Genomic DNA, 57,671 nt, shown 5'->3' with positions numbered 1-57,671 from the left:
TTGTTTTAAAAATAATAGAAGAATTTCCAGAAGTAAATCTATATTGGCTACTTATAGGAAAAGGAAGTTTTCCAGATGAACATGTTTCAAAATTAGAAAATCAAACTCTCCCTGCTCTCTCTAACACTTCTGGTTTAGACAAAGAAAAATCGCAAATCCAAGGGGAAAATTTCAAAAATGTTGAACCAACAAATTTTTCAATAAGCAATACTTCAAAACAACAAATTGAAAAAATTGTCTTTTTTTACAAGAATGGTTCTTTCAAAGTATACGAACAAGATTAATGTTTTTTAAAAAGAAGAAAAAACTAATTACCAATCATATCCATTTGTTGGAATTTTTCCTTCTACTCCAACAAAATGTTTTTTCAACTCATTCAAGTCAGCTTCATAATTAGAAGTTGGAAAAAAGGGCTTACCTAAATTTACTTCTTTTTTTCCAAAATCAAAAGCTACCGGAATAATAGGTACTTCTGCCTTAAGAGCTATGTAATAAAACCCTGTTTTTAATTGAGATACTTTTTTACGAGTACCTTCTGGAGCAACCGCTAAACGAAATTCGTCTCTCCTTTTAAATATAGAAGCTATAGCATCTACCTTGTTTAGCCCCCCACTTCTATCCAAGGGTTCACCTCCCATATATTTAAAGTAATAATTAAAAGGAAACATAAAAAGCTCTTTTTTACCAATCCAATTCATTTCTAAACCAACGATTCCTCTCGTAAAAACACCTAAATAAAAATCGTGATTACTAGTATGTGGCATTACCATCATAACACACTTTTTAACCTCACTCTCAATACCACCAACAATCTTCCAACCCATTAGGTCAAAAAAGATCCACTTATAGATTTGCTTTTTCATTGTTTTAAAAATATTGAGCAAAATAAATGATTAAAATGGTATTTTTGAATAAATTTAATTTGAAATGCTAAAAAAACTTTTTAGTTACCTTATTCCCATAAATATCTATAAATCGAAATCATCTGTTAGCAAAAGCATTGAAGTCACTTGGACTAATGGTGAGTTACTGATTGATTCCGAAAACACAAACTATTCCTACGGAAGTTTGCAGCGCATCCTTAGAATAGGTTTGCGAAAAATCGGTTTCAATACCATACAATCTATGGAGAACATCTTAGTTCTTGGCGTAGCAGGTGGCAGCGTAATAAAAACATTAGTTAATGAAATCGATTTTAAAGGTCAAATTACTGGTGTTGAAATTGATAATAAAATAATTGAAATTGCCAATTCTTACTTTCAACTGGACCAAATCGCTAATCTTGAAATAAAAATACAAGATGCTCTCGATTTTGTTTTGAGATGCAAAGATCAATACAATTTAATTATCATTGATGTTTTTGAAGATCTTGAAATGCCTAGCTTTTTATTTGAGCCTTATTTTAGAGACAAGACTTTATCGCTTTTAAAAGATAATGGCTACCTACTTTTTAACACAATGACACTCAGTGAAGCTGACAACACTAGAAACAAAAAATTCATTGACGGCTTAAAAAACACTAAATTCAAAATCAACTCAATACCCAGAATCGAAAGACATAATGAGTTAATTTTAGTTCAGCCAATCAACCAAAAACAATCTCAAAAAAACTAACTTTTTTTGCTTCATCCAAAGTAAAAATTAAGCAACTTGAGATTTGTCCAAAAAATAATAAACTCCAAAATCTATTGACTTTGGAGTTTATAAAAATCAGTGGGCGATGAGGGGTTCGAACCCCCGACCACTTCCGATGCCTTCGGAATGCTCTGAATTAGCTGAGCTAGTTTTTATTTAAAATTAATTCTTGAATTTTTATTCTACTCGTCCAAGATTTTATTTGTAATTCTCTTTGATGAGCTAGTTCTTTAGTTTGGTAGTTTTCGGTATAAACAACTTTCCAATCATCTACACTTCCGGTAAAACCTTTGCTTTTTTGATTGTGTCGAATGAGTCTTTCTTCCGAATTAGAAGTGAATCCAATATAAAATCTGTTCTTAGTTTCACTAAACAAAATATAAACGATAAAATCCATAACTATGCAAAAAATAAAAAACTCCAAAATCTATTGACTTTGGAGTTTTTGAAAATTGGTGGGCGATGAGGGGTTCGAACCCCCGACCCCCTCGGTGTAAACGAGGTGCTCTGAACCAGCTGAGCTAATCGCCCGATTGCGTGTGCAAATATACAGCTAGAATTCGTATTTGCAAGACTTTTTTTTGAAAAAAATCAAAAAAATTAATGCTGATTTAATTAAATCCTCACGCACAGCATTTTAGTTTTACATACTAAGTCCATTATTTTTTTGAATTACATTTTCAGAATGGTACATTTGAAGCATAAATAAACACCAATGGGAAGATTTAAAGAAAACGATTTACCGAAAGCCAAAATCACAGCCTCTTCAATAAACAAAGCCAAAATTATTTTCAAATATGCAGGCAAAAATACTTGGAAATTTTACCTAGGATTACTGTTCTTGTTATTAACGAGTGTAACGGCACTTGCTTTTCCTAAATTTATGGGAATGCTGGTAGATTGTGTCAATAAAAAAGATAGTAGCTTGGCCAACCAAATCGCTTTGGGATTAGGATTAGTATTGATCCTACAATCAGTTTTTTCTTTTTTTAGATTGTCACTTTTCGTGAATTTTACCGAAAACACTTTGGCTAATGTAAGATTAGCATTATATACCAATTTGGTCAAACTACCAATGTCTTTTTTCTCTCAGAAACGTGTGGGCGAATTGAATAGCCGAATCAGCAACGATATTAGTCAAATTCAAGATACCCTAACCACGACCATTGCCGAATTTTTACGTCAATTTATTCTGATTATAGGTAGTTTTGTGATGTTAGCCAGCATCAACATTAAACTGACTATAATGATGATTTCAGTTGTTCCGTTAGTTGGTGTTGCAGCAGTATTCTTTGGTAGATTTATTCGTAAGTATTCTAAAAAAGTTCAAGATCAAGTAGCCGAAAGCCAAGTTGTGGTCGAAGAAACAATGCAAGGTATTAGCATAGTAAAAGCCTTTGCCAACGAATGGTATGAAATTGAACGCTACACTACAAAAATTAAAGAAGTCGTAAAAGTGGCTATAAAAGGTGGTCAATTACGTGGTTATTTTGCTTCCTTTATTATTGTTTGTTTGTTCGGAACAATAGTAGCAGTAGTTTGGTATGGTGTACAATTAAGCATTGCTGGCGAAATCACTGTGGGTGAATTATTCACCTTTATTCTTTATTCGAGTTATGTTGGTGCTTCCTCTGGTGGCATAGCCGAATTGTATGCGCAAATGCAAAAAGCCATTGGAGCTACAGAACGTGTCTTTGAATTATTAGAAGAAATTCCCGAAAAAATCAATAGCACAGAAAATCAAAATTTTCCAAAAATAAAAGGAGATGTCTCATTTGAAAATGTTGCCTTCACCTACCCTTCTCGTAAAGAAATTCAAGTTTTAAAAGAAGTAAGTTTTACCGCTTTATCAGGTCAAAAAATTGCTATTGTTGGTCCGAGTGGAGCAGGAAAATCAACTATTGCCTCTTTGTTATTGCGCTTCTATGATACCACAGGCGGTAGCATTACTATAGATGATAAAGATATGTTGGATTATGATTTAGAAGCGTTGCGTGGCAATATGAGTATTGTTCCTCAAGATGTAATTCTGTTTGGAGGAACCATCAAAGAAAATATTGCTTACGGTAAACCCAATGCTACCGACGAAGAAATTATGTTGGCCGCTAAACAAGCCAACGCCTTACAATTCATTCAAGGCTTCCCAGAACAATTTGAAACTGTGGTCGGAGAAAGAGGAATTAAACTTTCCGGAGGTCAAAGACAGCGTATTGCTATTGCAAGAGCCTTACTCAAAAACCCAAGCATTTTGATTTTGGATGAAGCCACTTCCTCTTTAGATAGCGAAAGTGAAAAATTAGTTCAAGAAGCTCTAGAAATTTTAATGGAAGGAAGAACAAGCATCATTATTGCGCACCGTTTATCAACGATTCGTAGTGCTGATCAAATTTTGGTTTTAGACCAAGGACAAATTACCGAAAAAGGAACGCATCAAGAATTGATTGCCATAGAAAATGGTATTTATAAAAATTTAAGCAACCTACAGTTTAGTGATTTCTAAAAAAATTACTTCAAAAAGGCTATATTTCGATTAAAAATTTCACTACAAATTAACAAATGTTATTGTTTGAAATACAGTTAATTATACGAATTTTAATTTGTTATAAATAACTCAATAATAACCTTTTTAATTTGTGACAAAATGAAAAATATAGCCTTTGTAACTGGAGTAATAACTGTTTCTTTTTTGATTTTCACCATTGCCTTTTGTCAATTTGAAACTTCCTTTAAGATTATGAATATCTTATTCATAATTGGCAATTTTTTGATTGTACTAATGGTGTATCGAGTGCTAAAAAGTATGACTAGTACTTCGAAAACCTTTGCTGATTGGTATGAAGATCAACCTAAAATTAGTGAGAAAAACTAAAATATTTCATTATCAAAATCAAAGGAATATTCCAAAGATTTAAGTAGTCCTTTTTATGGAAGCATAACTCAACAACAGGTAAATTTTGCCTTTTTTAACAGCTGTCGCTTTCATCTTTTTACGGTCAATGGAAGAACCTTTTCCAAGGAAATTTACTGGAATTTTTAATTTTTCAATTTCAAAACTCACTTCAACTTTTTGAGGTAAAACGTCTTTTGATTTTTGATATTCCAACGCCATTTGATACGCCCCATCTTTTTTGGTATTGATTTCAGTGGTATGCAAACGTTTCGCTTTTTGGTCCAACCATACAGTAGCTATCGAAAAATCGGCTTTAGGATCTGTGGGAATAATGTTAAGGACTTTACAGAGTCTGCCGTTTTTTACTTCTTTTCCCCTATCAACAGTGATATAAGGATATTCCGTTAAACTGTTAAGTGAAAAATCCAATCCTCTTTTGGGCAAAAGCACAAAATCTTTTGCATCAATTTTCATTCTCTTACCACGATTATAGTTTAATGTGGCTTGCTTTGTTGGCATATTAATAAAAGAAATATCAACGTCCAAAACTAATTTCGCAGTGAAAGAAGATACAGAATCCATTCGTTGCTTTAATAACAAAAAATCTTTGTCGATTTGTTGTGAAAAACAAGTAAAGCTAGTAATGATAAAAAGGGCAATGAAAAAATACTTCTGCATCATTCTAGGTCTTTTTTAATGAATAAATAACTACCAAAAAGTGCTGTTGCTACTGTATAAATGATCAATAAAACAGTATTAAAACTTACTTGCTCCCATTCCACTTCAGGATAAAAAAAGTATTGCCAACTGTCAATTAGTTTTACATAAGCCCACTGGTTTAAGAAAGTAGAATTTAAATCTATTTTTAGCAATAAATTAGTAAAAACCAGAAAAAAAGTAGCCGCAATCCAAGTGGCTGTGGCTTCTTTTATAATGATTGCTAATGTCATACTCACCACTGTATAAAACAACATTGAAAAACCTCCAGAAATAAAGGCAAAAAGAATACGCTCCTTCGCTTCTTCATTAGTGAAAAAATTAAGTGATTCTAAATACACAATCAAATCACCTTGTCCAAAAAGCATATTAGACAGCAAAACAGAAGTTAAAGCAAGAAAAGCCAAAACAAGAATCGTTAGTTGCAATGCAACCAAATATTTAGACAGGATAAAACTCCCTTTTTTCACAGGTTGCAAAAAGGTTGCTTGAAGCGTTTTGTCTTTGTATTCTGTGGTCATCATTCCTGATACCAAAATCATCAAAATCAAAGGCAAATGAAACCAAAGTGTATTCAATAACAGATAAATCATTAGATTACCATTCAACAGTTTTCCTTTAAAATAAAAGGATTTCCGAAGATTTTCTAGTAACAATTCGATGATTTCTGTTCCTTGAAAATAAGCTCCCACCAAAACCAATCCTTCTATGATTAAAATGGCGGCTAATGCCCAATAGGTTCGTTGCTGTTTGAAAAGTTTAAACCATTCAATTCTCATTAATTGCCACATCATACCTATATTTCAAAAAGTTCTTTCATACTGTAATCAGGAATACAAGATTCTATATCAATACCTTCAAGGAGTAAATCGTGCAGTAGTTTACTTATTTCATTGGAGTTAATAGCTACCCACACCATTTGTCCTCGTATTTTAAATGGATACTTTTTTAGTGCTAGTGCTGTACTTAGTCTTTTGCCATAAAGAGCATATCCAACAGTATGAGTAGACAGAATTTCTTGGGTGGGTCCACTGTGAATCATTTCACCTCCCTTTAGCACATACAAACGGTGACAACATTTAGCCAATTCTTCTGTGATATGAGAGGATAAAATAATGGCTAGTTTTTTTTCTTCACAGAGCTCCAATATCAAATCACGTAAAGCAGCTACACCTACTGGGTCTAATCCATTAAAAGGTTCATCTAAAACCAGAACCGCTGGCTGATTTAACAATGCTATTGCAATGGCTAATCTTTGTTTCATTCCCATTGAAAAACGACTTACCGGATCGTTGCGTTTGAGATCTAAACCAACTTGTGAAAGGCATTCGTTAGTAAAAGCTTTTGTGGGATTTATCCCTTGCAAACCAGCAAACAACTTGATATTTTCTGCCGCTGAAAGATATTCATAAAGACCTGGCTTTTCGATAATTCCACCCAATGGTTTTGCGTGATGTTCAGGCAAGCTAACCGTTCCACTATCCGGTTGAATCAGTCCAAAAATAATTTTGAATAAAGTTGTCTTTCCTGCACCGTTGGCCCCCAACAAACCAACCATTTCTCCTGGTGCACAATGCATAGAAACCCCTCGAAGTACTTCTAAATCACCATACGATTTGTAAATATTTTGTACTTCCATTATTGCGAAATGTTCATTTGGATTGCGTTGAAATTAAACTTAGAGCGATAACTAGGTTCTAAAAAGGTACGATTCCAAAACTTTTTCTTAAATAGAAACAATGGATCATTCACCATAAAATAAGGGATAAAATGATACCATTTTACACCTTTTTGCTTATAATATTCCGTTACTTGTTTTTCCAATCCTAATTCCTCGGCAGCTACAATTGCAGCCATCCGTTGGCATTTTGAAATAATGTAGGTATCACAAATACGTCTGTTAAAACCGTGGATAAAAAACTGATCTTTAGCCCTTTTGTAGTTTTGAAAACGGGACCAACCATCGGCCAAGACCAAAAAAATATGGACGAATGAAAACAAAAAACATCCTATCCATAAAATAATTAAAAGTACGCCTTGATGTAACAACGCATAGCGCAATTGCATACCATAAAACCAAGCTTCAAGTACAAAAAGAATCAAAGAATAATACAACAATTTACCCACCTTCAAATAGGAAATAAATAGTGGCGGTTGTTTGGGTAAATTTGTTACAATCATAAATTAAATAAGGTTTCATTTCCATTCAAGACTTTGGTATCAATCACCAAAAAAAGCAGTTATCGAACTCAAAATAAATACTTTACCAAAATAAGAAAAAACTATTAATTAGAAACAAAATATTTTTTACAATAGAAAATAAAATAATAGCATAAAAAAATCCACTACCTACTTTAAAAGTAAATAGTGGATTGAAAAAATTGTTGATTAGTTTTATCCTCTAATCAATTTTCTGTATTTCAAACGTTTTGGAGTCAAATCGCCACCTAAACGTTTCTTTTTGTTTTCTTCATAATCAGAGAAACTACCTTCGAAGAAATACACTTCTGAATCGCCTTCGAAAGCTAAAATGTGTGTACAAATTCTATCCAAAAACCATCTATCGTGTGAGATAACTACGGCGCAACCTGCAAAATTCTCTAAACCTTCTTCGAGTGCACGTAATGTATTTACATCCAAATCATTTGTAGGCTCATCTAAAAGCAATACGTTACCTTCTTCTTTCAAAGTCATCGCTAAGTGTAAGCGGTTGCGTTCTCCACCAGAAAGCATTGATACTTTCTTGTTTTGCTCACCTCCTCCAAAGTTGAAACGTGACAAATAAGCTCTAGAATTCACTTGCTTACCTCCCATCATAATCAATTCTTGCCCATCGGCAAAGTTTTCCCAAATCGATTTATTTGGATCTATATTTGAGTGTGATTGATCAACGTAAGCGATTTTTACAGTTTCTCCTACTGTAAACTCACCACTATCGGTTTGTTGTTCGCCCATAATCATTTTGAAAATAGTCGATTTACCAGCTCCATTCGGACCGATAATTCCAACAATTCCTGCTTGGGGCAAAGTAAAGTTCAAGTTATCATATAAAAGCTTTTCTCCAAAGGCTTTGGCAACATTTTTAGCTTCGATTACATTGGTTCCCAAACGCGGACCATTAGGAATATAGATTTCTAATTTTTCGTCTAATTGCTTTTGGTCTTCATTCAAAAGTTTGTCGTAGTTCTGTAAACGGGCTTTTTGCTTGGTTTGACGACCTTTGGCACCTTGACGTACCCAGTCCAACTCACGCTCTAAAGTTTTTCTACGTTTAGAAGCCACTTTTTCTTCTTGAGCCATACGATTCGATTTTTGATCCAACCAAGAAGAATAGTTACCTTTCCAAGGAATACCTTCTCCTCTATCTAATTCCAAAATCCAACCTGCAACATTATCCAAGAAATAGCGGTCGTGCGTTACGGCAATTACAGTTCCAGAATACTGTGCTAAATGTTGCTCTAACCACAATACAGATTCAGCGTCTAAGTGGTTGGTAGGCTCATCTAAAAGCAATACATCTGGTTGCTGCAATAACAAACGACATAAAGCTACACGACGACGCTCTCCACCTGAAAGATTTTTGATTGGTGTATCACCTTCAGGAGTACGTAAAGCATCCATTGCAATCTCAAGTTTGGTGTCGATTTCCCAAGCTCCAAGTGCATCAATTTTGTCTTGTAAAGCAGCTTGACGATCCATCAATTTATCCATTTTGTCTGGATCAGAATAGTTTTCTTCAAGACCAAACAAGTCATTGATTTGATTGTATTCTTCAAGAACTGCCATAGTTTCGGCAACTCCTTCACGAACAATTTCGATTACTGTTTTAGAATCATCTAAAATTGGTTCTTGTTCTAAATAACCAACCGTATATCCGGGTTGAAAAACGACATCACCTTGATAATTTTTATCAACTCCAGCAATAATTTTTAAAAGAGAAGATTTACCAGAGCCATTAAGACCCAAAATACCAATTTTGGCTCCATAAAAGAAACTCAAATAGATGTTTTTTAATACCGGTTTATCTGCACCTTGATAGGTTTTGCTCAATTTCTGCATCGAGAAAATGACCTTCTTATCGTCTGACATATTTTTAGTTTATTTATTTACTGTTTTATACACGTCCTTTCAAAGAGCTAAAAACCCAAGCATTGGCTAAAAATCCAATTCCAACCGCTGCAAATCCCCATCCAGATACGTCTCTGTAGCGAAAAGCTCCCAATGCTATAAGTAATAATCCCATTAAAATCATTATAAATGTAGCCCATCCTAGGATGGTATTTTTATTCATTCCCATAATCGTGGTATTTATTTTTTTCGGAACTGCAAATATCGTTATTTTTTATAGATTTTGGAACAAAATTCTTATTCTTGATATAAAATCATTGCGCTATGAGCAGGTATGGTGACGGTTTGATTTTGAGTCTTCTCACCTGAATTGAGAGAAATCACTTCACCATTAGAAGCAATGGTCCAAGTTCCATCTAATGCAATTGTTTTTGCAACAGTATCGCCATTATAGTATACTCTTATATTTTTCCAAGTATCACCATTGGCATAATTTTTTAAAGTATAGCCCACTAAAAGCGGATCATTTGTACTTAAAAAATCCAAATGCTGTTGTATCATTTTTTCAGTTGTCATTTTAAAAGCAGGATGTGCTTTTCGCAGAGCAATTAAGCTTTTGTAATACTGATACAATGCTTTGTTTTCATTTTTCCAATTCCAATCAATTTTATTGATACTATCTGGGGCGTTAAAGGAATTCTCAACTCCTTTTTTAGTACGTTTCATTTCACCCCCCATATGCAAAAAAGGAATACTTTGAGAAGTCAAAACAATGGTATTCGCCAATTTATCCATTGCAACCAATTCCTTTTCCGAAGCAGTAGGATTGGCAATTTTTAGCTTATCATACAAAGTATTATTATCGTGACAAGAAACATAACCAATAACTTTAGTTGGACTGTCAGCATAAGGAAACTGTGCATAACTTCTGTTCTTATCGTATTTTATCTGTGGATGATTGGTGGAAGCTACCACACCAAACGCCACTATTTCTTTGAGGTTTTTATTACCACTTACAAATCCTTTATCTTCAACATTAGACCAATGCCCTTTTACTCCATCACGGATATCATCAGAAAAAACGGCAATATCATTCAACTGCTTCACATGGTTTTTCAAAGCTCTTTTTTCCAAAGGAAGTGGAGAGTCCCCAGCCGTCCAACCTTCACCATATAAGAAAATGGTGGGGTCAATTTTTTTGAGTTCTTTTGAAATCAGATTCATAGTTTCGATGTCATGAATAGCCATCAAATCAAAGCGAAAACCATCAACGTGATATTCCTTAACCCAATATTTGAGCGATGAAAGCATGAATTGACGCGCCATAATTCTATCAGAAGCAAATTCATTACCACAAGCTGAAGCATCGGAACGTCTACCATCAGTCCAATTTCTGTAATAATAACCTGGAACCAATTGGTCAAAAATATCTGTGGAGCTAGTGTGATTATATACTACATCCATCACCAATCGAATATTGGCTTGATGTAAGGCAAGCACCATTTCTTTATATTCTTTCATCCTCACCAACCCATCAAAAGGATCGGTTGCATAAGAACCTTCTAAAGCATTATAATTTTGTGGATCATAGCCCCAATTGTATTGTGGTTTATCTAAATTAGCTTCATCAATAGATTTATAATCAAAAACTGGAAGCAAATGAAGATGGGTAATTCCCAATTCTTTCAGATGATCTAATCCAGTACTTTCGCCATAACTATTTTTAGTGTTGGTTTCTGTTAAACCAAGAAATTTACCTTTGTTTTTAATACCTGATGAAGCATCTATAGAAAAATCACGAACATGCGTTTCATATAAAATAATATCCGCTACAGATTTCAGTTCGGGTTGTTTGTCCTTTTTCCAAGCAGTTGGATTAATACTATTGAGGTTAAAAATTAGCCCACGGTTACCGTTCACACCAACTCCTTTGGCATAAGGATCGGGCATTTCTTTAGACCATTTACCTTCATTTTTTGCTTGTAAAGTGTAATAGGTATTATGGAAATCTCCTTTTAACTCGATTGCCCAAACACCTGTCTTGGTTTCGTAAGTTAAATTTTTTGTAGCAATAGCATTGCCTCCATTCCCTTTTGCATAAAGATGTAACTGAACTTCTTCAGCATTAGGACTCCAAAGCTTTAAAATCGTCTTTTGAGGAGAATAAGTAACCCCTAAATCCTCTTTTAAATACACTGGATAAGTATCAAATGAGGTGTATTTTATGGTATTCGTTTTTGAATTTTGAGCTTTGGCCCACGGCATCATTAAAAGTAATCCAATACTCAAAATGATATTTTTAAATAAAGTAGTCATATGTACTTAATTGAAAATTTTATACAACATCTCTTTAAGCAGGTCACCATTCGAAAGCGCGTTGGCTCCTACTCCTTTGCTTTTTACATCGATATCTCGTAAAGAGCCAACAATTTGGCTAACTTTTCTCATCGGATAATTTTTAATAGCTACATCATAATCTTTTAAGAAATATGGATTAACACCTAAAACAGCAGCTACATTTTTAGGATTCTTATCTTTCAATCCATGATATTTGAGCAGTTGCACAAAAAAACTAAAAACCAATCCTGTTGTCATTACCAAGGGATTGTCTTTGGGGTTTTGTGCAAAATTCTCGGCAATGGTATACGCTTTTAGTTGATTGCGTTCACCAATCGCTTTTCGCAATTCAAAAACATTAAAATCTTTACTAAAACCGATATTCTCCTCAATATGATGCGCTGTAATGGTACTTCCAGCAGGTAATATGATTTTTAGTTTTTCAAGCTCATTGTTGATTCTGCTCAAATCGGTACCTAAAAATTCGACCAACATCGCTGAAGCTTTGGGTTCAATAGCGTATTTTTTTCCTGCTAATACTCTTTTAATCCAATCTCCAACTTGGTTTTCATACAATTTCTTGCTTTCGTACACCAAACCATTTTTAGCCAAAACTTTGGTGACTTTTTTTCGTTTATCTAGTGTTTTATACTTGTAACAAAACACCAAAACGGTTGTAGGCATTGGATTTTCGGCATAGCTTTCTAACTTATCAATGGTTCTCGAAAGTTCTTGAGCTTCTTTTACAATCACCACTTGACGTTCAGCCATCATTGGATAACGCTTGGCGGTACTTACAATATCTTCTACAGAAACATCACGACCATACAAAACCGTTTGATTAAATCCTTTTTCCTCTTCGGTTAAAACTGTTTCCTCAATATAATCAGATAGTTTATCAATATAATAAGGTTCTTCACCCATTAAAAAATAAATAGGTTTAATATTTCCAGCTTTTATATCGTTAACAATCTTTATTACTTCGTCCATTCTATTTTTATTCGAGTTTCTAATTTCAGGCCTTGTTTCAACAACGTGAAACTTTAAACTCAAAACCTAAAACAATTTTATATTTTTGCAGTATGCAAGAACTTAATTTTCCTTCTTACTCTTTCCGATTCAAAAATAGCGAAAATAAAGTGTCTATTTTTGATGAAATACGTAAAAAGTTTATCATTCTTACTCCTGAAGAATGGGTACGTCAGCATGTAGTTCAATTTTTGATGCAAGAAAAAAAATACCCAAAATCCTTAATAAATGTTGAAAAAGTGTTACACGTTAATGGTTTGCGAAAGCGCTATGATATTGTAATTTTTAATCCTAATGGCGCTATTCACGCATTAATAGAATGTAAAGCTCCACATATCACTATAAGTCAAGCTACTTTTGATCAAATTGCACAATACAACATGACATTACAATCCCAATTTTTGATGGTAACCAATGGTTTGAATCATTATTATTGTACAATGGATTTCGAAAATGAAAAATACGAATTCCTAAGATCAATCCCAGAATATGGTCCTATATCTCAACAAACTTCTTAAATTCACCCATGAAATTAGCCGTAGTTATACTTAATTGGAATGGACAATCTCTTTTAGAACAATTTCTTCCAACGATTATTCAATATTCACCAGAAGCCACCATTTATGTGGCTGATAATGCATCTACAGATAATTCTGTGGCTTACGTGAAAGCTAATTTTCCCTCAGTCAAAATCATTATCAATAAAGCCAATTATGGATTTGCTGGAGGCTACAACAAAGCTTTACAGAATGTAGACGCCGATCTGTATGCTTTGGTAAATTCAGATATTGAAGTTACTGCCAATTGGTTACAACCAATTATCGAAACATTTAAAAACGAGCCCAAAACAGCTATCATCCAACCCAAAATATTAGACTTTAAAAACAAAGAATACTTTGAGTATGCTGGTGCTGCAGGTGGTTTCATTGACAAATATGGTTTTCCGTTTTGCAGAGGACGTATCTTTGATACGCTTGAAAAAGATAACGGACAATACGATAATAGTATCGAAATTTTTTGGGCATCTGGAGCTTGTTTCTTTATTCGCTCAGAGATTTATCACGAATTAAACGGATTTGATTCCGATTTTTTTGCGCATCAAGAAGAAATCGATTTGTGTTGGAGAGCTATAAATTTAGGTCACATTATAAAGTATGTACCAAACTCCGTTGTTTACCATATAGGAGGAGCAACATTACAGCAAGGTAATCCCAAAAAAACAGAATTGAATTTTAGAAATTCATTGTACATGTTGACCAAGAATTTACCAAAAGCTAGTTTATACCCAACCCTTTTTCTTAGAATGGTATTGGATGGTATTGCAGGGCTACAATTTTTAGCAAAAGGTAAGCCTAAACATTTTTTGGCAATTTTGAAAGCACATTTCGCTTTTTATCAGTATTTTAGTAAGCACTTTAAAAAGAGAGGAGCTTATCAAAAGAAGTCATATTACAAGGTAAATAGTATCGTCTATACTTATTTTATTAAGAATGGCACTGTTTTTGAAATGCTAGTTTAACAATATTTTATACCTAGGTATTCATATTAAGATTTAACTTTGTAAAACATCATTAAAATAAAAATTATGAGAAAAATAGTAATTGCTTTGTCGGTTTTAACTTTGTTAACCTCTTGCGTGTCCAAGAAAAAGTACACAGATTTGGAAGCTAAAAACAAAGAAACTCAAGATTTATTAAATACTGCTACAGTTAAATTGAACTCTTGCTTAGAAGAGAAAGCAGGTTTAGCAGCTACTGTTGAAGGATTGAAAGAAAAAAATCAATTATTGATCAATACTTCAAAAGATATGACAGTTCTTACTACAAAAGGAGCTGAAAACATTGAAAAGGCCTTAGAAACAATCAAAGAAAAAGATTTAAAGATTAGCAGAATGCAAGACGCATTAACTAAAAAAGATAGTGTAACACTTGCTTTAGTGACTAGTCTAAAAAGTTCTGTAGGTATTTCTGATCCAGATATTGAAATTAATGTAGAAAAAGGAGTAGTTTTTATTTCTATTGCTGATAAATTATTATTCAAAAGTGGTAGCTATGAAGTAACTGATAAAGCTAAAGCTGTTTTAGCTAAAGTTGCTAAAGTAGTTAATGACAAACCTGATTTTGAATGTATGGTTGAAGGTCACACTGATAATGTTCCTTACAGAAGTAACGGAGTTTTATTAGACAACTGGGATTTAAGTGTAAAACGTTCTACTTCAATTATCCGTGTATTAACAAATGATTTAGGTGTAAAACCTGCTCAATTGATAGCAGCTGGTAGAAGTTCGTATATTCCTTTAGTAGAAAATGATACTCCGGAGAATCGTTCTAAAAATAGAAGAACAAGAATTGTGGTTTTACCAAAAATTGATCAATTCTATGATATGATTGAAAAAGAAATGAAGAAACAACAATAAGTTTCTTAGAATATTCTTTAAGAGCGTCTTCAAAAGACGCTTTTTTTATGCAAAAAAGGCAGGTCTTTCGACCTGCCATCATGTACCCTCAATATTGTTTTAATAACCAATTAAATATATCAAGAATAACATTTTATCGTATATTTTAACTCACTTCAATAGAATTATATTAGTAAATATATGAAATATTACAAAAAAAATAAAGATTTCATATAACTTTTTTAAAAAAAACTCAACAATAAAACCATTTTTTTTATAAAAAATCCAAACTTCCTTTCCCTTCCCTTACAACAACTGGTTCATAATCAGACAAATCAATAATTGTTGAACCTATATTATCTCCATATCCTCCATCAATCACAACATCTACTAAGTTTTGCCACTTTTCAAAAATCAACTCAGGATCTGTTGTGTACTCAATAACATCGTCATCATCACGAATGGAAGTAGAAACAATTGGGTTTCCTAATTGTCTAACCATCTCTAAAATAATATTGTTATCCGGAACCCTTATTCCAACAGTTGTTTTTTTCTTAAATTCTTTAGGCAAATTATTATTTCCTGGTAAGATAAAAGTATAGGGACCTGGCAAAGCTCTTTTTAAAATCTTAAAAGTTGCTGTATCTATTTGACGAACATAATCAGACAAATTACTTAAATCATGACAAATAAAAGACCAATTGGCTTTCTCCAATTTAATTCCCTTAATTTTTGCAATTTTTTCTAATGCCCGAGAATTAGTTATATCGCAACCCAAACCATATACTGTGTCTGTAGGATAAATGACTAATCCACCATCACGAAGTACTTTAACGACTTTCGCAATTTCCTTTTCATTTGGATTCTCAGGATAAATTTTAAGGAATTGTGCCATATATTTTTTGTTTAAAGTGCTATCTAGGTTTTAATTTTGGCTGCCAATGTAAACCAATGATACTAATTGAGTAAAGTTACTTAATTTTCTTCCTCAAAAAAATTTAAATCATTGATAGGCAAAAGCTATTACTATCATCATAACAGCAATGGATAGATTCAATTTTTCTTCTTTATAAAGAACTGTACTGTACTTAACTACTATTTGATAGCCAATCCACCAAAAAGGCAAATTAGTAAAACTTGACCAATGCCATAAATCAGGAACAAAATAATAGAAAAAATACTCTTTAAATAGCCCAAATGCTAAGAAATTAAAAAGCAATTCTAATACTAAAAGAAAAAGAGATTCTTTTACAAAAGAAATAATGAAGTTTGGGTTTTCTTTTTTGTTTAAAGAATAATTTTTGTGAAAACAAATATACACTGCAGCATTTCCCCACATTATCGGCCCATAAGAAGAAGTAATTCCTTGATGAATTGGTAATGTCCTATATTCCCAAATTGGTGAATGAAAAAGCCATTCTATTATTTTAAACAAAAACAATTCTCCAAACATACCAAACCAAGAACCAAAAAGAAAATAACTAGCAATTAATCGCCAATCAACTATAATCTTTTTACGTAAAGCAATCTTATACCAAATATATAATGGAATACATTGTAAAACAGTAAATAAAGTAACTTTAAAAACAAACAAAAAATCCATACCAATCAATAATTGTGATTTATCCAATCACTTCTAATTTTGCGAAACGCAACAATAATTTCTTAATTCCACCAACTTCAAACTTAATTTCAGCTTTTTTATCAGCTCCAGCCCCTTCTAAGTTAAGAATCTGTCCTTTACCAAAGCGTTCATGCATCACAACATTTCCAACCACTAATTGATTGTCAAACAAATTGGTACTGCCTGAGGAACTAGTAGTTCCCATTGGCTTTAATTTACGAATAACAGCTTCTGGTTTGGGTTCATTATTAGTAGTATACTTTGGTGGAGTCCCAGCAACTGGTTTGGCTAATCTTAGTTTTGATTTATCAACATCACCAAAAATATCACTATCGATTTGTGGTTTATAGCGGTAATTACTTTCAGCTGGTGTCAAATATTCTAAATATTGACCATCGATTTCTTCAATAAATCTAGAAGGTTCGCTATCAGTCAGTTTTCCCCAACGATAACGAGATTGCGCGTAAGTCAAATAGGCTTGATGCTCTGCACGTGTTAAAGCTACATAAAACAATCTTCGTTCTTCTTCTAATTCACTTCGAGTACTCATACTCATTGCAGATGGGAATAAATCTTCTTCCATTCCTACTACAAAGACATGAGGAAACTCCAATCCTTTTGCTAAGTGAATCGTCATTAAAGCCACTCGATCTTCATCGCTGGTATCTTTATCTAAATCGGTGGCTAAGGCTACATCTTCCATAAATTCAGACAATGCACCACGAGCTCCATCAATTTCTTTTTGTCCTTCGGTAAAATCTTTAATACCGTTTAAGAGCTCTTCAATATTCTGAATTTTAGCCATTCCTTCTGGAGTAGCATCTTTTTTTAATTCTTGAACCAAGCCTGTTTTTTTAGCGACATGATCGGTAATATAGAAAGCATCTTGATTCTCATTAATGACTTGAAAACTCTGAATCATTGTCACAAAATCGGCTAATTTTTGTTTGGTTCCCGAATTCAATTTCAAATCAATTTTATCTACATTTTGCATTACTTCCCATATCGAGCGCTTGTAATGATTGGCTGCAATAGTCAACTTTTCGATAGTAGTATCCCCTATTCCTCTCGCAGGATAATTAATCACACGAATCAAAGCTTCTTCATCTTTTGGATTAATTACTAAGCGTAAATAACACAAAACATCTTTGATTTCTTTCCTTTGATAAAAAGACAATCCGCCGTAAATACGATACGGAATATCTCTTTTTCTCAAAGCATCTTCCATAGCTCTAGATTGCGCATTTGTTCTATACAAAATGGCAAAAGCACCGTTATGCAACTGATTTTGCATTTTTTGCTCAAAAATAGTACTTGCTACAAAACGGCCTTCTTCTGCGTCGGTTAAACTGCGGTTTACTTTTATTTTGGGGCCAAAGTCATTGGCAGTCCAAACTACTTTATCTAACTTGGTTTTATTTTTATCAATGATGGTGTTGGCAGCCTCCACAATATTTCGGGTAGAACGATAATTTTGCTCTAAACGAAAGGTTTTTACCCCTTCATAATCTTTTTGAAAATTCAAAATATTATTGATATTCGCTCCACGGAAAGCATAAATACTTTGCGCATCATCTCCAACCACACATATATTTTGGAATTTATCCGATAAAGCTCGAACAATTAAATACTGTGAATGATTTGTATCTTGGTACTCATCAACTAAAATATATCGAAATCTGTTTTGGTATTTAGCCAAAACCTCTGGAAATCGAGTTAACAACTCATTGGTTTTCAACAACAAATCATCAAAATCCATTGCGCCAGCTTTAAAACAGCGTTCAACGTATTGTTGATAAATTTCTCCCAAGCGTGGTTTTTTCGACATGGCATCGGCTTCCATCAGCTCAGGATTATTAAAATAGGCTTTAACCGTAACCAAACTATTCTTATAACTAGAAATTCGACCCAACACTTGTTTTGGTTTATAAATATCACGATCTAATTGCATTTCTTTTATAATTGAAGAAATCAATCGAGCAGAATCTTGAGAGTCATAAATCGTGAAATTTGAAGGATAACCCAAATGATCCGATTCTGAACGTAATATTCTTGCGAAAACTGAGTGAAAGGTTCCCATCCACAAATTCTTGGCTTCAGAAGATCCAACAATCTGCGAAATTCTATTTTTCATCTCTCGAGCCGCTTTATTGGTAAACGTCAACGATAGAATATTAAAAGCGTCAATTCCTTGATGCATTAAATAGGCAATACGAATGGTAAGAACCCTTGTTTTTCCAGAGCCAGCACCAGCAATAATAATCATTGGTCCATCTTTTTGAAGTACTGGTTCACGTTGGGCTTCGTTAAGCTGATCGATATATTCGCGCATGAATGATTTTTATTAAAGATAGGCAAAAATAAGGATTTAAGTAGGAATTCCGAATCGCTTCAAACAATTAACTAAATTAAAAAGTAATGGTTTTAATTACAAAAAAAAATGCCGTGAGCAAAATACTGGAAATCCAATACAGTAGATTTGATATCCTGCAGTAGTTGATAAATCGGTTTAGGATTTTCTTTTTAAAATGATAAATAGACTAATGTAGTTTTACATCATAAAAAAAAATGTAAACAAAATAAAAATACTAATGTCCCGTATCTATGACATCAATTTGATATACATACTTAAGATAAAGAAAGAAAAATGCTAGCGAGAGGAATAATATAGCAAGTCCTATGACTCCAGTATTTATTTTGAGGCCCGTTTGTGAAATTTCGATATTGGTGTCTTCAGATGCGACATCAATAGTTTCAGATTTTGGTTTGGAAATATTCGATTTTACTTGTATTTCCATAAGCTTAAATTGTTTATACGACAAGACAAGTCCCATAATTACAATAAAAATTACCATGACAAAAATGAGGATACTACTATAAAACTGCCAGGCAAAGCTTCGCTCTTGGTGCATGGCTGCAAAATCATATTGTTTTAACTGTCTAAAAAATTGTATGGAGTCACGTTCTGAATTTCCAGTTGGGGTTTCCAACGCAAATTCCAGTTTAGGTGGGCTTTGTACAGTTATCTTTTGTTTCTTTATCGAATCATGAGTTGACAAGAATTCAGTCACTATATCATCCTTCGATTCATTTGCTTTTTGTGCTTGCACATTAACAACAGTTGCAAAAAATACTAGTAATACAAAAAATGTGTTTTTAAATTTCATTTCCATGTCATATCATATTTTTTCTTGAGAAATTGGATATATTGAATTCTTAAAGTAATCTTTTCATCAATCGTGGGTTTTGTGTAGGCTTTTTTTTCAATTTTCATATAATCCCCTAGAACGTCTGAAGTATATCCCACAGACTTCATTGCGTCACTTAAAACAAAAGAAATCCAATCAAGTAACTCATCGGCATACTTTTGTTTACTTTCTAAAGACTTTTTCTTAGTGCTGGATAAATCAGAAGGAAATTGAAGCTTTGGAACCCCCATAAACAGTAATCGTAGAGGCGATAACCGTTTGAATTTAAAAACAATTTTCCCCTCTTTTATCTTATTGAATACATTAGGATAAACTTTCTTAAGTATTGCATCACCACTGTAAAGTGCCACTCCAAAATCTTTAATAGGAAAATCAGATGAATTTGGATTAATATCATCATTTGAATCGATAAAAATTACAATTGGCAAAGTGCTCCCTGACGATGGCATCTCAATGAGAGACCAATTATCCACTATCCATTCATCATGATTTTTTTTTGCAATAAAAGGTTCTATTTCGGATGTGTTTGGAGTAATTCCTGATTCTAATGCATCGACTATTATTCTATATACATATTGTCGCACACAAAATTCTTCAAGCATTTTGTACTCTTGAGTTAAACTTCTTAGATTTCCTTGTGTTTTTCTAATTTCGGAAGTAAGTTGATTAACTTGAACATTTAAATCTTCTATTGGATCTATTGCTTTTATGCTATCTAGAAGCTTAAGCACTTCTTTTTCATCAGATTGAGAAAAAGTGACATATGAGGATAAAAGTAATAAAAGGACTAAATATAATTTCATACTACCCTATTTTAGTATTAATTAAAAATGTAGGTTATGAATTATTGTCGGGCAGTGTTACAATAGTAAAAAAAACACAAAATACTGTTAATCAATAAGTTCAAATATACAAATTAATATTAAAATCATTTCATCAATCATAATTATATTCTCAAAGTATGGCTTTGTACCTAGTATCAAAATACCATTTTGCTATTGTTATAAAATTGAAAAAGAAACAAAACCAAATTAGTTAAACAGAATTGTTTAAATTTATCCAAAACAATTATTTTTAACCACTATGACTAAAAAAAGCTTACTATTTGTTGTTGCAATGTTTATGACCTTTTCTGTCCAAGCTCAAAACAGCAACAAAACACTTTCGGCAACCGATTATGAAAAAGCGGTAAAATATTTAGGATTCAATACCAACAAATTAGTTTTCAATAGTAACGTAAACCCGAATTGGTTACCAAATGGTGATTTTTGGTACAACAATACTACTCCCAAAGGAAAAGAAATAGTAGTAATCCATACGGTTGACGGTACACGAAAAACAGGTACAGATTTAAAATCGTTACTTCCTGAAAACAATACGCCTACTACCTCAACTTATACAGTTACTCCTTTTGAAGTAAAATCTCCAGATGGCAAAAAAGCCGCTTTTATCAAAGATTGGAATCTTTGGGTCAAAGATTTGGCTACTCAAAAAGAAACCCAACTCACCTTCGATGGCGTAAAAGATTATGGATATGCCACTGATAATGCTGGATGGAAACATAGCAACAAAGCCATTTTATTATGGTCTCCCGATTCTAAAAAAATTGCGACTTTTCAACAAGATCAGCGTCATGTGAAAGATATGTATTTGGTTTCAACCAATGTGGGAGCTCCCAAATTAGAAGCTTGGAAATATCCGCTTCCTGGTGATGAAAAAATAATTCAAATTGAGCGTGTGATTATCGAAGTTGAAACACCGAAAGTTATTCGCTTCAATATGGCTCCCGATCCACGAAGAGGAACCTTATGTGATGATATTTCGTGTTCCGGTTCTTTTGATGATAACGAATGGAATGCTGACGGAACAAAATTAGCCTTTGTTTCTACTTCACGTGATCATAAAGAAGCCAAAGTCAGAATTGCCGATGCACTAACAGGAGCAATAAAAGACATCTTTGAAGAAAAAGTGGCTACACAATACGAAAGTGGACAAGGAAAAGTAAATTGGCATTATTTAGAAAGTTCCAATGAAATCATTTGGTACAGTGAACGTGACGATTGGGGACATTTGTACCTGTATGATGCCAAAACTGGCAAATTAAAATCACAAATCACCAAAGGGAATTTTGTAGTGACCCAACTTTTGAAAGTAGACGAAAAAAATCGAGTACTCTATTTTGAAGCCAATGGAAGAGAATCAGCTCGTGATCCTTATTTTAGTCATTTTTACCGAATTGATTTCAGTGGAAAGAACCTTCAATTGCTTACTCCAGAGGATGGAAACCACACCATTTCATTATCACCGAATGGAGACTATTTTGTCGATACTTATTCACAACCCAATGTGGCACCCGTTTCGGTGTTGAGAGCTGCTACTGGAAAACTAATTGCAACCCTTGAAAAAGCTGATATCTCAAAACTAGTAGCAACAGGTTGGAAAGCACCCGAACCCATTAAAGTAAAATCAAGAGACGGAAAATGGGATTTGTATGGATTATTCTTTACGCCTACTCATTTGGATCCAACTAAAAAATATCCTGTAGTTAATTACATTTACCCTGGACCTCAAGGTGGCGGTGTAGGCAGTCGTAATTTTTTCTCTGCACGAAGTGATCATCAGGCTTTGGCCGAATTAGGTTTTGTAGTGGTTATCATTGATGGAACGTGTAATCCAGATCGTTCCAAATCATTCCACGATGCCTGTTATGGCAATATGGCCGATAACACTTTGGAAGATCAAATTTCGGGGATAAAGCAATTAGCCACTAAATACCCATTTATGGATTTGGACAAGGTGGGGATTTGGGGACATTCAGGTGGTGGTTATGCTACAGCTGCAGCCTTATTCAGATATCCTGAGTTTTATAAAGTAGGTATCTCCGAATCTGGTAATCACGAAAACCGAAATTATGAAGACGATTGGGGTGAACGATACATTGGCCTTATGACCAAAGACGCCAACGGAAAATCAAACTATGAAGATCAAGCCAATGCTAATTTTGCAACAAATTTAAAAGGTAAATTGTTATTAGCGCATGGCGGAATGGATGACAATGTGCCTCCTTACAACACTTATCTGGTGATTCAAGCTTTACAAAAAGCCAACAAAGATTTTGATTTTATCCTTTTCCCTAATGCACGTCATGGTTTTGGTGCAGACACTTTTTATATGATGCGCAAACGATGGGATTATTTCGTAACCCATTTGCTAGAAGCGCAACCTCCGAAGGAATTTTTGATTCAACCTAAATAACTAAAAAAGCAATGTGAGAACATTGCTTTTTTGTTTTAGTACGTCAAAAGAACGAATTCTTAAAAACTAATTTGTAAGCTATACTACTAAACTCCCTCTTGTACTCCAAAAAATTAGTTTTATCACATCAATACTGCTTCTTATACCATTTAAATAATTCCCTTTACTGAGTCGATGTAATTTTAATATTGAATTAAACTACTGTTTTACTTTCAATTTTAAAATTATGGATACTCAAAATGACATTGTCGTAGGTTTTGCATTATACCAAGGATGCACTCTTATAGATTTTGCAGGTGCTACTCAGGTTTTTAGTTCTACTGACGGATTCAAATCGGTGTGGTTAGCATTAGAGCAAACAATAATTACAACAGAAGGTGTTGCTATTGAACCCAATTATCATTTTTCAAAAGCCCCAAAAATAGATATCCTTTTCGTTCCAGGCGGTGGTCCGAATGGGGTGATTTCTGCAATGCAGAATAAAGAGTATTTAAAACACATTAGAAAAATTTCTGAAACAACTACTTGGAACGGCTCTGTATGCACTGGTGCATTCGTACTTGCCGCAGCTGGAATTTTAAAAAACTGTTTGGCTACCACCTATTGGTCCCAAATTCCAACTTTAGGTCTGTTAGCGGATAAATTAAAGCTAAAAATTCCACCTAGCTACCCTCGATTCTCGATAGATATGGAGCAAAAAATATTTACTGGTGGCGGTATTTCCTCTTCTTTAGATCTTGCCTTAGAAATGGTATTAATAATAAAAGGCCTAGAAACCGCTCAAACCACACAATTGTTCATACAATACCAACCTAATCCACCTGTAGATGCTGGTGATCCAGATCATGCACCACAATACATTACGGATAGAATGAGAAAAGAGGACGAAGGTTTTTCTAAAGCTTTGACTAGACAAATAGAAAAAATTATTAACTAACCCCAATCAATTATGAATGCACCTACTACCCCAAAATTAGGCTCTGGAATTTGGACCTACCGAAGCCTACTCAACAATCCTGATTTAACTGCAGATTTTAATGCTCTCGAATTTGGAAGAGGAAATCTTCAAATCATTACAAATCTTGATGGTAAATTAACCGGTAAAATATACGATACTGGTTGGGAACTTGAATTGAAAGGTTCCTTTCAATACGGTAATCCAGCTTGCCTTTGGTTTCAAGGAAGCGGAATTGTTGGCGGATCTCTTTGGGTCTACGACTACCTATGTTATGTTGTCCCTCAAATTCCAAACGGAATCAATCAAGTTCCAGCCTTAGTTGGAAGTGTTACTCGAGCAATTCCACATCCAGATGGTCAAGGGGGTACAAGCCCTGCGGGAGTAGTTTGCTCTTTTTATGCCGTATTGCAGCCCGAGAATAAATAGCAAGTTTAACTTTAAAAAAACGATTATGAGCGATACATCTTCAAACACCAACAACTGCTGTTGTCATAGTAAAAAAACTGAGGAGTTAAAAAAAGAAATACTAGAACAAGACAAACCCAACTTTAGATTCAAATCGTTATCCTCTGTTGCCTTGAGCGTGCTGATAGCCTTCTTTCCAAAATGCCCTCTTTGTTGGGCTGCCTACATGAGTTTATTTGGCTTTTTAGGTTTGTCACAATTGCCTTATATGTCTTGGCTACTTCCAGTTTTACTCCTATTTATGGGAATTTATTTAATTATTCTTTATAAAAAATCTCCCAAAAATGGGTACATACCTTTTCAATTAAGTCTTGCTGGCGCGGTTCTTTTACTTATAGGAAAACTATTTTTTCCTCTCGAGAACTGGATTGCATTACTTGGAATGATCTTAATCATCTCAAGCTCAATATGGTTGAGCTTTGGTGTACAACTAATGGACTATTTACTTTCTAAACAAAATAACAAACTAAAATCAATAAACTAACCTCAAATACAATGACAGCAACAAATCAAATACGAGTAAGAAAATCGATTCTAGAAATCCAAAGAGATTACGAGAACGGTTTCACTACAGAATTAGAAAACCTAATGACGGCTTGGGCTGGTATCAAAGCCTTAGACCCTAGCGACCTTAACTCCTTCTTTGTAATTGGCGGATATCATGGAGAGCCTTTTAGAGGGGCAGGTTACGGAAATAGTCAATGGTGGGGCGGCTGGTGCAACCACGGTAATGTATTGTTCCCAACTTGGCACAGAATGTACTTGGTACGTTTGGAACAAGCCTTACAAAGTATTCCGGGTTGTGAAAACGTGATGCTACCCTATTGGGATGAAACAGATGACTATTCGTTAGCCAATGGAATTCCGAGTTGTTTGACAGATGAAACCTTTAAATATGCTGATGGAACGGTAATTCCTAATCCATTGGTTTCCTTTACATTTCCTGTAACTATTACAGATAATGTGTCTTCTGATCAAGCCAATGGCGGCGGATTATATACCAAAGAGGTAGGCTACACTACAGTAAGATATCCTTACTCTGGCTTGGTGGGTACTCCTGAAGACCAAAAACAGACTGCCATTCATAATGCACAATGGCCAACTTTGGCTGATGGTAATAAAGTATTGAATCAAAACATTGTGAATTGGCTTAATCTTTCTGTTGTACCTATTGCACCAGATGGCGTAAACAATACCGAACCCACAACTTTTCCTGCAGGTGTTCATCAAGCGTATATAGATTGCTTAAACGCACCCAACTACACTGTTTTCTCTAACACCACCTCAAGTCAAGCTTATAATGATTTGCTGCCTTCTGGAGCCGTTCCTGTAATGCCCTTAGAGCAACCACACAATGACATTCATTTGGCTGTTGGAGGAGCAGATATTACAACTGTTCCTGGGCAAAATTTTGATGCTTCACCAATTGTTGGAGCAAATGGAGATATGGGTGAAAATGACACAGCAGGTCTAGACCCTATTTTCTTTTTCCATCATTGCAATGTAGACCGTATGTTTTGGGTTTGGCAGAAAAAAACTGGAAACCTTGACACTTTAGAGGTCATTCCACAATATCCAGGAACCAATTCTGTAGATAGTCAGGGGCCAACACCTGGTGTATCAGGAAACGTATGGCTTTCTATGGATTCTCCATTAATGCCATTCACAGATGCTAATGGAAATCCTTATAACTCGACTCACGTGGTGAATATTGAAAAACAACTCAACTATACCTACTCCATCGGTTCTTTAGACCAACCATACTGGCCTGAAACCTCAACAAATGAAGTGCTTTTAATGAAAGCTTCTGATACGAATAGCAACAAAACATTAACTGTTTCTGGTGCCAACAAAGCAGCCATAAGTGGGTCTTTTATTATTGCTGCACACGCAATTGTCAAAGGTGAAAAGCATTTGGTGGGAGTAAAATCAGTATTGAGTAGAAATGCCATTCAAGGATGTGCCAATTGCCAGACGCACTTGGGAGTTAAAGCACATTTTAGTCTCAACCATTTATCGCCTGAGATTGTTTCAAATGAAGCTGTAGAATTCACTGCCGAAGTTATTGGACACAAACCTTCTAATGCTGGTAGAGCTCTAAAAGGAGCAATGGAAACTGTGCCAAATAAGACGTTAAAAACTAGCATTAAATAAAACTTAAAAACTAAAATTTGCCCTAAATGAAAACTTCAACAACAAAAATTGCTATCGGACTTTTTATAACCACTGGATTAATCCTTTTGGGTTGCAAAAAAGATGCCGACATCGAGGCCAGTTATCTGCCTTTGGACGTACAAAAAACGTGTACCATTTCTAAAGCCGATTTTGATACTTGGTTTGCCAGCGGTAAAGCCACCGAAAACGGATTAGTTTCTCCCGCTAATAGCGTAACTTTTCCCCATCAAAACAATTGCGATTTTTACAAATGGTCGCAACAAATGTTCCTTTGGATTACCTCTCCTGCTTCGGGAAGTTATGGAAACACTGGAACTATTATGGAATCACCCGTATTTTATAATGTTTCGCCTCCTTATGATGTGAGTAAACAAAATCCTCACGGCGTTCGTAAATTAGTGCCACATATTCCTGGAGAGTTGCTAAGAGTAACCCCTCACATTAGTCAAAATGGTCCGAATAAACTTCCGGTAATCATAGACACGCAAGGACGTATGTTTGAAGTGGAAACTAGTCAAGACAACGAAGTCACTTTTCTAAAAAATGCCAAAAACGAGTTGGTAGCTATCAAAAGTTTGGTCGATAACGAAAAGAGAGGTATTGATTTTTTAGATGCCAAAGGAAAAGTTATCCAACAACCAAAAGCGGTAATAAAAAGCAAAATCAATCCTAATCGTGTGGTGCATCGCTTCAAACTTGGGAAAAAACAAATTTTCCTAGACGCTTCAGGAAATCAAATCGAAACCGAGCAAGGACAAGCAGGTTCCAATGGAGCCTTAATGGCCGAAAACAAATCATTAGTGTATTACATCACTATGGTAAATGATGTATATGCGTATTACCTAAGTGGTGTCAACGAAGGAAAGTTAAATAACTCTCAATTTCCAACGACACAAAAAGAGCTTAATAGTATTTTGGCTTACGCGAAAGCAAAAGAATTACCCAATCCACCAGATGCTAATGCCTTGGCGATGGAATTGAAAACCTCTTGGGTAGAAACCACCAACCTGCCTAATGCCAAGAGTTATGTTACCATCAAAGCAATTATTCCAACCTACAACAAATCCAATCCAAATAAATGGGTGGTAAACGGGGAAAGAACCGCAACTTTGGCTTTGGTAGGAATGCACGTTGTAGGCAGTGTAGCTGGACATCCAGAAATGATTTGGGCTACTTTTGAACATCAAAAAAATACACCTAACGAGGCGTATTCGTATAAAGACACCAAAGGACAAATCAAAGAAGTTCCAGCTGATAAAGGAACAGGATGGTTGTTTAATGCGAATGCTTCTGACCAAGGAGCACAACAAAACCTTCAGAATATGAGAGTAAGTGGGGATACCATTTTGATTACGAATCCAGAGATTTACAGTCCCGGTGCGAGAAGAATTATGGCTTGGGGAAGTGCATCCAACACCGTGCCTAATCCAGAAGACAAAACTCCTGCTGATGCCAATAGTCAGGTGATTTCTATCAACAACGACATTCGTAGTTTATTGGTAGGTAACGACATTCGAAAAAATTATCTTTTGATTGGTGCGACTTGGACTTTTGGAGGCAATGCGCCTAACGGTGCTAGTTATCCTTATGCGCCGCAAGTGAATAACCAAACACCAACCGATTCGATACCTACTCCAGCTCCGCTTGGCGATGCCATTGGTACGGCGCAATTGTCGAACAGTACGATGGAAACGTATGTACAATCGCCATCCTCAGCATCGACTTCGGCGAATTCTATTTCTTGTTTTTCTTGTCATAACAACAACAATGGTTTAGCGCCTAGCGACCTTAGTCACGTTTTTGGAGAAACAAAAACCATTTTGCCTATCGTGTACACCAAAGGAAAAAAATAAACCAAAACCCAAACCAAAAAAACGCGCTACTCCACTCAAACTTCTGAGTGTGTAGCGCGTTTTGTTATAGTTGGAAATAAGAGACTTCTTAGAATTTATCCTTTTTACTTTTATCGATTAGTCATAATTTTTGTCGGTATTCAATGATTGCTATTCATTGTTAGAGCTTCTCGAACGTTACGAAACTCTTGCAGTTTTACTCTAAGATTTCTGTATAAACCTTAACTTCTACTGAATATTTTATCAATTCTCCACTCGATGAAACTCCTCTTCCTCCCATTCCTTTTCCGTAGGTTTCAAATTCGTATGTTTCTTCACGATTGCTTTTATCATTAGGACTTTTGCTTGTTTCCACGTAGATAATTTTGCCATATTTAATTCCGCTTACATTACACAGTCTTTTAGTTGTTTCAATGGCATCTAGTATTGCTAACTCTTCTGCCTTCTTAATATACTTTTCAGCGTTTGTGTTAAAATAAGATATTCTTTCGATTTTATTAAATTTAGTTTTTAATAAGTCTTCTGTAAAATCTTGCATTTTTTTTAAGTCACGTAATGTGAATATTATTTTTTGAGTTGAAACAAAACCTACAAAAACTTCTCGTTTCAGTTTGTTGTCCCAAACCATTGATTTGTCAGTTGCAATTAAACTAGTCTTTACGTCTAAAGTGTCTTTTACAAATCCTTTGATAATTTTCAACACTTCATCTGATGTTTTTTGATTGTCATTTATTGCTTCACGCAATGTTGGTTTTACGTGTCTAAACAATATTGTTAATTCAGCAGCATTTGGGAAAGCAGTAACAGTTCCTAATCCGATTGAACTTACTTTGGGTTTATTATTTTGTTCAACTTGACCAAACACAAAACTTGTTGTAAATAAGACAATTAAAACTAATTTTTTCATAATGTTTTCTATTTTAAATTTTTTTACAGTTTTTTTTTTAAAATTGCCCAAAATGTTCCGAAACTAAACGCAGTTTGACAATAATTTTAACCAATCATTCGGATTTGCTTAATCGTGCCAAACAAAACACTTTTCCCAATTAAACCCAACGCCAAAATTGTTTGTAGCGAGTGTTAGTGGCTGGCTTTATTCTTCTGGTTCATCGTCATATTCTGGCTCTTCATCATATTCATTTACGAATAATTGTACTTCGAATGGATTAATAACTACGTCAATACTTTGAATAACTTGCTCATCAATAATTTGCGCATTGTCAATCATTGTTTTTAAAGCTTGGTTTAGCCAAGTTGAATCCCAAATTTGTATTGCTGAATCGTTAACTTTTCTACAAAGATTTTCGTCGTAAACTTTAGCTCTATCAATTTTTATTGTTAAGCGTTGTAGCCATATTTTGATATGCCCAGTATTTGGTATTTTTTCAAATTTGGTCATAATTGATTGAAGAATCGCATCTCTTTTTGCTGGGTCATTTAATAATGAAAATAGCTTACTCAATATAGCTGAAGCAATAGGATAGGTTCTTGGATTTTTATACATAATATCCACAAGTATGCTTATTAAAACATGAACATTGTGAAGTTCTGCTAAACCTTTTATTCTGTCGTAAAATTTTCCTAATGCTTTGCTTAAACTTCCCGAGTTTGGATATTTCTCTGAAAGACTGTGAATAATTAGTAAATGCTGTTGAATACTTTTACTTCCGTTTTTCTGTGAAATCCAATAAAGTTTGTCAGGTTTTATTGAGTCACGGACCACATTATTTGAAACTAATGTTTTTTGCGCATTAAGTCTCATTCCGAGTTCTATTAATATCTCGGTTAAGATTTTGGTGATTAATTCGGCATCTTGTGGATTATTTGAAAAGATGCGATAATCATCTCGGTAGCGAACAATTTGATAATCTTGGATGTGTACAGGAATTCGAGTTGAAAGTTCCAAGTCTGCATATCCAAGAACCATTTCTGCGATGAAGTCCATTACAACACTTCCTTGTGGAATACCATTTGTTTGTCCAAATGCCATTTCTCGAAGGTGTTTATCAATTGAGTTTCCAATTAAGGCGTAGTTAGTTCTGTTTGCTGGTTGTTTTGCAAATGGTTTTGTATGAATTGCCCAAGGAACAGAATGTGTATATATTGAACCGTAACAATCCGTAATGTCCGTATGCAAAACATACTCATATTTAAGCGCAAGTTCAAGGGATTGTTGCTCTATTGTTTGCCACCATTGATTGACTGTCGTTGCTTTGTCAGATTGAACATTATCAGATTCCAAAGGAATACTATAACATTTAATCTTTGGATTAGCATTAAATTGTCCAAATCTTGCAACTATTAAATTCCAGTTAGCTTCTTCTGTCATATTATGAACAAGAGAAACATATAAAGCTGGATGTATTAATTGGAATGGTCGCCAAGCAAACTTTCCGTCTTTATTGTTTAAGAAAGAATAATTTACATTTTCAAAATCTGACGGATAAGTAGATTTTACTTGTCCAGCAGGAGTTGTAAAAGTACCTAAAAATTCAGATAATCTGCGCCCTGTCAATTGAGCAGAAACTTGATTAATTATGTTTTGAAAAACAAAGTATTGAGGTAAATCAAAATTGAAATAGCTTTCAGCTTTGAGAAAATATGCTCTTGCTTCTGTATGATTAAGTTCTAATATTCTTCTCATTGTTATCTAATCGTGTTGTTTTTTGGGATTTTCTGAAAGGTTGCCACTAACTTGTATATAATCGCTAAAACATTCAAAATACATTACCAGAATTGGTTAAAATAGTTTAGTTTGTAGCTTCCCAAATATAAACATTTCAACAAAAAAAACATACAATTTTTCTGAATTTTAAATATGAATAAATCCTAATTCTCAAGTCCTGAATCCTAAATTTCGAATGTATGGATTAATACTTCTGATGTAAAGTAGTGTTTTGGCGGAGGGATGGGAATGGCATCCTTTGCTGGCGTTCTTGAGCCAGCAAAGATATAATGGACAGCCCGACCCAAAGTAGTAGTGCGTTGTGGTGTTTCCTAAAAGTGTTTCGGGGGCAGCCCCAAAAAAGGATTATTTGTAAAAAACATCATAGGCAAATCGGACTAACGTGCCAATGACTACCACCAGAAAAAAGATTCGGATAAAACTATTGCCTTTGTTGATGGCCAATTTGGCGCCCAACCATCCACCGAGGGCATTGCTCGCCGCCATAGGAAGCGCGATGGCCCAAATGATTTTGCCTTTGAGCATAAACAAGCAAATAGAACCAAAATTGGTCGCTAAGTTGACCATTTTCGCATTCGCAGAGGCGTGCAAAAAATCGAATCCCATAATGGCAATAAACGCCACGACCAAGAAACTTCCGGTGCCCGGACCAATGAATCCGTCGTACAAACCCACAACAAAACTGATAGCAACAGCATTGATTACTTGGCGTTGAGGGGAAATATTCTTTTCTATTTGCTGTCCGAAATTTTTCTTGGCATAAGTGTAAACCACCAAAAACGAGAGCACGACCAACAAAAGCGGTTTCATAAAATTATTGCTCACATAGGTCAGCAAAGTCGACCCCAAAAACGCAGACGGAAATGCCAAAAACATCATAATCCCGAGTAGTTTCCAGTTTAAATCCACTTTTTTCAAGTACTGAAACGCAGCGAAAGAGGTTCCACTAAAGGCGGGTACTTTTAAGGTTCCAATTACGGTCGCGACTGGAAGACTTGGCAACAAAATGAGTCCAACGGGGGTTTGTATGAGTCCACCTCCTCCTACTATAGCATCTATAAATCCCGCAGCAAAAGCGGCTAAGCAAAGTAAAAGAATGATGGTACTATCCATTGTGCGTGGTTGTTTATTGGTTGCGGCAAAAATAGAGGTATCAAATGATTTTGAGTATCAATTGAGGGAGAAATTTAAATTTTAACCGTTAGATATAAACATATAAGTCATAACATTTTTTTAAAATACCTATTTATTTTGAACCATATAAGACAAATAAGGACATAGAAGTAGCTATCTGTGGAATTTGTGTCTAGTACTTAACCGAAAAGAGCGCAAAGGTTTACGCAAGGGGCGCTAAGAAAGCTATATGACTTTGTATTGCTTCGTGGTGAAAAATTTAACCGCAAAGGACGCAAGGGTCTACGCAAAGGACGCTAAGAGGATTATAAAACTTTGTGTTACTTTGTGTCTTCTTTGTGTTCTTAGTTGTGAAAAATTTAACCGCAAAGGACGCAAGGGTCTACGCAAGGGTCGCTAAGAGAATTATAAAACTTTGTGTTGCTTGGTGTCTTCTTTGTGTTCTTAGTGGTGAAAAGATTTAACCGCAAAGGACGCAAAGTTTAACCAAATTTACAACTGTAAAAATCCGTAGCATCCGTAAAATCCGTGGCTGAATATACCACAAAGTTTAACCGATTACCCAGTCAACCAATTAACCAATAATTTGCTCAACCAACTCAACAATTCTAATTCAAAAAAGTTTATTTTTGTGCCCCAAACCCAATTATACAATGGACGCAACAAGAATTATTGAACTAGCTAGTTACACTTTACCCTCACTAATTACTGGAGTGGTGGCCTATCATTTTTTTAATTTACATACCAAAGACGAGGCAGGACGTCGTCGTTTTTTATTGCATAGAGAAGCTCAAAAAACGGCTTTGCCCTTACGTTTACAGGCGTATGAGCGTATGACTTTGTTCTTGGAACGCATTAGTTTGAATCAGTTATTGATTCGCATTGCTCCTATTTCGACTGAAAAAAGTGACTATGAACAATTGATTATCGCTCACATCGAACAAGAATTCGAACATAATTTGACGCAACAAGTGTATATGTCGGATGAATGTTGGAGTATTATTTTAACCGCAAAAAACGCAACTATTCAAATGATTCGAATGGCTGCCAAAAAAGAATCTATAGAAAACGCCAATCAAATGCGTGAGTTGATTTTGAATGATTTGTTAGAAAAACAATCGCCTAGTAACGCGGCTTTGGCGTTTATCAAACAAGAAGTAAGTGATTTATGGTAAAATGATTTCGCTGTAGTTTTCATTTTTACTTTGGGCATAATCAAAACCTATTTTCCACCATTTATGCATTTCAGTGCTATCAAATACTAAGGCATTGTCGGTAAGTTGTATGGGAGTATAATACAAGTTGAGCTGTACATTTTTGATGGAAGCCATCATTTTACCTAAAGTAATATCATAGCGTTCTATTTGGTCAAGAGTAACTCTAAAAATATCTATCAACAACGAAAAAGGGTTTCTTCCAATCCCAATTCGATTGCATTGATGCTCAGATTCTAAGATGATGACATCAATTTCTGTAGCTCCTCTTGCAATAGCTTCGTTAATAGGAACCAAGTTCGAAAAACCACCGTCACCATATTCACAACCGTTTTTCTTCACCAAACTCATAAAGGGAATATAATTACAAGAAATCCAAATCCATTCGCAGTATTCTTCATAAGTACATTCGTGAATGGATTTGTATTCTGAGGTGTTAGTTGAAATATTCGTCACAGTAATAACCACATCGGGTTCGCTATCTTTAAGCGTTTGAAATTCTTCGCGAGTTAAATTGTTTTGAATGAAATGCAAGAGGTTTTTACTTTCTCCAAAAGTTCGTCTTCTTTTAAGAAATTGAAGCAAAACATTAAAGTGATTGATTGAAACGGAGGTAAAACCTCTTTCTTTTTTGATTTTAAAAGGATTGACATTAAAAATATCACTCATTCCAACATTAGTATAAATCTCTTTGATTTTGTCCACTTTTCCAACAGCCAAATGAGAAATCAGCAAACTACCCGTTGAAGTACCAATGTACATATCGTAGTGCTGCTTTTTAATATTCAATAAAAACTCGGCAACTCCTCCTGCGAATGCCCCTTTACTTCCACCGCCAGAAATCACTAGTGCCCTCATATTGGCTTATTACTCGTTCAACAATCTATTGATAATTTCTCGTTCTTTTGGTGGCAAATCCAAAGCCACTTCTTGTAAAGCCTTCCTTTTATTTTCTTGTTTTATTTGTTTTCGGATGGCATCTCTAGCGAATTTAGAAAATTGCCATAAATGATGTGCGGTAGCATTTGCTAAATTTTTCCAAACAGTTGTGTTAAAAAAATCTAAGAAAATCAAACTCTCTAAAGCATTCTGCCGCGTATTCGCTTCAAAATCTAGACTTGAATACTGAATTAGTTCTTTTTCCAAAGCAGCAGCATTTGCATTGTAATTGGGTGTATTCAAAGCCAAAGCCAACCATAAAATTCTCAAGTTATAATCGTTAAAACCTATCCAATTTTTGGTTTGTTCCAAATAACGAATTCGGTCATTCTCAAAACTGTTCCATAATTGAAACAATGCTATTTCTTGCGTTTGATAAGAAGCATCGGTTAGTAAGGTTTCATAATCAGCTTTGAAGGCTTCTGGAACTTTAGGAAATAGGTTTGCGATTTTCTGTCGGATAGACCAATTCTTTGTCGCCATAGCCACAGCTAACAACTCTTTTATATCCTCATAGGACTCTTTTCGAAGCTGAAAAATCACACTTTCTTTGACCGTATAATAGACGTCCGATTGCAAAATTTTCATCAAAAAATCTTTCTTTTCTGCCAAAGGAGTATTTTTATATTGGTCTAGTTCTAATTGGATTTTTATAGCTGTATTTTTTTTAAGTAAATCATTAGCTTCTAAAGTATTGAACTTATAATCCTCAAGCCATACTTTAGAAAATAATTTGGTATCAAAAGCGGCAACTTTTTCAATTTCTGCAAAAAAATCATTGGTGTTTACCGTTTTAAAAGTGTGCTTTTTGAGATAGTTTTTTATTGCTTTTTTGAAAGCCTTATCTCCTATTTTCTGATGCAAAACAAATAAAGCCCAAGCCCCTTTTTCGTAGAAGGTCAAAGAACTCGCTTTTGCATTCAACACCGGAATAGTATCCGTACGAGAAGCAAATTTGAGTTGTTGTGCTTTTTCGTATAAATAACTATAAAAATAATCTTCACCGTACAATTCCTTCTCTGCCAACAACGCATAATAGGTTGCAAAACCTTCTTGTAACCAATGGTGTTTACCACTTTCGGCAGTTACCAAATCACCAAACCATTGGTGCGCCAATTCGTGTGCATTGACATTGGTATATTTTCGGTCAGTAAACCCAACAGAATCCACCACATACCGACTCGAAAAAGTAGTTGCCGAAGTGTTCTCCATTCCTGCATATAAAAAATCTCTAACAGGAACTTGCTTGTAATTCCCCCAAGGGTATTTAACACCTATTTCTTTCTCCAAAAAATTAAAAATAGCCTCCGAATGGCGATAGGTTGGTTCAAAAAACGCTGCATCTTTAGGTTCATAATACCATTCTAAAGGTACTCCAGAAGTGGATTGTTGCGTTTTTTTATCAAATTTCCCAATAGCCATCATCAACAAATACGAACTCATAGGCTTTTGCATTCTGTAGCGCCAGTAAGTGTTATTGCCATTCGTTATTTTCTCTTTCAAGGTTCCATTGGCAATGACTTGATAGTTTTTGTCAAAGACAATTTCCAAGTTAAAAACCACTTTTTCATTCACATCATCAAAACTCGGAAACCAATGGCTGGTGTATTTCCCTTGTCCTTGCGTCCAAATTTGCAAATTGGAATTCTCTTCAGAACCTATAAAATACAAGGTTTGCTTAGGTTTGGCTTCATAAGAAAACTGCACCCATTTTTTGCCTTTTTTAAACGGATGAATTAACAACAGTTGTTTTCCATTGGTGGTAAAAGAAATCGGTTTGTCGTTCAATTTCACATTAGTAAACTGCATATTTTGCGCATCAATCTTAATCGTATCGATGGGTCGCAAGACATTAAAATGATAGGTAATAGTCCCCGCAATCGTTTTGTCCTTTGAGTTGACGAACAGCTGACCGTTGGCGGATTTAAAGTCAACCGATTGCGTTTGTTGTGCAAAAATAAATGAGGTTAAAAAAAGAAAAATATATTTCATCTAAGCAGATTTTCGATAGGATTTGAATTTCAAAGTTACAAACCTTTACCCTATCAATCGTACAAAATGTGTAAGTTTACAGCCAAAACAAACCCCAAATTGAAAACAAAAGCTTTATTTAACTGGAGCAGCGGCAAAGACTCCGCACTTGCTTTATACAAAACACTACAAAATCCCGAGTTCGAAATCGACTGTCTTTTGACGAGTGTCAACCAAAAATTCCAACGCGTTTCTATGCACGGTCTTCGTGTTGAATTGCTGCACTCACAAGCTGAAAGCATTGGCTTACCGCTAGAAATCGTCGAAATTCCAGAAATGCCCACGATGGAAGTTTACGAAAATGCCTTAGCCGCAACCTTAACACAACTCAAAACCAGAGGCATCACCCACTCGATTTTTGGCGATATTTTCCTCGAAGATTTACGTCAATACCGCGAGGACAAACTCGCCACGATGGATTTGCAAGGCGTTTTTCCCTTATGGAAAATACCAACAAAAGACCTGATTCAAGAATTTATCGGTTTAGGCTTCAAAACCATCGTAGTTTGTGTCAACGAGCGCTATTTGGACCAAAGTTTTGTGGGCCGCATCATTGACCAAGATTTCATCAACGATTTACCAGAAAACGTCGATGTTTGCGGCGAAAACGGCGAATTCCACACCTTTACTTTCGATGGTCCTTTGTTCAAACAGCCCATTGATTTTGAAATCGGAGAAGTGGTCTACCGAAAATACGAAAAACCAGCCACCACCGATACGTCCGATACCGCCTGCGACACCAGCGCCTCAGATGCCTTTGACTATGGCTTTTGGTATTGCGATTTAATCCCTAAGTAAGCGTTGTATTAGGAGCAGGAAGAATGGGACTTTTTAGCCATCAAAGGTCCCGTGATTCGCTATATCTTTGCTTTTCTAAAGAAAAAAAGCAAAGGATGCCGCTACTCCCGGGGCTAAGAGGCTACATCCGTACTTTTTTGGATGAATGGGCAAAAAAAAAGAGAACAATAAAGCAAAAGCTCTAGAGTTCTCTTTAAGGTGCCGTCATAATTGAAATTAACCAAAAAATCAAATTATAAACAATTTAAGCTGTAGCCCAAAGTAGTCATTGTTATAACAATTGTATCCTACTACAAAACTGCATCTCTTAGCTTAGATTGCTATAATCCAAAAAGGTTGCGTCAATTATTTTATTTTTTTTAAAATTTTATCTTTCTTCGAACAACTTAAGAAGCTGAGTCACTGTATTCCAGTTTCTTATCGTAGCAATGACGTTTAATTTTTTTTCAATATATTTTTGGTCGAATCTCGTTTTCCCAGCGCCCACAGCGTATTTAATGTAAATTCTGCTGCCATCAATCTGTGCTTCATCGGGTTTCACTTGACTCATTTTTAAATCATTGATACTGTCACTTTTCAATTCCATCGAAACAAAAGCGACATACATTTTTTTCAAATCCACTTCTTTTTCCTTCAAAAAAGAATTATTGGCAAAACAAGCCTCCAAATCCGATTTTCCTATTACCACCACAGGAACTTCAAGACCAAGCGCTTTAAATAGTTCTTGCTTTATCATAAAACCTACCTTGGCAGGATTTTCCTCTTCGCTATCTACAAAAACATTCCCCGACTGAATATAGGTCTGCACGTTCTTAAAACCAACGGCTTCAAGAGTTGCTTTCAAAACCTCCATTTTAATCATATTATGCCCTGAAACATTGATGCCACGGAGGAGCGCTAAGTGTGTTGTCATTATTTTTTGAATTAAATTTTAACCTTCACTACTACTTTCTTCACTTTCGAAACGACACCAGCTTTTACACAAGGACGGTGCAAATCTTCAGGAAAAAACAAGGTAAACATCCCTTCTTCCACTCGCAATAACGAAGTGTCACCTTCATAAAAGGTATAATCTTTTTCCAAGTCCTCTTCCACCATTTTCTGGTTGGTCAAAGGCGCAAAACCCATCAACTCTACTCCACTGATTACGTATTGAATATCAATGTATTTGTGATGCCCTTCTAGCACACATTCGGATTCGTCTTTGGTGTCATATTCTTGCACAATCGCAAAAACATCCTCGCCATCAATCTCGTGCTTTCCTGAGGCAACAGCCTTTAAATCGGTGGTAGTTATAAACTCAAAACCTTTGGCCAAACGTTGGGTCAATTGGCTGTATAATCGGTAATTCTCAATTTTATCAATAACCATATTTCTAGTATTTAGTTTCCAAAGATATTGTGAATTGAAGGAATTTCCTAAACAAACCCATTTCCAAATCTAGAAACAATCTAGTATCTTCGCTTTACGAAAAAAAATCCTTGAGTTAAGAATATAAAAATTCAAAGTAACTCATAACCGATAAATCATAACCGATAAATCAAAAATGTCCAATAATCTCCTAGAAACTCCCATTGAATACTTGAAAGGCGTTGGCCCCAATCGCGGGACGTTGCTTCGCAAAGAATTAGGGATTCACAAATATGGAGATTTGGTCAATTTTTATCCCAATCGGTATATTGACCGTACCCGTTATTACAAAATCAATGAGTTGCAAGGCACAACAGCCGAGGTACAAATTGTTGGCAAAATCATCCACATCAAAACGGTGGAGTTTGGCAAAAATCAAAAACGTTTGGTCGCTACTTTCGTTGACGAGACGGGACAAATGGATTTGAATTGGTTCCAAGGTCACAAATGGATTAAAGAGAGTTTAAAACTCAATGAAATGTGTGTTGTTTTTGGGAAATGTGCCCAATACGGCAGTCAGTTCAGTATAGCGCATCCTGAGATTGAGTTACTGGCTGAGCACCAACAAAGCTTGCGTTCGGCTATGCAACCTGTGTATCCGTCTACCGAAACTTTGACCAACAGAGGGATTAGCAACAGAGTCATCAACAAAATGATGCAACAATTGTTTTTGGAAACACAGGCTTTGTTTACCGAGACTTTACCTCAATATCTGCTTGAAGAATTGAAATTGATTCCAAAGAATGCTGCGCTATTCAATATTCACTTTCCAAAAAGCAGCGAAGCCTTAGCCAAAGCGCAATTTCGTCTGAAGTTTGAAGAATTATTCTACATTCAGTTGCAATTGATTACCAAAAATTTGATTCGCAAACACAAAATAAAAGGACATCCCTTTTCAAAAGTAGGTGAATTATTCAACGATTTTTATCAAAATCATTTGCCTTTTGATTTGACGAATGCCCAAAAAAGAGTAATCAAGGAAATCCGAACCGATATGGGTAGTAATGCCCAAATGAACCGTTTGTTGCAAGGAGATGTGGGCTCAGGCAAAACAATTGTGGCATTTATGAGTATGCTTTTGGCTTTAGACAATGGTTTTCAAGCTTGTTTGATGGCACCCACAGAGATTTTGGCCAATCAACATTTTATTGGACTTTCAGAATTTGCGAATACTTTAAATATTAATATTAAAATCCTAACGGGTTCTACTAAAACTGCAGCTCGAAAAATCATTCACGAAGAACTCGAAAATGGAAGTTTGCAAATCTTAATTGGTACTCACGCGCTATTAGAAGACAAAGTGCAGTTTCAAAATTTAGGCCTAGCTGTAATAGATGAGCAACATCGTTTTGGAGTAGAACAAAGGTCAAAATTATGGAAAAAGAACACCATTCCACCACACGTTTTGGTTATGACGGCTACTCCTATTCCTAGAACTTTAGCGATGAGTTTGTATGGCGATTTGGATGTTTCGGTTATTGATGAATTGCCTCCTGGTCGAAAACCCATTCAAACTGTGCATCGTTTTGATTCCAACCGACTGAAAGTATGGAAATTTATACGTGATGAAATCGCTTTAGGACGCCAGATTTATATTGTATATCCCTTAATTCAGGAATCCGAAAAAATGGATTTTAAAGATTTGATGGACGGTTACGAGAGTATTTCTAGGGATTTTCCCCTACCCGACTATTCCATTTCGATTTTGCACGGAAAAATGAAACCAGCAGAAAAAGATGCCGAAATGAAACGCTTTGCCGAAGGAAAAACCAATATTATGGTAGCAACTACTGTAATTGAAGTGGGTGTCAATGTGCCGAATGCCAGTGTAATGATTATTGAAAGTGCCGAACGCTTTGGACTGTCGCAACTCCATCAATTGCGTGGTCGTGTGGGACGTGGTGCGGACCAAAGTTATTGCATCTTGATGACTTCTTACAAACTGACCAGCGATAGTAAAATCAGAATGGAAACTATGGTCAATAGCAACGACGGATTTGAAATTGCCGAAGTAGACTTGAAATTACGAGGACCAGGAGATATAATGGGAACCCAACAAAGTGGGGTTTTAAACCTTCAAATTGCGGATTTGGTCAAAGACAAAGACATATTGCTTTTGGCTAGAAATTACGCTTTCAAAGTATTGAATGACGACCCCTCTATGCAAAAACCAGAAAATACTATCCTTAGAATGGTTTTTATGGAACTTACCAAGAAAAAAAATATTTGGAACTATATTAGTTAAATCTATTATTAAATTCTCTTTGTTTTTAAGAATTTATGATTTAAAACGAAACGATTTTGAGTTGTTTTATTAATTTGTATGTACAAATGTTAAATTATTTTTTCTTATTATCGCTTTCTTACAAATGCTTTACTTTTGTTTTTAAACTTTTTTTTCAAAACAATTAAACCATTGATTATTTCTGATGTCTCATCAAATTAATTAATAAAAAAGCAAGTTTAAAATTCAATTTATCTTACTTTAGAAGGTTAAAACAAATAGCTTTCCACACCCAAAGAATTACCAAAAAAAATAAATAACCTTATGAAAATAAAAAACCTTGTTTACACGCTTTTAGTTCTTATCATTGGAGGTTTTATAGCCTACAGAGTAGTTTCGAATTCTAAAAAAGGAGGCGATTCAAAAGACAAAGGAGGAAAAGACAAACCGATGAACGTAAGTGGAATTGTAATCAAAACACAAGTTTTTGAGAACAACTTATCCCTATCAGGTTCAATTGAAGCGAATGAACAAGTCGAAATCCGAAGTGAAGTTTCTGGAATTGTAGAAGCCATTTCGTTTCAAGAAGGAAGTTTTGTAAACAAAGGTCAAGTGTTATTTAAAGTCAACGACCAAGAATTAAAAGCGCAACTCATTCAAGCGACGACCAAAGAAGGTTTGGCTGCAGAGAATGCTAGAAGAGCTAAATTGCTTTTGCAAAAAGAAGCCATCAGCCAAGAAGAATATGATGTCGCTAGAGCCGAGCACAAATCAACACAAGCTCAAGTGCAATTAATTAGAGCTCAAATTGCAAAAACATCCGTAAGAGCTCCTTTTTCTGGAAAAATAGGATTGCGTTCTATTTCTCCAGGAACCTACATCACTCCTACTACTTTAGTTGCCAATTTGGTTAATATCGGGAAATTAAAAATTACCTTTTCGGTTCCAGAAAAATATGCTTCACAAATCAAGTTAAATACCAACATTTCTTTCACCGTTTCTGGTACCACTCAAAAATACCACGGTGTTGTTTATGCTATCGAACCTGAAGTGGCCACTGCAACCCGAACCCTACAAGTTAGAGCCATAGCTGATAACAAAGAAGGAAAGCTTTTCCCAGGGACTTTTGCAAATGTCGAATTACCTTTAGATGTTATTAAAGATGCGATTGTTGTTCCAACTGAAGCGATAGTTCCGATTCAAAATGGTAAAAAAGTATTCATTTCCGAAAAAGGAATGGCAAAAGAAGTAAAAGTAGAAGCTTCAACCAGAACGGATGCTTCCATCTTGATTCTTTCAGGATTAAAAGCTGGAGATACTTTACTGACCACAGGTGTAATGGCGTTGAAAGATGAAACACCTGTAAAAGTTAAAATTAAGTAGTGTTTATAGTAATTAGTACTTAGTACTTAGTGATTAGTGATTAGTCATAAACAATAGAAGATTATAAACTAAAAACCAAGAACTGAGCACTTAGGACTAACCACTAAGGACTTTAAAAGAAAAAATAAAACAAATGAGTTTATCCACCATAAGCATAAAAAGACCCGTTCTAACGATAGTTTTGAATCTAACTATTATTTTGTTTGGAGTCATTGGCTACAGTTTTTTGGGTGTTAGAGAATTCCCTTCTATCGACCCTGCTCAAGTATCGGTGAGAACGAATTATACTGGAGCGAATTCAGATATTATCGAATCTCAAATTACTGAACCTTTAGAAAAAGCCATAAACTCTATAGATGGGATTCGAAATGTAACTTCTTCGAGTATACAAGGAAGTAGTAACATTACTATTGAATTTGATTTGAGTAAAAATTTAGAAGAAGCTGCCAATGATGTACGTGACAAAGTATCACAAGCCGTTCGTAGTTTACCACAAGATATAGATGCTCCTCCTGTAGTTTCTAAAGCTGATGCCAATGGGGAATCCATTATTTCAATGACGGTACAAAGTGATACCAGAGACGCATTAGAATTAAGCGATTTTGCCGAAAATGTAATTGCGCAACGTCTGGAAACAATTCCTGGTGTAAGTGGTGTACAGATTTGGGGACAAAAAAGATACGCTATGCGTTTGTGGATTGACCCAGTAAAATTAGCAGCTTATGGGTGTACTGTTGCAGAAGTTCGTACCGCTCTTAATAAACAAAACGTAGAATTACCTTCAGGAAAACTTACAGGAAGCAACACTGATTTAACAGTAAAAACAGTTGGTAATCTTTCTAAACCTGAAGAATTCAATAATATCATCATTCGAAGTGAGGGCGATAGAATTGTCCGTTTTAGTGATATTGGAAATGCTGAACTTGGTGCTGAAAATTTAGAGACCAAAATGAGTCAATCTGGGCTTCCGTTATTGGGTGTGGCTATTGTTCCGCTGCCAGGAGCCAATTATTTAGATATTTCAAAAGAGTTTTATAAAGTCTATAACTCTTTACAAAAAGATTTACCAAAGGATATCAAATTGAACATTGCCATTGACAGTACGATTTTCGTAAAAAAATCGGTGGTTGAGGTAGCTGAAACCCTTGGTATTTCTATCATTCTGGTAATCTTAATTATTTACTTGTTCTTTAGAGATTGGGCTATTGCCTTCCGTCCGTTGATTGATATTCCTGTTTCCTTGATTGCAACATTCTTTATTATGTGGCTTTTTGGATTTTCGATTAATGTATTGACGTTGTTGGCGATTGTGTTGGCAACAGGATTAGTAGTTGATGACGGAATTGTAGTAACCGAAAATATTTTCAAAAAGGTAGAAGAAGGAATGTCACCTATTGAAGCAGCAATAAAAGGGTCGAATGAAATCTTTTTTGCGGTAATTTCAATTTCGATTACCTTGGCTGCAGTATTTCTTCCTGTAATATTTTTGGAAGGCTTCGTAGGTCGATTGTTTAGGGAATTTGGGGTGGTGATTGGTGCAGCAGTACTAATTTCAGCTTTTGTTTCTTTGACTTTGACTCCAATGCTAAATGCCTATTTAATGAAAGGTGGGGTTCAAAAGAAATCCAAATTCTATTTGATGACCGAACCTTATTTTGAAAAATTAAACAGCAACTATGCAGAATCATTGGGCCGTTTTATGAAAAAGAAATGGTTGAGCTTCCCTATTTTGATTGCTTGTTTTGGATTGATTTACCTATTCTTTTCACTTTTGAAAAAAGAAACAGCTCCTTATGATGACAGAAGTGCCATTGTGATGTCAATGACTACTCCAGAAGGCGCTTCTTATGAATATACGGACCGTTTTATGCAGGAAGTCTCTAAAATTGTAGACGATTCCATTCCAGAGAAAAATGTTTCGCTTATTATAACATCACCAGGTTTTGGAGCTTCTACGGTGAACAGTGGACGTGTTCGTATTGCCTTAAAAGCACCAGAAGAAAGAAAGCGTTCTCAAAAGGAAATTGCAGAACAATTAACCAAAATCACCAAACAGTTTCCTGAAGCAAAAACTGCGGTTATTGAGCAACCAACCATTGCGGTGAACCGTCGTGGAGGATTGCCTATTCAATACATTATTCAGGCGCCAAACTTTAAAAAATTAGAAGAGAAAATTCCATTGTTTATGGAAGAAGCCGCTAAAGATTCCACTTTTGCGATTACGGATGTGAACCTGAAATTCAATAAACCTGAAGTCACCGTTACCATCGACAGAGAAAAAGCAGAAAGCCTAGGAATTTCGGTTTTGGATATTGCACAAACCTTACAACTTTCGTTGAGCGGACAACGTTTTGGTTATTTTATGCAAAACGGAAAACAATACCAAGTCATTGGACAATTCAACCAAGAAGACCGAACCAAACCACTTGATATTACCTCTATGTTTGTCAAAAACAACAAAGGAGAATTGATTCAGATGGACAATGTGGTGACTATTCAAGAACAAAGTAATCCGCCGCAATTGTATCACAACAACCGTTATATGTCGGCCACTGTTTCGGCGGGATTAGCGCCAGGCAAAAGTTTGGGCGAAGGAATTGAAGCGATGAATAGAATCAAAGCCAAAGTTTTGGACGATACGTTTACGACTGACTTAGGTGGAGAATCTCGAGATTTTGTAGAAAGTAGTTCGAATACTTCTTTTGCTTTTGGATTGGCTTTAATCTTGATATTTTTGATTTTGGCAGCACAATTTGAAAGTTTTATTGACCCGTTTATTATCATTTTGACTGTTCCGATGGCGGTTGCTGGAGCTTTGTTTTCGTTGTGGTTATTCAATCAAACTTGGAATATTTTCAGTCAGATTGGAACCGTAATGTTGATTGGGTTGGTGACTAAAAACGGTATTTTGATTGTAGAATTTGCGAATCAATTACGAGAACAAGGCAAACCGAAATTTGAAGCGATTATGGAAGCTTCTGAAGCGCGTTTGCGTCCTATTTTGATGACGAGTTTGGCAATTTCGTTAGGAGCGTTACCAATTGCTTTGTCACTTGGAGCAGCTTCGACTAGTAGAATTGGTATGGGAGTCGTGATTGTTGGAGGAACCATTTTTTCGTTGGTATTGACTTTATTTGTAATTCCAGCGTTGTATTTGATGTGGTCTAAAGCCAGAAAACATTATCCTGAATTTGACCATATTGCAGAATACGAAGCCGAATCGAAATAGTCGTTGATTCGTCTTATTAAAAAGAGAAGTCTCGTATAGCCCCGATAGTAGCGGCATCCTTTTTTTTATTTTTCTTTTCAAAAATAAAAAAAGATATAGCGGATAGCGGGAGGAATCGTGTTTTGAAAACAGATGTGGTGCTCCTTGAATTAGAAAATTAGAATTTAATTGGTAGTTGAAAATAAGAAATGAAAAAAAATATAATTGCGTTTTTGTTATTGCTTGGTAGTGTTTTAGGAAACGCTCAAGAAGTTTTGACGATAAAAGATGCGGTGGCTATAGCCTTGGACAATAATTTTGAAATAAAAATTGCCAACAATAACCTGAACATAGACAAGGTTAATATGTCTGAGGGAAATGCTGGAATGTTGCCATCAGTAACGGCTTCGGTGGTGGATAATAACCGAATTCAGAATAGTTCTCAAACCTTGCAAACGGGGCAAGTAAACTCGCTAAAAAATGCCAAAAACAATAGTCTGAATTATGGTGTGAGCTTGGATTGGACCATTTTTGACGGATTGCGAATGTTTGCTAGATACGACCAGTTAAAGAAATTACAACAGTTAGGCGAAACTAGATTGAAACAAACTATTTTGATTAAAATTGCTGAGGTGAATGCAACCTACTTTGATTTGGTACAACAACAGCAGCAGCTTATGGCGATTGATAGTACCTTATTGATTTCGACGCAACGATTGCAATTGGCCGAAAACCGTTTTAAAATTGGAAAAGCGTCTAAATTAGAGGTTTTGAATGCTCAAGTGGATTTGAATACCGATAAAGTGACCTTGTTGAGACAACAGGAATTGTTTGCAAATACTAAAATAAAATTGAATCAAATTTTAGCAAGAGACCCCAAAACTGCATTTAAAATCTTGGATGAAATTAAAGTTGACAATACACTTTTACTCCCCACTTTGATAGAACTTGCCAAACAACAAAATCCACAATTACAGACGCAAATCATTGCCAAAAATGTTTCGGAATTGCAACTCAAACAAGTCAAAGCTGCTAGATATCCTGTAGTGAGTTTGAATACAGGTTACAATTTTCAAAACACCGAATCGAGTTTGGGATTCACGAGAGAATCATCTGCTAGAGGATTGAATTATGGTTTTTCAGCAACCTTAAACGTGTTTGACGGTTTTGCCCAAAATAGAAATGAAAAAATAGCCAAACTCGAATTAGAAAACACAAAACTTGCTATTGAACAGCAATCCCAATTGTTAGAATCGCAACTGTCTACTTTTTATCAAACGTATTTGACCAATTTAGAATTGATTAATTTGGAGCAAAATAACGAAGCGATTGCCAAACAAAATCTTGCTATTACAATTGATAAACTAAAAATTGGTACCATAACTACCATCGAATTTAGAGCCGCTCAATTGAATTATGTAAATGCAAGAGTTAGAAATAGCAATGCACAATACCAAGCGAAATTATCTGAAATTGCGCTAAAAGAATTGGCAGGAAATATTGCGTATTAATTTTTCATTCTACCAAAATGACTTCCTATAACCCCAAAAATTGGATTCAATTTATATTTTTCTTTAGTAAAGGTGATACCTTTAGAAAACTAGCACCTATTATGTTTTTGATTGGTGCTTATTCGGCAGCGATAGGATATTTAGAAATTGAATATTGGCATTTACCCGATGATAGTCACGTCAAAAACATCTCAATGATGCACAGTATGCTGGGATTCGTAATTTCGTTGTTACTAGCATACCGAACCAATACAGCCTATGATAGATGGTGGGAAGGTCGAAAAATGTGGGGTGGTTTAGTAAATAATAGTAGAAACCTAGCTATTAAATTGTCTGCTATTTTGCAAGACGAAAAGGATAAAGTGTTTTTTAGAAAAATGATTCCTGGTTATGCTTCGATTTTGCAAAAGCATCTCAATGACGAAGAAACCGCACAACAACTGTTTGATGATGTAGATTTAGAAATTGACCATCATAGACACCGTCCTAATCAAATAGCACAAATGCTGTTTCAAAAAATCAATGATTTGTATATTTCTAAAAAAATAACTGGCAATCAGCTGATTATTCTAAATAACGAAATTCAATCATTTACTGATATCTGTGGTGCTTGCGAACGCATAAAAAACACCCCTATCCCCTATTCTTACAGTGCATTTATCAAGAAATTCATTTTCATCTATGTGCTTACTTTGCCTTTTGGTTATGTTTTTAGCTTAGGGTATTATGTAGTTCCTGTAGTCGTTTTTATTTTTTATGTATTGGCAAGTTTAGAATTGATTGCTGAAGAAATTGAGGACCCCTTTGGTTCTGATGCGAATGATTTGCCAACTGCAAAGATTGCTTCCAACATTAAAAAACATATTGAGGAGTTGTTGTAATAGTTTTTTTTAGTGTGTTTCAAATTTCAAAACTTATTTTCCTTAAATTTAAAGTTCTGTTTTTGAAAGCATTTCTATGAAAACCAATCGAGCCTTATTGATTCCTCCTAGTCTCACGAATGAAAAGTCGCTAAAGACTTTAGTTGAGAATAGAACGGTATATTCCCTGAATCACTGTGAATTGAACATTTTCGAAACCTATGAATCTTCTCAATTGGTTCCTTTAAAATTCAATGATTTGGTTGTAACGAGTATGCTTCGTGGTAAAAAAATTATGCACTTGTTTGATGACCCAAGCTTTGACTATTTACCAGGCGAAACAGTAGTAATTCCGTCTAATGTTGAAATGAAAATCGACTTCCCAGATGCTTCCAAAAACAACCCAACGCAGTGTTTAGCTTTAGCAATTGACCAAAGCAAAATCAAAGAAACTTTGCATTTTTTGAATGAGCGTTACCCAAAAGAAGGAAGTAATCAGTTTTGGCAATTGAACTATCAAAACTATTTTTTCTATAATAATATCGAATTAGCTACGACAATCAACAAATTGGTCAAAGAATGTATGAGTACAGCAATCACTAAAGATGTTTTGGCAGATTTGACGTTACAAGAATTGCTAATTCGGATTATTCAAACTCAAACCGTAAAATCTTTTGAAGAAGGAAAAATTCAAGACTCTAATAACTCTATCGCTCAAGCAGTAGAATACATTCGATTAAATTTGAATGGAAACATGAGTTTAAAAAAGCTGAGCGAACAATCGTGTATGAGCAGTACGTCTTTTTATCGATTATTTAAAAGAGAGTTAGGAATGAGTCCAATAGAATTTGTTTTGAACGAAAAGATAAAATGCGCGAAACAACTACTAAAAAATCAGACCATCCAAATTAATGAAGTGTGCTATTTATCAGGTTTTGAGGATGCTAATTACTTCACTCGCCTATTCAAAAAGTATGAAGGAATAACACCAAAACAATATCAATTGTTATATGCAAACTAGCTTATTCCATAAACAGCAAAGGTTCTAAATTTTGAGTTTCTTCGGCGGTAAAAAGTCGGTATTCAATTCGAAATGTCTTTTTCATTGGAGTTTCTAAGGAAAACCCACCAGCACCAAAACCATCAATTAAATCTAGTGTAAAATGAGCGTGTTTCCAGTATTGGAACAAATCATTATCAACCCAAAACTCAGTATTCTCAATAGTTCCAATACATACATCACCTGTTCGCAGGTAGAAGCCTCCTTTTTCAAAACACTGAGGTTGTGTCCCTTCACAACATCCTCCTGCTTGATAAAACATTAGTTCACCGTGTTTTTCTTTCAAAATTGTAATCATTTCAATAGCACTTGCAGTAGCCGTAATTCGCTTTATCATAATTCGTTCATTTAAAGTAAGAAAACCTGACGTTTACAAAAGCAAAACGCCAGGTTTTTGATTAACCAATAATCAATATTCCAATTATACTAAAAGAAGCCTAATTTATTTTTATCGTAAGAAATCAGCATGTTTTTTGTTTGACGATAGTGTCCTAACATCATTTTGTGATTTTCGCGACCAATACCTGATTGCTTGTATCCACCAAATGGCGCTCCTGCGGGATACGCATGATATTGATTTACCCAGACACGTCCAGCTTTAATCGCTCTTGGTACTTGGTAAATTTCATGAGCATCTCTTGTCCACACTCCTGCTCCTAAACCATACATAGTATCATTAGCCAAGGCAATAGCTTCTTCGGTAGTTTTAAATGTAGTTACCGCTAGAACAGGACCAAAAATTTCTTCTTGAAAAATGCGCATTTTATTATGCCCTTTAAAGATAGTAGGTTGAATGTAATATCCGTTTTCAAGCTCTCCTTCTTGTTTGTTCTCATCGCCTCCTATTAAAACTTCAGCGCCTTCTTCCTTACCTAATTTCAAATAAGACATGATTTTTTCTTTTTGAATTATAGAAGCTTGAGCCCCCATCATACTCGATTTATCCAGCGGATGTCCTAATTTAATTGCAGCAGTTCTTTCTATAACTTTTGCAATAAAGCGGTCATAAATTGCTTCGTGAATTAGCAATCTAGAAGGACACGTACAAATTTCGCCTTGATTCAAGGCAAACATTACCGCCCCTTCTACTGCCTTATCAAAAAATTCATCATCGGCATCAGCCACAGAAGGGAAGAAAATATTTGGTGATTTTCCGCCAAGTTCAAGAGTTACAGGAATAATATTTTCAGTTGCATACTGCATCACCAAACGCCCCGTTGCAGTTGAACCTGTAAATGCGGCTTTAGAAACTTTTTTGTTTGTTACCAATGCTCTTCCCAACTCAGCCCCAAATCCATTCACAATATTCACAACTCCAGGAGGCAATAAATCCCCAATTAATTCCATAAGTACCATTATAGAAATAGGTGTACTTTCGGCAGGTTTCAAAACTACTGTATTACCAGCTGCAAGTGCTGGAGCTAATTTCCAAACAGCCATCAAAATAGGAAAGTTCCAAGGAATAATTTGAGCAACAACCCCCAAAGGCTCACTTAAAGCTATGGATACCGTTTGAGCATCTAATTCACTAATTGAACTTTCTTCAGCACGAATAACCCCTGCAAAATATCTAAAGTGGTCTATGGCCAATGGAATATCAGCAGCAAGAGTCTCTCGTATTGCTTTGCCATTATCAATAGTTTCTACTGTTGCTATATACTCTAAATTATCCTCTATAACTTGCGCAATTTTATTCAAAATTATGCTTCGTTCTGTTACCGAAGTTTTTCCCCAAGTTTTAAATGCTTCATCGGCTGCATCAATTGCTAAAGTCAAATCCTCTTTAGTCGAATGTGCCGCTTGAGTAAATACTTTACCATCTATGGGAGAAATTACATCAAAATAATTTCCAGCTGTTGGAGCAATGAATTTTCCACCAATGTAATTGTCATACTTTGCCTTAAACGTAGGTCTTTGTGCTATATTACTCATAATTAAAAAGTTTAGTTTGTTCAAAAGTAATCCGATTGTCATCACCAGAATAGCACAATTATTTCAAATAGTAGCATAAAATTAGCATATGTGTATTTTTTATGTATTTATTTTTTATTTATCATTTTTTATATATCAATTTTTTATACATACTACAATTTAAACCGCATAACTATCACAAACAAAGCAATAGTAAAAACCAAAAAAAATGTTTCTATCTCAAAATAGCAATCCTTATATTTGCAATCTTATTAAAAATGACAAATGAAGATATCATATAATTGGCTCAAACAATTCATTAAGATTGATTGGAATTCTGAAGAAACAGCAGCATTACTAACAGATTTAGGACTTGAAGTAGAAACTGTAGACAAATACCAATCTGTAAAAGGAGGTTTAGAAGGCATTGTAGTAGGACACGTACTTACTTGTGTACCGCACCCAGATGCTGATAGATTAAAGGTTACTACAGTAGATTTAGGAGATGGAACGCCTGTTCAAATTGTATGTGGAGCAAGCAATGTAGGTGCTGGACAAAAAGTACCTGTTGCCACTATAGGAACGGTTTTATATGATAAAGAAGGAAATCCATTTACCATAAAAAAGGGAAAAATACGCGGGCAAGAAAGTCACGGAATGATTTGCGCAGAAGATGAATTAGGTCTTGGCGAAAGTCATGATGGAATTATGATTTTAGATGAAACTTTGGTTCCAGGAACTAAAGCTGCCACAGTATTTAAAATTGAAAATGACGAAGTTTTTGAAATAGGATTAACACCTAACCGTGCTGATGCTATGAGTCATCTTGGAACCGCAAGAGACCTAAGAGCAGGAATGTTACAAAGTGGTGTTAACGTAGAATTAATCACACCATCTGTTAGTAATTTTAGAGTTGATAAACGTACTTTAAAAATAGATGTTGATGTAAAAGAGAGCAAATTAGTACCAAGATATTGCGGGGTTACGATATCCGGAATTACCGTAAAAACTTCGCCTGAGTGGTTACAAAATCGCTTAAAAGCGATAGGAATCAATCCGAAAAACAACATTGTTGACGTAACCAATTATGTTTTACACGATTTAGGACAACCTCTTCACGCTTTTGATGCTAACAAAATTAACGGAAAAGTACAGGTAAAAACGTTGCCTACAGGAACAAAATTCACTACTCTTGATGATGTTGAAAGAACTCTGCATGAAGAAGATGTAATGATTTGTGATGACAAAGGACCAATGTGTATCGCTGGTGTATTTGGAGGAAAAAATTCTGGTGTATCCGAAAACACAACAGCAATTTTCCTTGAAAGTGCCTACTTTAACCCAGTAAGCGTTCGAAAAACTGCTAAAAGACATCAATTAAACACCGATGCCTCTTTCCGTTTTGAGCGTGGAATAGACCCAACCATCACAGAATATGCTTTAAAAAGAGCGGCACTTTTGATTCAAGAAGTTGCTGGTGGAGAAATTACATCTGATATTGTGGATGTATATCCAAAGAAAATAGAAGACTTTACCGTTTTCTTAAACTTTAGCAAAGTTGCTAAAATCATTGGTCAAGAATTACCAAAAGATACTATCAAGCAAATTTTGGCTTCTTTAGAAATAAAAGTAAATAGTGTTTCTGATGCTGGTTTGGGATTAACAATTCCTTCCTATCGTGTTGATGTTCAAAGAGAAATAGATGTAATCGAAGAAATTCTTCGTGTTTATGGGTACAACAATATTAGTTTATCCAAAAAAATCAATGCTTCTGTAGCCAATTCTCCAAGAACAGAAGATTATAAAGTTCAAAACACCATTGCTTCACAATTGAACGCACAAGGCTTTCATGAAATGATGGCTAACTCGTTGACTACTGCTGCTTATGCAGAACTTTCAACGGTACTAAAAGAAGAACACAATGTGACCATGCTAAATCCATTAAGCAGTGATTTAGCAACAATGCGACAATCCTTGTTGTTTTCAGGATTAGAAGCATTGGCTTACAATATCAACAGAAAAAATGCCGATTTGAAACTATTTGAATTCGGAAAATCATACCACAACTACCCTTCTGGTTACGAAGAAATCAAACATTTGACTTTGTTCCAAACTGGAAATAGAAATCAAGAGAGTTGGACACAAGCATCGCAACCATCTAATTTCTTTTTATTTAAAGGTTTTGTTACTGCAATTTTAGAAAAATTAGGAATTCAAAAAACCAATTGTATTCCCGTAACTGCTGATGTTTTTTCAGAAGGAATTGCTTTTGGATTAGGTCAAGAAACTTTAGTTGAATTTGGTGTAGTTAAAAAGTCAATTCTAAAACATTTTGGAATCAAACAAGAAGTTTTTTATGCCGATTTCAATTGGGCACTTGTTTTAAAATTAGTGTCAAGCAAAATTAAATTCACCGATATTCCAAAATATCCAGAAGTTCGTAGGGATTTGGCTTTGTTATTAGACAACGAAATCTCTTACGATGCAATTTATAAAATTGCAAGACAAACAGAAAAATCATTGCTAAAAGAAATCAACTTGTTTGATGTTTATGCTGGGTCAAATTTACCCGAAGGTAAAAAATCATACGCCCTAAGTTTTACGATTCAAGATACTGCAAAGACTTTAGAAGACGCTCAGATTGATAAAATCATGTCTAAATTGCAAAAGAATTTTGAAACAGAACTTGGAGCAGTTTTGAGATAATCTCTAAATAAGAAAATATAAAGCGGTTGGTGTTTATTACATCAACCGCTTTTATTTATATATAATCATATTGTAGTTAAGTATCAAAAACATATAATAGTTAACTTATGAAAAATCTTCAAGATCAATTTCCTCTGCAATAAGCATTTGAATATCGGACATGATTAGCATTGTTTTTAATTTTATTGCTCCTGCCTTCAATTGTTCATTCGATAGGGTAAATTTCCAAATGGTATCTACAAAATTTTCAAATGGTAAATTAGCATCGTACTTTACCACTTGTGCTTGACTGATGATCAATAATATCTGTTTCACCAATTCTCTACATTCTTCAACTTTCAATTCAAAGGGTTTCAAAACGGTCAATACCAAGCTTTGTAAATCATATAATATCTCCGAAGCGGCTTTTAATTGTGCTTTCTTAAAAGAAATATTTTTAGTATCAGAAAACCTTGGAATCAACAATTTACTATACAAACCTGATAATTCAGAAACCTCGCTAATAGTATACGTGCTAAATATTTCCTCGTTTTTTTGGATCCATGCTGATAATTTCTCAACAAAAAACGGATCCTTATTTTCTAGACTTCTAGTTATTTTTGGGAATTCTAACAAATTGTTTTTTAGAACACTAACTAGATTCAATGTTGATTTTTTCATCGCTATTCTGGTAATAATTTTGATTCGATTTCTCCATTTGCATTTTCAGATCTACTCCACTCCATACCATTTTCAGAAATTTTCAATTTAATGAAAATCAAATTTTCAGACTTAAGTTCCCTTAATTTATTGGCTTCAACAACAATATTAAGATTGGCCAAAGCTTCAACTTCTTTATTAATAGTAATTTCTTTGGTTACAACAGTAATCAAATCTTTAATAAACAAATCAATGTTCATTTTGGCTAATACCTCTTTGTTCACCAAAGCATACTTCTCGATTATCCTTAAAAAATAGACTACGATTTCTTTTGAAAAACCCGAAACAGGATCGTGACTATTGGCTAGTTTGATTTGTTTTTCTAAAACACCAACTTGTTTAGCTGTTTCCGTTTGCAACAATCTGGAGGGCTCTTTTGTGATTTTTAAGACTCCAAATTTTTCTAATAGAAAACTATAAACCAAAGTGTTAATCTTTAGACTATCAAAACCAATTACTGGAGGTTTTGAGATGTTTTCAATTTCATCTAAGGCAATTGGAATTGTCATTTCAACATCGTCAATTCGCATTCTTGGAATTGAAAAATGTTTCAAATAATCGTGTTTTGCATATTCTTCAGCCAATTTTACAGTTTGAAGGTCAGACATTATTTTAGCATTGGTAAAACTAGCCACAATACTTCCTAAGTAATCATTCAATTTTATCATAGTATTTGATTTTTTTAAATAGATTGGCTTCTATTACTTATCAATAGAAAGCCAATCTATTTTAATATTATTACTCGTTTACACTCGTAATGCTATCTTCTAGCATAGTTAAGATTCGATCTAATCCAGCTGGAATTTCATCATTTACAGCGCGAACGTGAACCCCAAGGTTATAGGTTTTCTCTACATTGGAACCAGTAACCGAAGTTCTCTTATATGAAGCAGAAGCTTTGAAATTGACAATTTTGTAGTTAATACCCAATTCAGCACTTGCAGCAAACTCACTAGAAACACTTTTGGTCTCAGTAGAAGTAAGTTTGGCATTGAAATCAATGGTCATCTCCTCAATTCTGATACTTGGAATAGACAACATCGTCAAGAACGGAACTTTAATTTCTACTTCTTTCTCAAGAAACTTAATGCTATTAGGACCCGTTGTTGCAGCAGCATCATAATCCGGATTTGGAACTGATTTTGAGTAGTTAAAATCTACATAACGTAATTTTTTTGGATCAGTAGGAGAAGCACCCTCTTCAAATCCGATAGATTGTATAAAACTAACTTGTGCCATAGAGGCTGCGTTTTGAGCTTGAACAGCTGCTTGCAAAGGTCCACCAATGTAAACACTAAAATCTAAACTATTTAATTCTGCGACTAAATTTGACATACTTATTATTTTTAAAATTTAACTCTTACTCTCTTTATAAGGTTTTTCAGATTCCACCTCTCCATTTTGTGCACCAAATGGATTGATACAAAGTTGAGTCATAACAAGTTTGTACAAAAGAGTAAAGACACCCTATTTTGCGTTTTGAATTTACCCTAAAAAAAAGGGGAAATTTCCCCTTGTCATATCTCAAGAATTAAAATAGTTTTGTCCTGTTACCTTTTAAAAAAAATTAACCTTAACTAAAAAACATTATGGAACAAAATCTCGGAAAACCAAAACAACTTATTACCAAGGAATTTGCTAAATTGCTAAATGAAAATTATAACAAGACCAGATATCCTTTGATCAAAGAAGCCATAAAAAAAGAAGATGCAAATGCTATTTGGTTTTCCATCGAAGAACTAGAAAACTATATCAAGTACATAAAAGCAGAGGCAAAAAAACAAAAATACACTATTGATGGAATACGGTTTCATTTTGGAGCTTATCCTGAAGATAAAAAATATGCTGAAAAATCTGGGTTGACGACACTTTTTCTAGCGCCTACGGGTACAAAAAAAATAACAAAAACAAAAGTAGCTGCAAAAGCAGAGAAGTCTATAGAAATTGATGATTCTTTGAATATTGCACCATTAAACTATGGCTCAATTGGTAACCCTCCTCCAATCACATATATCTAATAAATGTTTGCAGATTTAAGATTTTATATTATTTATTTAGCTTTATTATCAAGTTTGGTAGGATTTCGATTCTATTACAAATTGCCTAATAATAAAGCTAAATTTATATTGTATATCATTGTATTTTCATTTTTAACAGAATTTGTGGGCAAATATTTTACATTATGGACAGGATTAATTAATTTCTCTGTCTATAATTTCTATATGCTAGCTAGTTTCAGTGCCTACATCATATTGCTTTATGCACTTTTACGAAAATTAGCGTGTAAAAGAATCGCTATTTGCTTCTTGATTTTCTTCTATGTATTCTACTTTTTTAATCTCTACTATTTTCAGTACCAAAACGATACGGTGTTCACCAATAGTTTTGCTCTTGGAGTAGTTTTTGTTTTGCTCTTATCGTGTTGTTATTTTATTGAAATCTTTAACTCCGAAAAAATACTCAATTTCAAGAAATCCATTTACTTTTGGTTTATCCTTGGAATTTTACTTTTTCACGTCCCTTTCTTACCTTTTATGCTGGCCATAAAATGGTTTTTAATAAAAAATGATGAATCAATATTTAGCCTAGTGCTTTTTATATTGAATCTATTAATGAACAGCTGTTTTATCATCGGATTTTTATGGAGCGAAAAGAGATACAACTATTAATAATTTCACTTAGTATAGTTTTCTTTACACTAATTGTTATACTACTGACTTTGTTCTTCTATTTTTCAAAGAAAAAGAATTCTTTTTTAATTGAACAAATGAAGTCCAAACATTACTTTCAATCCGAACTAGTAAAAACTAGAATAGAAATCAAAGATCAAACCCTGTCAGAAATTAGCAAAGAACTTCATGACAATATTGGTCAAATTTTATCTGTTGCCATAATGCAGCTCAACTTATTTCTACATGATGAAAAAAAGATTGTCAAACCTAAAGAACTTATTGATTTAAAAGACATCATTGCAAACGCTTTAGATGAAATTAGAATTTTATCTAGAATAATTAATAAAGAGAATACTTTACAATGCAATTTCATTGAGGCAATACAGTTAGATTTAGATAAAATTAAAAAGCTAAAAAAAATCAAGTGCATCTTGAACTGGGATGGTATTTCACCACAAATAAATTTTGAACACGAATTGTTTATTTACCGAATTTTTCAAGAAGCCATTCACAATAGTTTAAAACATTCGCATAGTGAAACCTTTGAAATCACCATTCAAACTTCAAAAGATCATTTCCTGTTAACCTTAACAGATTTCGGAATTGGATATAATA

Annotated in this window: 51 protein-coding genes and 1 tRNA gene (2 of these 52 running past the window's edge); 24 read left to right on the top strand and 28 right to left on the bottom strand. The window is 34.7% G+C overall.

Going from position 1 to position 57,671, the window contains the following annotated elements; genetic code table 11:
- Positions 1-284 carry the 3' portion of a helix-turn-helix domain-containing protein gene (locus ACSVH9_RS07515; protein ID WP_438063176.1) on the top strand. 148 nt of this gene lie to the left of the window's left edge, so the window shows 284 of its 432 coding nt (coding positions 149-432); its start codon lies off the left edge, out of view; the stop codon is at positions 282-284.
- Between the two features lie 27 nt (positions 285-311).
- On the opposite strand, the gene ACSVH9_RS07510 is transcribed toward ACSVH9_RS07515, so the two are convergent.
- On the bottom strand, positions 312-863 hold the full coding sequence (locus tag ACSVH9_RS07510; protein WP_438063175.1) for a 1-acyl-sn-glycerol-3-phosphate acyltransferase: 552 nt from the start codon (positions 861-863) through the stop codon (positions 312-314).
- A 64-nt stretch (positions 864-927) separates the two neighbouring features.
- Here ACSVH9_RS07510 and ACSVH9_RS07505 point away from each other — a divergent pair, with 64 nt between their 5' ends.
- The gene (locus ACSVH9_RS07505) at positions 928-1,614 is read left to right on the top strand and encodes a spermidine synthase (protein WP_438063174.1); all 687 of its coding nucleotides are present in this window, start codon (positions 928-930) and stop codon (positions 1,612-1,614) included.
- A 166-nt stretch (positions 1,615-1,780) separates the two neighbouring features.
- Here the strand turns inward: ACSVH9_RS07505 and ACSVH9_RS07500 are convergent, their stop codons facing one another.
- Positions 1,781-2,032, bottom strand: a complete 252-nt coding sequence (locus ACSVH9_RS07500; protein WP_438063173.1) for a GIY-YIG nuclease family protein — start codon at positions 2,030-2,032, stop codon at positions 1,781-1,783.
- Between the two features lie 56 nt (positions 2,033-2,088).
- Positions 2,089-2,166, bottom strand: a tRNA-Val gene (locus tag ACSVH9_RS07495).
- Between the two features lie 184 nt (positions 2,167-2,350).
- On the opposite strand from ACSVH9_RS07495, the gene ACSVH9_RS07490 reads away from it, so the two are divergent.
- Both ACSVH9_RS07490 and ACSVH9_RS07485 read left to right on the top strand, forming a co-directional pair.
- On the top strand, positions 2,351-4,135 hold the full coding sequence (locus ACSVH9_RS07490; protein WP_438063172.1) for an ABC transporter ATP-binding protein: 1,785 nt from the start codon (positions 2,351-2,353) through the stop codon (positions 4,133-4,135).
- 141 nt (positions 4,136-4,276) lie between these two features.
- The gene (locus tag ACSVH9_RS07485; protein WP_438063171.1) at positions 4,277-4,504 is read left to right on the top strand and encodes a hypothetical protein; all 228 of its coding nucleotides are present in this window, start codon (positions 4,277-4,279) and stop codon (positions 4,502-4,504) included.
- A gap of 39 nt (positions 4,505-4,543) precedes the next feature.
- Here ACSVH9_RS07485 and ACSVH9_RS07480 read toward each other — a convergent pair whose 3' ends face one another.
- From ACSVH9_RS07480 to holA, 8 genes are all read right to left on the bottom strand, one after another.
- Positions 4,544-5,206 carry a hypothetical protein gene (locus ACSVH9_RS07480; RefSeq protein ID WP_438063170.1) on the bottom strand — a complete coding sequence of 221 codons (663 nt, stop codon included), beginning with the start codon at positions 5,204-5,206 and terminating at the stop codon, positions 4,544-4,546.
- A complete protein-coding gene (locus ACSVH9_RS07475) occupies positions 5,203-6,036 on the bottom strand; it encodes an ABC transporter permease (RefSeq protein ID WP_438063169.1) in 834 nt (277 codons plus the stop codon). The genes ACSVH9_RS07480 and ACSVH9_RS07475 overlap by 4 nt, the downstream gene beginning before the upstream one ends.
- A 2-nt stretch (positions 6,037-6,038) precedes the next feature.
- Positions 6,039-6,881, bottom strand: coding sequence for an ABC transporter ATP-binding protein (locus ACSVH9_RS07470; RefSeq protein WP_438063168.1), 843 nt, complete (start codon positions 6,879-6,881; stop codon positions 6,039-6,041).
- Entirely contained in the window at positions 6,881-7,423 is a 543-nt protein-coding gene (locus tag ACSVH9_RS07465) for a hypothetical protein (protein ID WP_438063167.1), read from the bottom strand. Before ACSVH9_RS07465 ends, ACSVH9_RS07470 begins: the two co-directional genes overlap by 1 nt.
- 213 nt (positions 7,424-7,636) lie before the next feature.
- Positions 7,637-9,331, bottom strand: a complete 1,695-nt coding sequence (gene ettA / locus ACSVH9_RS07460; protein ID WP_315146633.1) for an energy-dependent translational throttle protein EttA — start codon at positions 9,329-9,331, stop codon at positions 7,637-7,639.
- 25 nt (positions 9,332-9,356) lie between these two features.
- Positions 9,357-9,539 carry a CAL67264 family membrane protein gene (locus tag ACSVH9_RS07455; RefSeq protein ID WP_159685243.1) on the bottom strand — a complete coding sequence of 61 codons (183 nt, stop codon included), beginning with the start codon at positions 9,537-9,539 and terminating at the stop codon, positions 9,357-9,359.
- 68 nt (positions 9,540-9,607) lie between these two features.
- The gene (pulA, locus tag ACSVH9_RS07450; protein WP_438063166.1) at positions 9,608-11,626 is read right to left on the bottom strand and encodes a type I pullulanase; all 2,019 of its coding nucleotides are present in this window, start codon (positions 11,624-11,626) and stop codon (positions 9,608-9,610) included.
- Between the two features lie 6 nt (positions 11,627-11,632).
- On the bottom strand, positions 11,633-12,637 hold the full coding sequence (gene holA / locus ACSVH9_RS07445; protein WP_438063165.1) for a DNA polymerase III subunit delta: 1,005 nt from the start codon (positions 12,635-12,637) through the stop codon (positions 11,633-11,635).
- Positions 12,638-12,729: 92 nt separating this feature from the next.
- Between holA and ACSVH9_RS07440 the strand changes: the two genes are divergently transcribed.
- From ACSVH9_RS07440 to ACSVH9_RS07430, 3 genes are all read left to right on the top strand, one after another.
- Positions 12,730-13,194, top strand: coding sequence for a type I restriction enzyme HsdR N-terminal domain-containing protein (locus tag ACSVH9_RS07440; protein ID WP_159685233.1), 465 nt, complete (start codon positions 12,730-12,732; stop codon positions 13,192-13,194).
- A gap of 8 nt (positions 13,195-13,202) precedes the next feature.
- The gene (locus ACSVH9_RS07435; protein ID WP_438063164.1) at positions 13,203-14,195 is read left to right on the top strand and encodes a glycosyltransferase family 2 protein; all 993 of its coding nucleotides are present in this window, start codon (positions 13,203-13,205) and stop codon (positions 14,193-14,195) included.
- A 66-nt stretch (positions 14,196-14,261) separates the two neighbouring features.
- Positions 14,262-15,092, top strand: coding sequence for an OmpA/MotB family protein (locus ACSVH9_RS07430; RefSeq protein WP_438063163.1), 831 nt, complete (start codon positions 14,262-14,264; stop codon positions 15,090-15,092).
- 253 nt (positions 15,093-15,345) lie between these two features.
- Here ACSVH9_RS07430 and ACSVH9_RS07425 read toward each other — a convergent pair whose 3' ends face one another.
- The 5 genes from ACSVH9_RS07425 to ACSVH9_RS07405 form a co-directional block, all read right to left on the bottom strand.
- On the bottom strand, positions 15,346-15,966 hold the full coding sequence (locus ACSVH9_RS07425) for an L-threonylcarbamoyladenylate synthase (RefSeq protein WP_438063162.1): 621 nt from the start codon (positions 15,964-15,966) through the stop codon (positions 15,346-15,348).
- Between the two features lie 108 nt (positions 15,967-16,074).
- Positions 16,075-16,701, bottom strand: a complete 627-nt coding sequence (locus ACSVH9_RS07420) for a hypothetical protein (protein WP_438063161.1) — start codon at positions 16,699-16,701, stop codon at positions 16,075-16,077.
- The gene (locus ACSVH9_RS07415) at positions 16,694-19,027 is read right to left on the bottom strand and encodes an ATP-dependent helicase (protein WP_438063160.1); all 2,334 of its coding nucleotides are present in this window, start codon (positions 19,025-19,027) and stop codon (positions 16,694-16,696) included. The genes ACSVH9_RS07420 and ACSVH9_RS07415 overlap by 8 nt, the downstream gene beginning before the upstream one ends.
- 256 nt (positions 19,028-19,283) lie before the next feature.
- Positions 19,284-19,868, bottom strand: a complete 585-nt coding sequence (locus ACSVH9_RS07410) for a hypothetical protein (RefSeq protein WP_438063159.1) — start codon at positions 19,866-19,868, stop codon at positions 19,284-19,286.
- Positions 19,859-20,707 (bottom strand): hypothetical protein, encoded by an 849-nt coding sequence (locus ACSVH9_RS07405; protein WP_438063158.1) that lies wholly within the window; start codon positions 20,705-20,707, stop codon positions 19,859-19,861. The genes ACSVH9_RS07410 and ACSVH9_RS07405 overlap by 10 nt, the downstream gene beginning before the upstream one ends.
- A 280-nt stretch (positions 20,708-20,987) precedes the next feature.
- Between ACSVH9_RS07405 and ACSVH9_RS07400 the strand changes: the two genes are divergently transcribed.
- The 6 genes from ACSVH9_RS07400 (at position 20,988) to ACSVH9_RS07375 (ending at position 28,610) form a co-directional block, all read left to right on the top strand.
- A complete protein-coding gene (locus ACSVH9_RS07400; protein WP_438063157.1) occupies positions 20,988-23,159 on the top strand; it encodes a DPP IV N-terminal domain-containing protein in 2,172 nt (723 codons plus the stop codon).
- Between the two features lie 226 nt (positions 23,160-23,385).
- Positions 23,386-24,096: a DJ-1/PfpI family protein gene (locus ACSVH9_RS07395; RefSeq protein WP_438063156.1), complete on the top strand. Its 711-nt coding sequence runs from the start codon at positions 23,386-23,388 to the stop codon at positions 24,094-24,096.
- Positions 24,097-24,108: 12 nt separating this feature from the next.
- Positions 24,109-24,543 (top strand): hypothetical protein, encoded by a 435-nt coding sequence (locus tag ACSVH9_RS07390; RefSeq protein WP_438063155.1) that lies wholly within the window; start codon positions 24,109-24,111, stop codon positions 24,541-24,543.
- Between the two features lie 25 nt (positions 24,544-24,568).
- Complete coding sequence (locus tag ACSVH9_RS07385) at positions 24,569-25,066, top strand: hypothetical protein (protein WP_438063154.1); 498 nt, start codon at positions 24,569-24,571, stop codon at positions 25,064-25,066.
- A gap of 11 nt (positions 25,067-25,077) precedes the next feature.
- A complete protein-coding gene (locus ACSVH9_RS07380; protein ID WP_438063153.1) occupies positions 25,078-26,736 on the top strand; it encodes a tyrosinase family protein in 1,659 nt (552 codons plus the stop codon).
- A 26-nt stretch (positions 26,737-26,762) separates the two neighbouring features.
- Positions 26,763-28,610, top strand: coding sequence for a hypothetical protein (locus ACSVH9_RS07375; protein ID WP_438063152.1), 1,848 nt, complete (start codon positions 26,763-26,765; stop codon positions 28,608-28,610).
- A 196-nt stretch (positions 28,611-28,806) separates the two neighbouring features.
- Here ACSVH9_RS07375 and ACSVH9_RS07370 read toward each other — a convergent pair whose 3' ends face one another.
- The 3 genes from ACSVH9_RS07370 to ACSVH9_RS07360 form a co-directional block, all read right to left on the bottom strand.
- A complete protein-coding gene (locus ACSVH9_RS07370) occupies positions 28,807-29,517 on the bottom strand; it encodes an SIMPL domain-containing protein (protein WP_438063151.1) in 711 nt (236 codons plus the stop codon).
- 186 nt (positions 29,518-29,703) lie between these two features.
- Entirely contained in the window at positions 29,704-31,254 is a 1,551-nt protein-coding gene (locus ACSVH9_RS07365; RefSeq protein ID WP_438063150.1) for an RNA-directed DNA polymerase, read from the bottom strand.
- Between the two features lie 387 nt (positions 31,255-31,641).
- Positions 31,642-32,409: a sulfite exporter TauE/SafE family protein gene (locus tag ACSVH9_RS07360; protein WP_438063149.1), complete on the bottom strand. Its 768-nt coding sequence runs from the start codon at positions 32,407-32,409 to the stop codon at positions 31,642-31,644.
- Positions 32,410-33,083: 674 nt separating this feature from the next.
- Here ACSVH9_RS07360 and ACSVH9_RS07355 point away from each other — a divergent pair.
- Positions 33,084-33,605 (top strand): hypothetical protein, encoded by a 522-nt coding sequence (locus ACSVH9_RS07355; protein WP_438063148.1) that lies wholly within the window; start codon positions 33,084-33,086, stop codon positions 33,603-33,605.
- On the opposite strand, the gene ACSVH9_RS07350 is transcribed toward ACSVH9_RS07355, so the two are convergent.
- Together ACSVH9_RS07350 and ACSVH9_RS07345 are read right to left on the bottom strand one after the other, a co-directional pair.
- Complete coding sequence (locus ACSVH9_RS07350) at positions 33,597-34,502, bottom strand: patatin-like phospholipase family protein (protein WP_438063147.1); 906 nt, start codon at positions 34,500-34,502, stop codon at positions 33,597-33,599. The two genes, ACSVH9_RS07355 and ACSVH9_RS07350, sit on opposite strands and share 9 nt — an antisense overlap.
- Positions 34,503-34,511: 9 nt before the next feature.
- Positions 34,512-36,575 (bottom strand): M1 family metallopeptidase, encoded by a 2,064-nt coding sequence (locus ACSVH9_RS07345; protein WP_438063146.1) that lies wholly within the window; start codon positions 36,573-36,575, stop codon positions 34,512-34,514.
- 99 nt (positions 36,576-36,674) lie between these two features.
- Between ACSVH9_RS07345 and ACSVH9_RS07340 the strand changes: the two genes are divergently transcribed.
- Positions 36,675-37,412: a diphthine--ammonia ligase gene (locus ACSVH9_RS07340; RefSeq protein ID WP_438063145.1), complete on the top strand. Its 738-nt coding sequence runs from the start codon at positions 36,675-36,677 to the stop codon at positions 37,410-37,412.
- Positions 37,413-37,779: 367 nt separating this feature from the next.
- Here the strand turns inward: ACSVH9_RS07340 and ACSVH9_RS07335 are convergent, their stop codons facing one another.
- Together ACSVH9_RS07335 and ACSVH9_RS07330 are read right to left on the bottom strand one after the other, a co-directional pair.
- Positions 37,780-38,325 (bottom strand): DUF1697 domain-containing protein, encoded by a 546-nt coding sequence (locus ACSVH9_RS07335; protein WP_438063144.1) that lies wholly within the window; start codon positions 38,323-38,325, stop codon positions 37,780-37,782.
- An 11-nt stretch (positions 38,326-38,336) separates the two neighbouring features.
- Entirely contained in the window at positions 38,337-38,783 is a 447-nt protein-coding gene (locus ACSVH9_RS07330) for a YhcH/YjgK/YiaL family protein (protein WP_438063143.1), read from the bottom strand.
- A 175-nt stretch (positions 38,784-38,958) separates the two neighbouring features.
- Between ACSVH9_RS07330 and recG the strand changes: the two genes are divergently transcribed.
- From recG to ACSVH9_RS07300, 6 genes are all read left to right on the top strand, one after another.
- On the top strand, positions 38,959-41,067 hold the full coding sequence (gene recG, locus ACSVH9_RS07325) for an ATP-dependent DNA helicase RecG (RefSeq protein WP_438063142.1): 2,109 nt from the start codon (positions 38,959-38,961) through the stop codon (positions 41,065-41,067).
- A gap of 303 nt (positions 41,068-41,370) precedes the next feature.
- On the top strand, positions 41,371-42,429 hold the full coding sequence (locus ACSVH9_RS07320) for an efflux RND transporter periplasmic adaptor subunit (RefSeq protein ID WP_300978024.1): 1,059 nt from the start codon (positions 41,371-41,373) through the stop codon (positions 42,427-42,429).
- A gap of 133 nt (positions 42,430-42,562) precedes the next feature.
- Positions 42,563-45,658: an efflux RND transporter permease subunit gene (locus ACSVH9_RS07315; protein ID WP_438063141.1), complete on the top strand. Its 3,096-nt coding sequence runs from the start codon at positions 42,563-42,565 to the stop codon at positions 45,656-45,658.
- A 188-nt stretch (positions 45,659-45,846) separates the two neighbouring features.
- Entirely contained in the window at positions 45,847-47,148 is a 1,302-nt protein-coding gene (locus ACSVH9_RS07310; RefSeq protein ID WP_438063140.1) for a TolC family protein, read from the top strand.
- A 17-nt stretch (positions 47,149-47,165) separates the two neighbouring features.
- Positions 47,166-48,029, top strand: coding sequence for a bestrophin family protein (locus tag ACSVH9_RS07305; RefSeq protein WP_300978021.1), 864 nt, complete (start codon positions 47,166-47,168; stop codon positions 48,027-48,029).
- 76 nt (positions 48,030-48,105) lie between these two features.
- The gene (locus ACSVH9_RS07300; RefSeq protein ID WP_159685168.1) at positions 48,106-49,029 is read left to right on the top strand and encodes an AraC family transcriptional regulator; all 924 of its coding nucleotides are present in this window, start codon (positions 48,106-48,108) and stop codon (positions 49,027-49,029) included.
- A 1-nt stretch (position 49,030) separates the two neighbouring features.
- Here ACSVH9_RS07300 and ACSVH9_RS07295 read toward each other — a convergent pair whose 3' ends face one another.
- Entirely contained in the window at positions 49,031-49,405 is a 375-nt protein-coding gene (locus tag ACSVH9_RS07295; protein ID WP_438063139.1) for a DUF779 domain-containing protein, read from the bottom strand.
- Positions 49,406-49,494: 89 nt separating this feature from the next.
- Positions 49,495-51,000, bottom strand: a complete 1,506-nt coding sequence (locus ACSVH9_RS07290) for an aldehyde dehydrogenase family protein (protein ID WP_159685162.1) — start codon at positions 50,998-51,000, stop codon at positions 49,495-49,497.
- A 264-nt stretch (positions 51,001-51,264) separates the two neighbouring features.
- Here ACSVH9_RS07290 and pheT point away from each other — a divergent pair, with 264 nt between their 5' ends.
- Positions 51,265-53,685: a phenylalanine--tRNA ligase subunit beta gene (pheT, locus tag ACSVH9_RS07285; RefSeq protein WP_438063138.1), complete on the top strand. Its 2,421-nt coding sequence runs from the start codon at positions 51,265-51,267 to the stop codon at positions 53,683-53,685.
- A gap of 105 nt (positions 53,686-53,790) precedes the next feature.
- Here the strand turns inward: pheT and ACSVH9_RS07280 are convergent, their stop codons facing one another.
- The 3 genes from ACSVH9_RS07280 to ACSVH9_RS07270 all read right to left on the bottom strand — a co-directional run bounded on the left by ACSVH9_RS07280 (position 53,791) and on the right by ACSVH9_RS07270 (position 55,719).
- Positions 53,791-54,345, bottom strand: a complete 555-nt coding sequence (locus ACSVH9_RS07280; RefSeq protein ID WP_438063137.1) for a hypothetical protein — start codon at positions 54,343-54,345, stop codon at positions 53,791-53,793.
- 2 nt (positions 54,346-54,347) lie between these two features.
- Positions 54,348-55,052: a hypothetical protein gene (locus ACSVH9_RS07275; protein WP_438063136.1), complete on the bottom strand. Its 705-nt coding sequence runs from the start codon at positions 55,050-55,052 to the stop codon at positions 54,348-54,350.
- 70 nt (positions 55,053-55,122) lie between these two features.
- Entirely contained in the window at positions 55,123-55,719 is a 597-nt protein-coding gene (locus ACSVH9_RS07270; RefSeq protein ID WP_438063135.1) for a DUF2589 domain-containing protein, read from the bottom strand.
- Between the two features lie 254 nt (positions 55,720-55,973).
- Here ACSVH9_RS07270 and ACSVH9_RS07265 point away from each other — a divergent pair, with 254 nt between their 5' ends.
- Positions 55,974-56,402: a hypothetical protein gene (locus ACSVH9_RS07265; protein ID WP_438063134.1), complete on the top strand. Its 429-nt coding sequence runs from the start codon at positions 55,974-55,976 to the stop codon at positions 56,400-56,402.
- A gap of 749 nt (positions 56,403-57,151) precedes the next feature.
- A protein-coding gene (locus tag ACSVH9_RS07260) for a sensor histidine kinase (protein ID WP_438063133.1) crosses the window boundary here: on the top strand, positions 57,152-57,671 show its 5' portion. The gene runs 149 nt beyond the window's last position; only the first 520 of its 669 coding nucleotides appear in the window; the start codon lies at positions 57,152-57,154; its stop codon lies off the right edge, out of view.

The organism is Flavobacterium sp. RSSB_23 (assembly GCF_051547145.1).
Lineage (GTDB): Bacteria > Bacteroidota > Bacteroidia > Flavobacteriales > Flavobacteriaceae > Flavobacterium.
Note: the sequence above shows the minus strand (reverse complement) of the source record. Positions and strands in the feature narration are given on the sequence as shown.

Coding starts and splice junctions, on each gene's coding strand:
- ACSVH9_RS07510 (WP_438063175.1), bottom strand. CDS start 863: ATGAAAAAGCAAATCTATAAGTGGATCTTTTTTGACCTAATGGGTTGG.
- ACSVH9_RS07505 (WP_438063174.1), top strand. CDS start 928: ATGCTAAAAAAACTTTTTAGTTACCTTATTCCCATAAATATCTATAAA.
- ACSVH9_RS07500 (WP_438063173.1), bottom strand. CDS start 2,032: ATGGATTTTATCGTTTATATTTTGTTTAGTGAAACTAAGAACAGATTT.
- ACSVH9_RS07490 (WP_438063172.1), top strand. CDS start 2,351: ATGGGAAGATTTAAAGAAAACGATTTACCGAAAGCCAAAATCACAGCC.
- ACSVH9_RS07485 (WP_438063171.1), top strand. CDS start 4,277: ATGAAAAATATAGCCTTTGTAACTGGAGTAATAACTGTTTCTTTTTTG.
- ACSVH9_RS07480 (WP_438063170.1), bottom strand. CDS start 5,206: ATGATGCAGAAGTATTTTTTCATTGCCCTTTTTATCATTACTAGCTTT.
- ACSVH9_RS07475 (WP_438063169.1), bottom strand. CDS start 6,036: ATGATGTGGCAATTAATGAGAATTGAATGGTTTAAACTTTTCAAACAG.
- ACSVH9_RS07470 (WP_438063168.1), bottom strand. CDS start 6,881: ATGGAAGTACAAAATATTTACAAATCGTATGGTGATTTAGAAGTACTT.
- ACSVH9_RS07465 (WP_438063167.1), bottom strand. CDS start 7,423: ATGATTGTAACAAATTTACCCAAACAACCGCCACTATTTATTTCCTAT.
- ettA (WP_315146633.1), bottom strand. CDS start 9,331: ATGTCAGACGATAAGAAGGTCATTTTCTCGATGCAGAAATTGAGCAAA.
- ACSVH9_RS07455 (WP_159685243.1), bottom strand. CDS start 9,539: ATGGGAATGAATAAAAATACCATCCTAGGATGGGCTACATTTATAATG.
- pulA (WP_438063166.1), bottom strand. CDS start 11,626: ATGACTACTTTATTTAAAAATATCATTTTGAGTATTGGATTACTTTTA.
- holA (WP_438063165.1), bottom strand. CDS start 12,637: ATGGACGAAGTAATAAAGATTGTTAACGATATAAAAGCTGGAAATATT.
- ACSVH9_RS07440 (WP_159685233.1), top strand. CDS start 12,730: ATGCAAGAACTTAATTTTCCTTCTTACTCTTTCCGATTCAAAAATAGC.
- ACSVH9_RS07435 (WP_438063164.1), top strand. CDS start 13,203: ATGAAATTAGCCGTAGTTATACTTAATTGGAATGGACAATCTCTTTTA.
- ACSVH9_RS07430 (WP_438063163.1), top strand. CDS start 14,262: ATGAGAAAAATAGTAATTGCTTTGTCGGTTTTAACTTTGTTAACCTCT.
- ACSVH9_RS07425 (WP_438063162.1), bottom strand. CDS start 15,966: ATGGCACAATTCCTTAAAATTTATCCTGAGAATCCAAATGAAAAGGAA.
- ACSVH9_RS07415 (WP_438063160.1), bottom strand. CDS start 19,027: ATGCGCGAATATATCGATCAGCTTAACGAAGCCCAACGTGAACCAGTA.
- ACSVH9_RS07410 (WP_438063159.1), bottom strand. CDS start 19,868: ATGGAAATGAAATTTAAAAACACATTTTTTGTATTACTAGTATTTTTT.
- ACSVH9_RS07405 (WP_438063158.1), bottom strand. CDS start 20,707: ATGAAATTATATTTAGTCCTTTTATTACTTTTATCCTCATATGTCACT.
- ACSVH9_RS07400 (WP_438063157.1), top strand. CDS start 20,988: ATGACTAAAAAAAGCTTACTATTTGTTGTTGCAATGTTTATGACCTTT.
- ACSVH9_RS07395 (WP_438063156.1), top strand. CDS start 23,386: ATGGATACTCAAAATGACATTGTCGTAGGTTTTGCATTATACCAAGGA.
- ACSVH9_RS07390 (WP_438063155.1), top strand. CDS start 24,109: ATGAATGCACCTACTACCCCAAAATTAGGCTCTGGAATTTGGACCTAC.
- ACSVH9_RS07385 (WP_438063154.1), top strand. CDS start 24,569: ATGAGCGATACATCTTCAAACACCAACAACTGCTGTTGTCATAGTAAA.
- ACSVH9_RS07380 (WP_438063153.1), top strand. CDS start 25,078: ATGACAGCAACAAATCAAATACGAGTAAGAAAATCGATTCTAGAAATC.
- ACSVH9_RS07375 (WP_438063152.1), top strand. CDS start 26,763: ATGAAAACTTCAACAACAAAAATTGCTATCGGACTTTTTATAACCACT.
- ACSVH9_RS07370 (WP_438063151.1), bottom strand. CDS start 29,517: ATGAAAAAATTAGTTTTAATTGTCTTATTTACAACAAGTTTTGTGTTT.
- ACSVH9_RS07365 (WP_438063150.1), bottom strand. CDS start 31,254: ATGAGAAGAATATTAGAACTTAATCATACAGAAGCAAGAGCATATTTT.
- ACSVH9_RS07360 (WP_438063149.1), bottom strand. CDS start 32,409: ATGGATAGTACCATCATTCTTTTACTTTGCTTAGCCGCTTTTGCTGCG.
- ACSVH9_RS07355 (WP_438063148.1), top strand. CDS start 33,084: ATGGACGCAACAAGAATTATTGAACTAGCTAGTTACACTTTACCCTCA.
- ACSVH9_RS07350 (WP_438063147.1), bottom strand. CDS start 34,502: ATGAGGGCACTAGTGATTTCTGGCGGTGGAAGTAAAGGGGCATTCGCA.
- ACSVH9_RS07345 (WP_438063146.1), bottom strand. CDS start 36,575: ATGAAATATATTTTTCTTTTTTTAACCTCATTTATTTTTGCACAACAA.
- ACSVH9_RS07335 (WP_438063144.1), bottom strand. CDS start 38,325: ATGACAACACACTTAGCGCTCCTCCGTGGCATCAATGTTTCAGGGCAT.
- ACSVH9_RS07330 (WP_438063143.1), bottom strand. CDS start 38,783: ATGGTTATTGATAAAATTGAGAATTACCGATTATACAGCCAATTGACC.
- recG (WP_438063142.1), top strand. CDS start 38,959: ATGTCCAATAATCTCCTAGAAACTCCCATTGAATACTTGAAAGGCGTT.
- ACSVH9_RS07320 (WP_300978024.1), top strand. CDS start 41,371: ATGAAAATAAAAAACCTTGTTTACACGCTTTTAGTTCTTATCATTGGA.
- ACSVH9_RS07315 (WP_438063141.1), top strand. CDS start 42,563: ATGAGTTTATCCACCATAAGCATAAAAAGACCCGTTCTAACGATAGTT.
- ACSVH9_RS07310 (WP_438063140.1), top strand. CDS start 45,847: ATGAAAAAAAATATAATTGCGTTTTTGTTATTGCTTGGTAGTGTTTTA.
- ACSVH9_RS07305 (WP_300978021.1), top strand. CDS start 47,166: ATGACTTCCTATAACCCCAAAAATTGGATTCAATTTATATTTTTCTTT.
- ACSVH9_RS07300 (WP_159685168.1), top strand. CDS start 48,106: ATGAAAACCAATCGAGCCTTATTGATTCCTCCTAGTCTCACGAATGAA.
- ACSVH9_RS07295 (WP_438063139.1), bottom strand. CDS start 49,405: ATGATAAAGCGAATTACGGCTACTGCAAGTGCTATTGAAATGATTACA.
- ACSVH9_RS07290 (WP_159685162.1), bottom strand. CDS start 51,000: ATGAGTAATATAGCACAAAGACCTACGTTTAAGGCAAAGTATGACAAT.
- pheT (WP_438063138.1), top strand. CDS start 51,265: ATGAAGATATCATATAATTGGCTCAAACAATTCATTAAGATTGATTGG.
- ACSVH9_RS07280 (WP_438063137.1), bottom strand. CDS start 54,345: ATGAAAAAATCAACATTGAATCTAGTTAGTGTTCTAAAAAACAATTTG.
- ACSVH9_RS07275 (WP_438063136.1), bottom strand. CDS start 55,052: ATGATAAAATTGAATGATTACTTAGGAAGTATTGTGGCTAGTTTTACC.
- ACSVH9_RS07270 (WP_438063135.1), bottom strand. CDS start 55,719: ATGTCAAATTTAGTCGCAGAATTAAATAGTTTAGATTTTAGTGTTTAC.
- ACSVH9_RS07265 (WP_438063134.1), top strand. CDS start 55,974: ATGGAACAAAATCTCGGAAAACCAAAACAACTTATTACCAAGGAATTT.